The 57,671-nt window shown below is 69.8% G+C and carries 43 protein-coding genes and 3 rRNA genes (2 of these 46 cut by a window edge); 27 read left to right on the top strand and 19 right to left on the bottom strand.

Going from position 1 to position 57,671, the window contains the following annotated elements; genetic code table 11:
- Both NUT86_RS19435 and NUT86_RS19430 read left to right on the top strand, forming a co-directional pair.
- A protein-coding gene (locus NUT86_RS19435) for a hypothetical protein (protein ID WP_274736679.1) crosses the window boundary here: on the top strand, window positions 1-548 show its 3' portion. Its footprint begins 427 nt before the window's first position; the window shows 548 of its 975 coding nt (coding positions 428-975); its start codon lies off the left edge, out of view; the stop codon is at window positions 546-548.
- A complete protein-coding gene (locus NUT86_RS19430) occupies window positions 545-1,447 on the top strand; it encodes a DUF6339 family protein (protein ID WP_274736678.1) in 903 nt (300 codons plus the stop codon). The genes NUT86_RS19435 and NUT86_RS19430 overlap by 4 nt, the downstream gene beginning before the upstream one ends.
- A gap of 13 nt (window positions 1,448-1,460) precedes the next feature.
- Here NUT86_RS19430 and NUT86_RS19425 read toward each other — a convergent pair whose 3' ends face one another.
- From NUT86_RS19425 to trmB, 4 genes are all read right to left on the bottom strand, one after another.
- Window positions 1,461-2,588, bottom strand: coding sequence for a DNA cytosine methyltransferase (locus NUT86_RS19425; protein ID WP_274736677.1), 1,128 nt, complete (start codon window positions 2,586-2,588; stop codon window positions 1,461-1,463).
- A gap of 120 nt (window positions 2,589-2,708) precedes the next feature.
- Complete coding sequence (locus NUT86_RS19420; RefSeq protein WP_446750770.1) at window positions 2,709-3,647, bottom strand: DNA cytosine methyltransferase; 939 nt, start codon at window positions 3,645-3,647, stop codon at window positions 2,709-2,711.
- Window positions 3,648-3,935: 288 nt separating this feature from the next.
- Entirely contained in the window at window positions 3,936-5,204 is a 1,269-nt protein-coding gene (locus NUT86_RS19415) for a PrsW family intramembrane metalloprotease (protein WP_266438077.1), read from the bottom strand.
- Window positions 5,205-5,232: 28 nt separating this feature from the next.
- On the bottom strand, window positions 5,233-6,036 hold the full coding sequence (gene trmB / locus NUT86_RS19410) for a tRNA (guanosine(46)-N7)-methyltransferase TrmB (protein WP_342634862.1): 804 nt from the start codon (window positions 6,034-6,036) through the stop codon (window positions 5,233-5,235).
- A gap of 730 nt (window positions 6,037-6,766) precedes the next feature.
- Between trmB and NUT86_RS19405 the strand changes: the two genes are divergently transcribed.
- Complete coding sequence (locus NUT86_RS19405; RefSeq protein WP_274736676.1) at window positions 6,767-8,026, top strand: outer membrane protein assembly factor BamB family protein; 1,260 nt, start codon at window positions 6,767-6,769, stop codon at window positions 8,024-8,026.
- Window positions 8,027-8,135: 109 nt separating this feature from the next.
- On the opposite strand, the gene lhgO is transcribed toward NUT86_RS19405, so the two are convergent.
- Together lhgO and NUT86_RS19395 are read right to left on the bottom strand one after the other, a co-directional pair.
- The gene (lhgO, locus tag NUT86_RS19400) at window positions 8,136-9,356 is read right to left on the bottom strand and encodes an L-2-hydroxyglutarate oxidase (RefSeq protein WP_274736675.1); all 1,221 of its coding nucleotides are present in this window, start codon (window positions 9,354-9,356) and stop codon (window positions 8,136-8,138) included.
- Window positions 9,357-9,548: 192 nt separating this feature from the next.
- A complete protein-coding gene (locus NUT86_RS19395) occupies window positions 9,549-10,997 on the bottom strand; it encodes a hypothetical protein (RefSeq protein WP_018092687.1) in 1,449 nt (482 codons plus the stop codon).
- 823 nt (window positions 10,998-11,820) lie between these two features.
- Between NUT86_RS19395 and NUT86_RS19390 the strand changes: the two genes are divergently transcribed.
- A complete protein-coding gene (locus tag NUT86_RS19390; RefSeq protein WP_266438066.1) occupies window positions 11,821-13,905 on the top strand; it encodes an asparagine synthase-related protein in 2,085 nt (694 codons plus the stop codon).
- Window positions 13,906-14,118: 213 nt separating this feature from the next.
- Here NUT86_RS19390 and NUT86_RS19385 read toward each other — a convergent pair whose 3' ends face one another.
- On the bottom strand, window positions 14,119-16,119 hold the full coding sequence (locus NUT86_RS19385) for a sigma-70 family RNA polymerase sigma factor (RefSeq protein ID WP_274736674.1): 2,001 nt from the start codon (window positions 16,117-16,119) through the stop codon (window positions 14,119-14,121).
- 330 nt (window positions 16,120-16,449) lie between these two features.
- Entirely contained in the window at window positions 16,450-17,325 is an 876-nt protein-coding gene (locus tag NUT86_RS19380) for a TetR/AcrR family transcriptional regulator (protein WP_159487649.1), read from the bottom strand.
- 446 nt (window positions 17,326-17,771) lie between these two features.
- Between NUT86_RS19380 and NUT86_RS19375 the strand changes: the two genes are divergently transcribed.
- Window positions 17,772-19,151: an NAD(P)/FAD-dependent oxidoreductase gene (locus NUT86_RS19375; RefSeq protein ID WP_274740549.1), complete on the top strand. Its 1,380-nt coding sequence runs from the start codon at window positions 17,772-17,774 to the stop codon at window positions 19,149-19,151.
- 311 nt (window positions 19,152-19,462) lie between these two features.
- Window positions 19,463-21,280 carry an ATP-binding SpoIIE family protein phosphatase gene (locus tag NUT86_RS19370; protein WP_274736673.1) on the top strand — a complete coding sequence of 606 codons (1,818 nt, stop codon included), beginning with the start codon at window positions 19,463-19,465 and terminating at the stop codon, window positions 21,278-21,280.
- A 97-nt stretch (window positions 21,281-21,377) separates the two neighbouring features.
- Here the strand turns inward: NUT86_RS19370 and NUT86_RS19365 are convergent, their stop codons facing one another.
- Entirely contained in the window at window positions 21,378-22,676 is a 1,299-nt protein-coding gene (locus NUT86_RS19365; RefSeq protein ID WP_093646935.1) for an MFS transporter, read from the bottom strand.
- 186 nt (window positions 22,677-22,862) lie between these two features.
- Between NUT86_RS19365 and NUT86_RS19360 the strand changes: the two genes are divergently transcribed.
- From NUT86_RS19360 to NUT86_RS19305, 12 genes are all read left to right on the top strand, one after another.
- The gene (locus NUT86_RS19360) at window positions 22,863-23,423 is read left to right on the top strand and encodes a MarR family winged helix-turn-helix transcriptional regulator (RefSeq protein WP_018092694.1); all 561 of its coding nucleotides are present in this window, start codon (window positions 22,863-22,865) and stop codon (window positions 23,421-23,423) included.
- A gap of 737 nt (window positions 23,424-24,160) precedes the next feature.
- Window positions 24,161-25,689: ribosomal RNA gene (locus tag NUT86_RS19355) — 16S ribosomal RNA — on the top strand.
- 300 nt (window positions 25,690-25,989) lie between these two features.
- Window positions 25,990-29,109, top strand: a 23S ribosomal RNA gene (locus tag NUT86_RS19350).
- A gap of 74 nt (window positions 29,110-29,183) precedes the next feature.
- Window positions 29,184-29,300 (top strand): 5S ribosomal RNA (rrf, locus tag NUT86_RS19345).
- The 16S, 23S and 5S rRNA genes sit together here, the layout of an rRNA operon.
- A gap of 73 nt (window positions 29,301-29,373) precedes the next feature.
- On the top strand, window positions 29,374-30,042 hold the full coding sequence (locus NUT86_RS19340; protein WP_274736672.1) for an HAD family hydrolase: 669 nt from the start codon (window positions 29,374-29,376) through the stop codon (window positions 30,040-30,042).
- Window positions 30,043-30,134: 92 nt separating this feature from the next.
- Complete coding sequence (locus NUT86_RS19335; protein WP_274736671.1) at window positions 30,135-31,373, top strand: MFS transporter; 1,239 nt, start codon at window positions 30,135-30,137, stop codon at window positions 31,371-31,373.
- Window positions 31,342-32,517: an acetoin utilization protein AcuC gene (locus NUT86_RS19330; protein ID WP_148591259.1), complete on the top strand. Its 1,176-nt coding sequence runs from the start codon at window positions 31,342-31,344 to the stop codon at window positions 32,515-32,517. The genes NUT86_RS19335 and NUT86_RS19330 overlap by 32 nt, the downstream gene beginning before the upstream one ends.
- Before the next feature lie 208 nt (window positions 32,518-32,725).
- Window positions 32,726-33,541: a phosphatase gene (locus NUT86_RS19325; protein ID WP_274736670.1), complete on the top strand. Its 816-nt coding sequence runs from the start codon at window positions 32,726-32,728 to the stop codon at window positions 33,539-33,541.
- A gap of 128 nt (window positions 33,542-33,669) precedes the next feature.
- Window positions 33,670-33,879: a helix-turn-helix domain-containing protein gene (locus tag NUT86_RS19320; RefSeq protein WP_006604741.1), complete on the top strand. Its 210-nt coding sequence runs from the start codon at window positions 33,670-33,672 to the stop codon at window positions 33,877-33,879.
- A 119-nt stretch (window positions 33,880-33,998) separates the two neighbouring features.
- Window positions 33,999-34,097, top strand: coding sequence for a 30S ribosomal protein bS22 (locus NUT86_RS19315; protein ID WP_003948845.1), 99 nt, complete (start codon window positions 33,999-34,001; stop codon window positions 34,095-34,097).
- A 200-nt stretch (window positions 34,098-34,297) separates the two neighbouring features.
- Complete coding sequence (locus tag NUT86_RS19310; protein WP_093644968.1) at window positions 34,298-35,347, top strand: NAD-dependent epimerase/dehydratase family protein; 1,050 nt, start codon at window positions 34,298-34,300, stop codon at window positions 35,345-35,347.
- Between the two features lie 14 nt (window positions 35,348-35,361).
- Entirely contained in the window at window positions 35,362-36,357 is a 996-nt protein-coding gene (locus NUT86_RS19305; RefSeq protein ID WP_159487654.1) for a lysophospholipid acyltransferase family protein, read from the top strand.
- 48 nt (window positions 36,358-36,405) lie between these two features.
- Here NUT86_RS19305 and NUT86_RS19300 read toward each other — a convergent pair whose 3' ends face one another.
- The 4 genes from NUT86_RS19300 to NUT86_RS19285 form a co-directional block, all read right to left on the bottom strand.
- Entirely contained in the window at window positions 36,406-37,617 is a 1,212-nt protein-coding gene (locus NUT86_RS19300; RefSeq protein WP_274736669.1) for a DUF5667 domain-containing protein, read from the bottom strand.
- A 281-nt stretch (window positions 37,618-37,898) separates the two neighbouring features.
- The gene (locus tag NUT86_RS19295; protein WP_006604745.1) at window positions 37,899-38,684 is read right to left on the bottom strand and encodes an ECF subfamily RNA polymerase sigma factor, BldN family; all 786 of its coding nucleotides are present in this window, start codon (window positions 38,682-38,684) and stop codon (window positions 37,899-37,901) included.
- A 330-nt stretch (window positions 38,685-39,014) separates the two neighbouring features.
- On the bottom strand, window positions 39,015-39,956 hold the full coding sequence (locus NUT86_RS19290) for an HAD family hydrolase (RefSeq protein ID WP_018091038.1): 942 nt from the start codon (window positions 39,954-39,956) through the stop codon (window positions 39,015-39,017).
- 238 nt (window positions 39,957-40,194) lie between these two features.
- Window positions 40,195-40,473 carry a glutaredoxin family protein gene (locus NUT86_RS19285; protein WP_026169869.1) on the bottom strand — a complete coding sequence of 93 codons (279 nt, stop codon included), beginning with the start codon at window positions 40,471-40,473 and terminating at the stop codon, window positions 40,195-40,197.
- Between the two features lie 332 nt (window positions 40,474-40,805).
- Between NUT86_RS19285 and NUT86_RS19280 the strand changes: the two genes are divergently transcribed.
- The 6 genes from NUT86_RS19280 to NUT86_RS19255 all read left to right on the top strand — a co-directional run bounded on the left by NUT86_RS19280 (window position 40,806) and on the right by NUT86_RS19255 (window position 47,067).
- Window positions 40,806-41,579 (top strand): redox-sensing transcriptional repressor Rex, encoded by a 774-nt coding sequence (locus NUT86_RS19280; RefSeq protein WP_266450120.1) that lies wholly within the window; start codon window positions 40,806-40,808, stop codon window positions 41,577-41,579.
- Window positions 41,576-42,943, top strand: a complete 1,368-nt coding sequence (locus tag NUT86_RS19275; RefSeq protein ID WP_018091035.1) for a glutamyl-tRNA reductase — start codon at window positions 41,576-41,578, stop codon at window positions 42,941-42,943. The genes NUT86_RS19280 and NUT86_RS19275 overlap by 4 nt, the downstream gene beginning before the upstream one ends.
- A complete protein-coding gene (gene hemC, locus NUT86_RS19270) occupies window positions 42,940-43,968 on the top strand; it encodes a hydroxymethylbilane synthase (protein WP_148590939.1) in 1,029 nt (342 codons plus the stop codon). Before NUT86_RS19275 ends, hemC begins: the two co-directional genes overlap by 4 nt.
- Entirely contained in the window at window positions 43,965-45,614 is a 1,650-nt protein-coding gene (locus NUT86_RS19265; protein WP_266450123.1) for a uroporphyrinogen-III synthase, read from the top strand. Before hemC ends, NUT86_RS19265 begins: the two co-directional genes overlap by 4 nt.
- Before the next feature lie 130 nt (window positions 45,615-45,744).
- A complete protein-coding gene (gene hemB / locus NUT86_RS19260) occupies window positions 45,745-46,734 on the top strand; it encodes a porphobilinogen synthase (protein ID WP_109890720.1) in 990 nt (329 codons plus the stop codon).
- Between the two features lie 150 nt (window positions 46,735-46,884).
- A complete protein-coding gene (locus tag NUT86_RS19255) occupies window positions 46,885-47,067 on the top strand; it encodes a CsbD family protein (RefSeq protein WP_093644982.1) in 183 nt (60 codons plus the stop codon).
- Between the two features lie 108 nt (window positions 47,068-47,175).
- Here the strand turns inward: NUT86_RS19255 and argS are convergent, their stop codons facing one another.
- Window positions 47,176-48,951, bottom strand: a complete 1,776-nt coding sequence (gene argS, locus NUT86_RS19250; protein WP_018091030.1) for an arginine--tRNA ligase — start codon at window positions 48,949-48,951, stop codon at window positions 47,176-47,178.
- A 176-nt stretch (window positions 48,952-49,127) separates the two neighbouring features.
- Between argS and lysS the strand changes: the two genes are divergently transcribed.
- Window positions 49,128-50,852, top strand: a complete 1,725-nt coding sequence (gene lysS, locus NUT86_RS19245) for a lysine--tRNA ligase (RefSeq protein ID WP_266450128.1) — start codon at window positions 49,128-49,130, stop codon at window positions 50,850-50,852.
- Window positions 50,853-50,976: 124 nt separating this feature from the next.
- On the top strand, window positions 50,977-51,192 hold the full coding sequence (locus NUT86_RS19240; RefSeq protein ID WP_274736666.1) for a hypothetical protein: 216 nt from the start codon (window positions 50,977-50,979) through the stop codon (window positions 51,190-51,192).
- A gap of 41 nt (window positions 51,193-51,233) precedes the next feature.
- Here the strand turns inward: NUT86_RS19240 and NUT86_RS19235 are convergent, their stop codons facing one another.
- From NUT86_RS19235 to NUT86_RS19225, 3 genes are all read right to left on the bottom strand, one after another.
- A complete protein-coding gene (locus NUT86_RS19235) occupies window positions 51,234-52,451 on the bottom strand; it encodes a DUF2637 domain-containing protein (RefSeq protein WP_274736664.1) in 1,218 nt (405 codons plus the stop codon).
- A 199-nt stretch (window positions 52,452-52,650) separates the two neighbouring features.
- Window positions 52,651-53,361 carry a DUF3558 family protein gene (locus NUT86_RS19230; protein WP_159487667.1) on the bottom strand — a complete coding sequence of 237 codons (711 nt, stop codon included), beginning with the start codon at window positions 53,359-53,361 and terminating at the stop codon, window positions 52,651-52,653.
- 201 nt (window positions 53,362-53,562) lie between these two features.
- Window positions 53,563-54,468: a hypothetical protein gene (locus NUT86_RS19225; protein ID WP_274736661.1), complete on the bottom strand. Its 906-nt coding sequence runs from the start codon at window positions 54,466-54,468 to the stop codon at window positions 53,563-53,565.
- Between the two features lie 162 nt (window positions 54,469-54,630).
- On the opposite strand from NUT86_RS19225, the gene NUT86_RS19220 reads away from it, so the two are divergent.
- Complete coding sequence (locus tag NUT86_RS19220) at window positions 54,631-55,824, top strand: RtcB family protein (RefSeq protein ID WP_159487669.1); 1,194 nt, start codon at window positions 54,631-54,633, stop codon at window positions 55,822-55,824.
- A 24-nt stretch (window positions 55,825-55,848) separates the two neighbouring features.
- Here NUT86_RS19220 and NUT86_RS19215 read toward each other — a convergent pair whose 3' ends face one another.
- Both NUT86_RS19215 and NUT86_RS19210 read right to left on the bottom strand, forming a co-directional pair.
- Complete coding sequence (locus NUT86_RS19215; RefSeq protein ID WP_159487670.1) at window positions 55,849-57,468, bottom strand: alpha/beta hydrolase; 1,620 nt, start codon at window positions 57,466-57,468, stop codon at window positions 55,849-55,851.
- Window positions 57,447-57,671, bottom strand: the 3' portion of a protein-coding gene (locus tag NUT86_RS19210; RefSeq protein WP_274736658.1) for a hypothetical protein. 81 nt of this gene lie beyond the right edge of the window; only the last 225 of its 306 coding nucleotides appear in the window; its start codon lies off the right edge, out of view; it ends in the stop codon at window positions 57,447-57,449. Before NUT86_RS19210 ends, NUT86_RS19215 begins: the two co-directional genes overlap by 22 nt.

The following is a 57,671-nucleotide window of genomic DNA, read 5'->3' as shown; positions in this document are numbered from 1 at the left end:
TCGACCTGGAGGCTCGTAGACCGGAGCGGTATCGCCAACTCCACATCAACGAGATCGATTTCCGGGACGGCGGACAGGAGTGGCTGCGCGCCTTCAAGGACGCCCCTTGGCTCGTCGAGACTTCCGGCGACATGCCCACCGTGCATCTCAACACGGGGTTCGAGGGCATCGCGGAGCTGCTCGACTCGGGTGCCACGCCGATGGAGAAGTCAGTACGCGGGATGCTCGCGGCGCAGATCGCCACCGACGCCTGGACCGCGATGTTCCACTCGGCCGTGAGCGATCTCGAGGTCGGTGAGGACGGTGCCCCACAGTGGCCCACCGGCTGGCGTGACTGGGTGTTGCGCAGCATGCTTTCCGACGTCCTGCCCGAACTTTCCTCTGCAGATGCCCTCTTGGAGATCCATTCCCGGCGCTCGGAGAGCAGCGGCTGGAACGAACTTCAGTTGCGTATCCAGTACGCGGCCTCCCGCCGCTCTCGCGTTGCCAAGAACCTCGGGTCGGTGATCCGAGTACTCGACCGTTCCGGTGAGGGGAACCAGACATGAGCCGTAACATCGAAGATCTCCCGGAGCAACTCGGACGGCTGAGCGATGGCATGGCGGCGAAGAATCTTTCCCGCGGCGTTCTCGCCGGGCAGGAGGACCCCCCGCTGGTGGCTCTTGTGCGTTCTTCGAACTCCGTGGAGGAAGCCGGCTCTCGTTGGAAGGTTCGACCTCTTCGGGAGCTCGTCGACGACACCATTCGACTGCACGCCGAGTCGGACCGTACCCGGGCTGATGCCTGGCTTGCGCCCAGGTTGCACTCCACGCTGCGCCTCACCCGCGCCGAGGCGGCCGACTCCGCACTCTGGAACTTCGTCGCCCTGGTGGTTGCCCCCGACTATGTGGTCTGGCGGCATCTCTCGAAGGGCCGCGAAGGGAAGGGCCCGACAGTAACGGCGGACCGATTCTGCGGTCCGCACTACAAGCATGCCTTCGCCCGCCTGTGGTGGGCCGCCGAACTCTTCCGTGACGGTGAGGACTATCGGCCCGTCGTCACGGCCTGCCGCAACCAGGACATCCTCAATACCGTGTTGCGATTGGACGTGATCGACCACCGCCCCACCGCCCGGGCCGTGACACGACTCCTCGAGGAGCAGACCGTCCGTACGGGCCGCGAGGTCAATGCCCTCGCGACCGCGGTCAACACCGCGGGCAGCACGCTGATGTACGACCTGCTGGCCCCCGACGCGGGGGCCGATGCCGAGGCCCTCCGTCATTGGATCGACGAGTGCGACCTGGCGCCGCCTGTGCCCCGGGACGCACTCCCGGACGGGCCGGACGACGGAGAGGTCCCACGAGGGGCGGTGGACCGCATGGTGAAGCAGTTCGAGACGCTCTTCGCCGAGGCACCGGTACGCGGCAGGGAGCACATGGATACGGCGGGGGCGCCCCACGGCGGTTGAGGTCGCGAGGAGGCTAAGGCGTAGTGAGCGCCTTGTCGGTGGTGGCTCCCTTGACTGTCAGAACCGGTTCCACGGGCTCACCATGAGGGTGGGCAGTGGAGGAGACCTTGGCCAATGAGTGCAACGCCTTGGTGAGGGGCTCGCCACCGATGTCCAGCGCGGTGGCGAGTACGTGAATGCCGAGGCGCGGCGGAATCGCGTTACCGATCTGCTGCCCGATATCGCGGCCGGTCCATTGATGGTCGACCGGGAAGGTTTGGAGCTGCCCCGCCTCGGCAGGAGTGAAGCGGGCAAGTTCGACATCGGTGGGGGTCACCACGCGGTTGCGGAAGATTTTTCCGGTTACGGTGGCAGCCGGCTCGTCGGAAGTGCGTCGGCCGCGGGCCTTGGGGTTTCCGCCGGTGCCGTAGTTGGAGATCACGACGAACGGCCCCGGCCGGGCGAGAGCCTCGCCCATCGTCACCCACGGCAGCAGGTGTGGGTCACCCTCATCGCGGGCCCTGCCCTTTTGGTAGGGCCGATGAGTCGGCCGGGGCAGGGACGCCTCGCCGTTGAGACGGGCGATCAAGATGGCACGACGACGGGTCTGCGGTACTCCGAATTCCTCCGTGTGCAGGACGCCGCAGGCAACCGAGTATTTCTCACCCTCGAGTACTTCGCGCACGGCCTGCCATACCGGCAGCGCTGCGCGCACCTGCTCCAGCACGATTGTTTCGTATGGGGTGCCCGCGTCGATCGCTTCGAGGGCCCACCGCAGTGGCTCCAGGACCAGGCCCGTGCGCGGGTCGTTCCGGTTGGCCAGGTTTGCCAGGTCGGCAAGGTCCGCGGCGACGGTGGCGTCGCGAATGGCCATGCGCTTGGCCAAGGCACGCACCTTGTCCAGGGCCCGGCGTCCTGCGCCGGCGCCGGCAACGGTGTATGTCTGGCACGGTGGACCACCGGCGAGGACGGTGGCCTTCGGGAAGTCCGCCGGCCCGAAGTCACGCACGTCACCTTGCCGAGTGGGCAGCTGGGCCGCTCTGCGCGTCGCACACGCGTCCTCGTCCCACTCGATGCCGACGGCAGGGAGCCCCAATTGCCGTGCAGCCACATCCAACCCGCCCGGCCCGGCGAACAAGTCAACAATTTTGGCGTCGTGCACGTGGTCTCCCGGCTGTCGGGTTGGAGAGGTGATCAGGCGGGATGGCCCGGCGCATTCTATCGAGGGTTGTGCGAGGCGTTCCAGCCGGTCGGAGAGACCCCCACGATCGGGCGGTGACATTCACGAAGCAGGCTCGGTGATCGGCCCCAGGGCAGCCGCAATCTGTGCCCCCAGAGCCTGCGCGACGGGTGGCGGTGATGCATGCCCCAACTGCCGGTAGCGAGCGGTCTTGCCGCCCAGCATCCGCCACTGGGGTGGAAAGCCTTGGAGGATCGCGACCTGCTCAACAGTGAGTTTCGGCATCAGCTTGACGTCCCCGCCCGGATGCCAGCAATAGTCTGCCGCGGGTACCTCGTCTCCGATGCTGCTGCCGTTGATGCCCATGCGCGCCCAAGCCTTCTTGGTCCCGGTCGGTCCGAGATCGGCACCACCTCGACGCTCCGAGCCGCCGACGATGGCCGGGGCGGGTCGATCTGCCTGGGCGGCCCAGGCCGCGGCCTGTCGCCATCCGCGGCCTGCCATGGATTTCCACAACGCCGCACCCACCGTCGGGGTGGGAACGGTGTGGGGCTCCGGCCAACGGAACCGCTCGGATGACTGTGACTGCAGTGCAACCAGTAGACCGAGCTTCCGGTCTTGGGCGAGCCCGAAGCTACTCGCATTGAGAGTGTGCCAGTGAAGGCTGTATCCGAGGTGCTCCAGCTCCAGGCGGGCGAACTCGCGCATTTCGACAAAGGCTTCGCTGTCGACCAGTGTCGGTACATTCTCGATCAGCACCGCACGGGGGCGTACCTCGGCCACCAGCCACACGGTCGCCTCAAACAGTTCGCGCTCGTATCGGTCCTCGGTGCGCTTGATCGCCGCAGAGGATTTGAGCCGCGGAAGCCCTGCCGCGATCAGGTCCACGTCGTGCACGTATGGATGTTCCTGAGCTACGAAATCCCGCAGATCCATCTCCAACACTCGCCACCCCAGCCGGTTGGCGCGCAGTGTGGCACAGGCGTGCCGGCTCCGTTCGATCAACGCGACCGGGGTGAAGCCGGCGTTCTCCAGCCCCATCGCGAGCCCTCCGGCTCCTGCGCAGACTTCCAAGGACGTGTAGCGATCAGCTGGCAAAGCGGTGGGTCCCTCTTCCTGATGAATGGCCGAGGATCTCTGTGGCTTCCCGGAATTAGGGCGTTGATCAACCTCGGCCACCACTGAACGTGTCGTTCCCATCTTGCAGTTCAGCGACACAGAATGTGATGGCAGGACAGCGATTGATCGGGCTGTGTCACGGAAGAAGCTTCTTGCCGGAGGCAGTTCGGAGTTCCGAGACCGTGACGCGGACCGAGGGGCTCGGCATGACTACCACCCCTCCCGCGCCCCCCAAGCATCCACCAACGCCGCCCGCCCCCAAGCCTGATGCTCCCGCAGATGTTCCAGCAGATGCTGCTCCCGGATGGCGAAGTCCGGGGACGGGCCCATGAGGTGGGCGCGGCGGCGGTGGAAGGAGAGGGCGGTGGCCACGGTGGTGTATTCGGTGACGGCGCGGGCGGCGGCGGGGCCCTGGGTGCGGCGGGCCAGGTCGCGGGCCAGGGCGCGGGTTTTGAGGGAGGAGAGGGCGGTGGGCTCGGTGGGGGTGAGCCAGCCGGCGGTGATGTAGGGGGCGAGGTAGCCGCGGAGGGAGAGCAGTTCTTGGTTGCGGGCCCAGATGGCCAGCCAGGTGAGGGCGATGAGGATGGGGACCATGAAGAGGCCGTAGACGATGAGGAAGCCGAGGTCGCCCAGGGTGGACGCGCCGTTCCAGATGGCGTGCAGGAGGACGGCGGTGAGCAGGCCGAGGAGGGCGAGGGCGATGCGGGCGGGGCGGCGGCGGGGGTAGCGGGTGGCGGCGATGCCGAACGCGAGGCCGGTGAGGATGGTGAAGAGCGGGTGGGCGAAGGGGGAGACGATGATGCGGAGGAAGAAGGTGCCGGCGGTGAGTGAGTCCAGTCCGGAGTGGCCCAGGGACTGGTCCTGGCCGAAGGCGTTGCCCAGGTGGAGGACGTTCTCGGTGAAGGCGAAGCCGGTGGCGGTGATGCCGGCGATGACGATGCCGTCCGTGATGCCGTCGAATTCGCGTCGCCGGAAGCGGTAGAGGAGGAGCACGGCGGCGGCCTTGACCACCTCCTCGACGACCGGCGCGATCACCGTGGCGCCCCAGGCCTCGGCCTCGGAGGGTGAGGTGGAGGCGATGTTGGCGGCCAGCCAGTCGGTCGCGAAGCCGTTGGCGAGGAGCGCGACCAGGGTGGCGGCGCAGGCGCCCCAGGTGAAGGCGAACGCGAGGTTGCGCCAGGGCTCGGGTTCGACGCGGTCGAGCCAGCAGAACGCCGCCACCAGCAGCGGTACCGGGAAGACCGCCAGTCCGAGCCCGACCAGGAAGCCCTCGGTGCCGGTCTCGTGGCGGACCATGCCGATGATGATCACGCCGGAGAGCGCCAGCAGCGACACCAGGGCGACCGCGCGGAGGGTCTTGCTGCGCCAGGGAGCCGTCCGCCGGCGGGCAGACGCGGCGGAGGGCTCGTACGTGTGCGGTGTGTACGGGGGAGGGGCGGGCGCGTGGGGCGGGTGCGAGGGCGGCTGGGACGGGTACACCCATCGACCCTAACGAGGCGCGTTCGCCCTATGTGTCGCGGCGGCGGAAGAGGAGGTCATGGACGACATGCCCCTTGTCCAGGCCCTGGCCCTCGAACTTGGTGAGGGGGCGGAAGTCCGGACGCGGCGCATAGCCGGGGTGGAGGTTCTCCAGCGTCGGCTCGGCGGAGAGCACTTCGAGCATCTGCTCGGCATACGGCTCCCAGTCGGTCGCACAGTGGACGACGGCACCGGGCGCGAGCCGGGTGGTCGCCAGGGCGATGAACTCCGGCTGGACGAGGCGTCGCTTGTGGTGGCGCTTCTTCGGCCAGGGGTCGGGGAAGTAGATGCGCAGGCCGGCGAGGGAGGCCGGGGCCAGCATCTCGCGCAGCAGGATGATCGCGTCGCCGTTGGCCACCCGGATGTTGGACAGACCGTTCCGCTCCGCGAGACCGAGCAGATTGCCCTGCCCGGGGGTGTGGACATCGCAGGCGAGGATGCCGGTGTCCGGGTCGGCGGCGGCCATCTGTGCCGTGGCCTCACCCATGCCGAAGCCGATCTCCAGGACGACCGGCCGCCCGTCGAAGAAGGCGTCCAGATCGATGCGGGAGAGCCCGTCGATGTCCAGTCCCCATGTCGCCCACCGGCGGCGCAGCGCATCGGCCTGGCTGGGCGAGACCCGGCTGCGGCGGGGCTGGAAGGAACGGATCCGCCGCTCGTGATGCGAGCCCGCGGGGTCGGCGGCGGGGCCCGTCCCGTCGGGGAACATGGGCTCGCCGCGCCGGGGGGTGGCGGCCGAGACGGCGGTGGCCCCGAGGCCGGGGGTTTCCTGAGCGACGGTTTCCTCAGCCACGGATTCCTGACGGGCGGAGGCCGCGGCGGCTTCCGGAGCGTCTGATTCCGCAGCGGCGGGGGCGTGAGTGGTGGGGTTCTCGGACACAGTGTGTCGATTCTACGGGGGCGCAGGTCCGGGAGAGGAGGGCCCGGGTTCCGCCGGAGCCTTCGAGGCGCCGACCGGGGCGGGCGGGGCGGAACCCTTCGCGAAAAGGGAGGTTGGCGCGCTGTGTAGCGGCATGCATACGATGCGACGCTGACGTGAGCAAAACAAATCAGGGGGTTGGTCCATCGTGTCGCAGGGCGGCCAGGGGTACGCCGGGAATCCGCAGGGGCCGCAGCCGCCCGGCCAGGGAGCTCCGGGAGTGCCGCCCGCCGGCCCGCCGGCACCGGGGCAGGCCGCACCTCCGGCCGCAGGCGCGGGAGCCTTCGGCCCCCCGGAACAGCCACCGGCGGGCTCGGGGCAGGTGCCTCCTGGCCCGTACGGTGCTCCGCCCGCCCAGCCCGGGCCGGGTGCCGCGCAGTACCCGCCCCCCATGGGCCAGCCCGAGGCGCCGCCCCCGCAGGGTTACCCCGCGCCGCAGGGAGGCCAGCAGCCACCCCCGCCGTACGCCCAGAATCAGGGGCAGATGCCAGGCCAGGTGCCGGGTCAGGTGCCCGGTCAGGCGCCGTTCCCCGGTGGGCCGATGGCGCCTCAGTTCCAGGGTGTGCCCGGCGGGCCCGGCACGCCCAGGCGTAGCGGTGTGCCCGTGCCGGCCATCCTGGCGATCGTGATGGTCCTGCTGGTGGCTGCCGGGGTCGGCGGGTACTTCCTCTTCTCCGGGGACTCCGCCGATCCGGGCGCCGGCCGGCCCGCGAACGCCATACCGCGGCTGTGGGAGGCAGCGTCGCCCGTGTCCGAGCGCGAGGGCCAGAACGAGAACGGGCTGCGCTCGATGTGGTTCAACAATGACGACATCATCTACGGCGACGGCGAGGGCGTACGGGCCTACAACCGCAAGACCGGCAAGAAGAAGTGGACGGTCAAGACGCCCAAGGGCGCGGGCGAGGTCTGCGCGATGTCCGCGGAGCCCAGTGACGACGGTGTGGGTGCCGTGGTCTTCGACGCGGGCGGCGACGACTGCTCCTATCTCTCCGTCGTCGACACCGACACCGGCCGCACGCTGTGGTCCAAGAACCTTCAGGACGGTCACGGCGCGGAGCGCCAGCCGCGGGTCGTGGTGAACAGCAAGGTCGTCGCCGTCACGATCGGCCAGACGTATGCCGGCTTCTCCGTCGCCCGTGGAGCGAGGGTCTGGGAGCTGACCGCGCGCGGTCACGCGTGCACCAACTCGGTCGGGCTGAGCCCCCAGTACCTGGCCGTGGCCAGCGACTGCCCCGATGCGAAGCCGAAGAAGCAGTTGGAGCTGCAGGACCTGGAGTACGCCAGCATCCATTCGACGGTCACGGGTGAGGACCACGCGATCGTGAAGACGCTCTCGGACTGGCCCCTGACGCTTCTGACGGAGAGTGGCAGCTCGGCCGATCCCCAGCACTTCATCCAGACCTATACGAAGGAAGGCAAGCCGGACCACACCTTCCAGCTCTCGGGCGAGCTGAAGGACTTGAAGTTCGAGCCGCGGAACACCTACGTCGATGAGGACGAGCAGATTCTGGTGACCGGTTACGGTGCCGGCAACGGGCTTGCGGCGATGGACATGAAGACGGGCAAGCTGCTGTGGAAGAAGCGCGGCTCGGTGGGCATCGCCGGTGTGAACAACCAAGGCTTGATCATGGTGACCGACTCTCCCGACAGCGGCGCCTCCGCCGTGAAGGCGCTGGTGGTCGCGGTCGGCTTGCGTGACGGCAAGGAGAAGGTGAAGGGCACGCTGTACGAGAAGGAGCACAACCTGCCGGCCCCCAGCGATATGTCGCTGGCCTTGGACAGGGACAACATGCTCTTCGTCCAGAGCGAGCGGCTCACCGACCACCGGCCGAGTGTGCAGGCCTTCGAGGTGCCGTTCGGCTGAGGTCTCCAGGACGCCGTCGCCGCCACGGACCCGTCGCCTCTCGGCCCCGCCTCTTACGGGAGGAGGGGCCGAGAGGCATTTACGAGGGGATGGGCCGAGAGGCGCTTGGTCATGCGCGGCTCCGTCCCACCACCCCCAGCACCCTCCGCGCCACCTCCCGCCCGATGGGCAGTGAGGCCGTGGCGGCCGGTGACGGGGCGTTGAGGACGTGGACCATGCCGGGGGACTCGGCGAAGAGGAAGTCGTCGACGAGGGTGCCGTCGGGGAGGACGGCCTGGGCGCGGACGCCGGCCGGGGACGGGACCAGGTCCTCCTCGCGGGCGGCCGGGAGCAGGCGGCGGACCGCGTCGGTGAAGGCGAGCCGGGACAGCGACCGGTGCAGCTCACCGGCGCCGTAGCGCCAGTGGCGGCGGGCTATCCGCCAGGAGCCGGGGTAGGCGAGGGTGCCGGCCAGCTCGGCGGGGTGCAGGGTGCGCCAGTCGTAGCCCTCGCGGGCCAGGGCGGGGACGGCGTTCGGGCCGATGTGCACGGCGCCGTCGATGCCGCGGGTCAGATGCACGCCGAGGAAGGGGAAGGCCGGGTCGGGGACCGGGTAGACCAGCCCGTGGACCAGGGAGGCGCGGTCCGGGGCGAGGGTGAAGTACTCACCGCGGAACGGGACGATCCGCATGCCCGGGGCGTCTCCGGCCAGCCGGGCGATCCGGTCGCAGTGCAGACCGGCGCAGTTGACCAGGGCGCGGGCGCGGTGGACCGTGCCGTCGGCGGTACGGACCGCCACCCGGCCGGGGCGGCGGCCGATGGCCGTCACCTCGGAGCCGTACCGGATCCGGGCACCGGCGTCCTCGGCGAGGCGGGCGAAACGGCGGGCGACCGCGCCGAAATCGCAGACGCCGGTCGTGCCGACATGGATGGCGGCCAGGCCGCGCACCTCGGGTTCGTACTCGGCTATCTGGGCGGGGCCCAGCTCGCGCACCGGCAGGCCGTGCTCGCGGCCGCGCTGGATGAGCCCGTGCAGCCGCGGCAGCTCGCTGCGGTCGGTGGCGACGATCAGCTTGCCGGTGACCTCATGGGGGATGGCGTGTTCGGTGCAGAACTTCACCATCTCCGCCGAGCCCTGGAGGGCGTAGCGGGCCTTGAGCGAACCGGGCGGGTAATAGATGCCGCTGTGGATCACACCGCTGTTGCGCCCGGTCTGATGGAGGGCCGGACCGGGCTCCTTCTCCAGCACCACGACACGCGTGCCGGGCGCGGCACGCGTGATCGCGTACGCCGTAGAGAGTCCGACGATGCCGGCACCGATCACCAGCACCTCGCAGTCGTACGCCGCCACTGCACCTCCCCAACCGCATGACCGCAGGCCGACCCGTCGCCATGGACCTGCGCATCATCGCCGACGACGTATCCCATCATGACGGCCGGCACTGACAATGCCGATCGGACGGGCTCCGGGACGCTCGCTCCCGGCCGGGCCGTACGCGGATCGCTTGGCCGGGAGGACGGCTCGGTCCGGTCCGGCCCGCCGCTAAGCGGGCGCCGCCAGCAGCGGTCTCGCCCGCTCCCGCAGCTCGACCACCCGGGGCTCGTCACCGTACGGCTCCAGGCGGTGCAGCAGATCGCGGACGTACTCGGTGGTGCGGGCGGAGGAGATCCGCCCGGCCACCTCGACCGCGCGGGTGCCCGCCGCGCAGGCCGCGTCCAGATTGCCGGACTCCAGTTCGGCGACCGCGGACACGACCAGGCGCAGACCGTGCGAGCGGACGAATTCCTCGGTGGGCCGGGACAGCGCCTGCTCGGTGAAGCGGCGGACCTGGCGGGGCAGCCGCAGATCGCGGTAGCACTCGGCGGCGTCGGCCGCGAAGCGTTCGTACGAGTAGAAGTCCAGCCACGAGGGGTCGGGGTCGCCGCCGCGGGAGCGCTCCAGCCAGCCCTCGGAGGCCTTCAGCGCCACCTCACAGGCGCGCGCCTCGCCGGCCTTGGCCTGCGCCCGCGCCTCGACCAGGCGGAAGAAGCTCATGGTCCGGGCGGTGGCCAGTCCGCGGTTGCGTTCCAGGGCGGCCTGGGCGAGGTCGACACCCTCGTCGGCGAAGCCGCGGTAGGTCGCCTGGAGGGACATCGAGGCCAGGACATAGCCGCCCAACGGGACGTCGGCGGCCGCGCGGGCGAGCCGCAGTGCCTGGATGTAGTACCGCTGCGCGGCCTCCTGCTGGCCCGTGTCGAAGGCCATCCACCCCGCGAGCCGGGTGAGTTCGGAGGTCGCCCCGAACAACGCACGGCCCACTTCGTCGCTGTACGAGGCGAGAAGCAACGGCGCCGCGTCCACCCGGAGGCACTCCGGCACCATCGAGGAACGCCAGTCCCCGCCACCGTACTTGGAGTCCCAGCGGCGCGCGTCCTCGGCCGCCTCACGGAGCTTGCTGACATCGCTGTGTCCGACGTGCTGCGGGATACCGGCGTCGCCGGCCGCCGCGGCGTCCTTGTCCCGGGCCTCGGCCGCCTCCCGTGCCACCGAACTGTCGGCCGGGGATATCAGCCAGCGCGAGGCGGGGGTGGCGTACGCGCTGACGGCGAAGGATCCGGCCAGGCTCTGCCAGATGCCGCCCCCGCCGGCCCGCCGTCCGGCCAGATCGAGACGGTACAGCTCGGTCGCGGAACGCACCGCTGCGCCCACATCGCGGGGAAATGCCAGGCCGACCTCGGGTGCCGGGTCCGCGTCGGCCAGCCCGATCTCGTGCAGCGGGACCGGACGGCCCAGCTTGCTGCCGATCGCGGACGCGATCAGATGGGGCGCGGCGCCTTGGGGCACCATGCCCTTGGAGACCCACCGCGCCACCGACGTCTTGTCATAACGAAGCGTCAGGCCGCGCTGCGCACCGAGGTCGTTGACCCGGCGCGCCAGTCCGGCATTGCTGATACCCGCGAGGGCGAGAACGGTGCCAAGCTTTTCGTTCGGCCCGCGTATATCCCTGGACATGCGCACCCCTCGACACAGCGACGGCCGCCCCGGTACCCCGGGGCATGCGTCCACCCAGAGTAGTTCGCCGGATCCCGACCGTTAAGAGTCGGTGTCCCGGATGGCGAGATTCATGTTCAAACAGGGGTGCGGGAATTGGCATGTGCTCCGGGTACGTGTGCCCGTGCGCCCGTCCGTGCGCGCTGGCCGCCCGCTTTCGGGAGCGCTTGCATGTCTTCTGCGTGGGTCGGCCCGCTGCACTGGATCCAGTGGGCTGGGGGATACCGTCACCTCATTTCCCCGCGGGTGACGGTCCGGTCCGGGGGGCGCAGCCCGCCTCCCGGACCGTCGCACGGACCGGACGCCGACCGGACGCCGGCCGGTCGAGTCGCCGGTTGACACCACGCCTGATGGCGTCAACTGGGCTATCTGGAACGGACTTTGGCCGAAAATCGACGGGTGATGATTTCGCGCCGCCGCACCCGCCCAGCTGCCTCGGGGGCCACACGGGGGGCCTTCCGGGGTCCATGCGGCGGAGTGCACGCGCCCGGCATGAGGTGTGCCGCAGGGCCGGCTCGCGCGGCCGTCCCGCCGGCAACCCCGCCGCGTCCGCTCCGCCGCTCACGGCCCGTCGCACGGTGAGCGCGTGAGGCCCTGTGGGCCCGCCGGCGGTCCCGGGTGGCCGCCCGCCCCGCGAACTGCCCGTATACAGGCCCGCTCCAGCACCTCTCCCGCGCCGCTGTCATGGCAGCATGGTCCGCACAACAGCTCGGTCGGGGCCGGGCGATCCGCTGTACCGGGCGGCCGTTGGCCCCGGCGCACGGGGAATCGGGTGGAGGCGGCGATGCGCTGGTTGGTGGGGTGGAGCAGTGCCGCCACGGGGCCGGCGGCCGGCGACGAGCGCCACACGGTCCTCCCCGTGGGCGCCCAGCTCCTCTGGGGCGGCCCGGACCCCCTCTGGGCGGTCGGCGACTGGCGGCCGGACGAGGTACGTGTCGTCCAGGCCGACCCCGAGACCCGGCTCGCGGTCTTCGGCGTCTGCGGAGCCACCGACGACCAGCTGAAGGTGGGCCTGTTCGCGGCGCGCGGGGGCGCACTGCGACATCTCACGGCCTGGCCCGGCAGCTACACCGCCGTCGTCCAGGTAGGACGGCGGATCACCGTCACCGGCGACCTGGCCGGCGCCCGCCCCGTCTTCCACACCCCGTGGGCCGGCGGCACCGCCTACGCCACCGCCGCCCTCCCGCTCGCCGACCTCGTCGAAGCCGGTCTCGACATCGGTCACCTTGCCGCGCTGCTGGCCTGCCCGGACCTCCCCGAGGCGCTCGGCGCCGGCACACCGTACGAAGGCGTCCACCGGATCCCGCCCGGCCACGCCCTGGTGCTGCGCGGGGGCGCCGGCGACATCACCTCCTTCGAGCCGACCGCCTCGCTCGCCGTCGCCGCGCCCCAACTCGCACCGGAACAAGCCGTGGACGGCGTCCGCGACGCCCTGGTCGAAGCCGTCCGTGCGCGGCTGGCCGGGATCCGGCACGCCCCCGATCCGGAGGGGCTCGACGGCCTCGACCCCGGCCCGGTGCCCGGTATGGGACCCGCCGAGCGGCGCGCGGCGCGCGGCGCACCGGCTCCCGGTGTCGGCGCCGACCTCTCCGGAGGCAGCGCTTCCGGAACTCTCGCCCTGCTGGCCGCCGGTCTTCCCGGCCGGCCAGGAAGGCTCAACGGCCACGGCGAACGCCTCCTGGCCGTCACCTTCAACGACCGTGCCACCCATGGCGGACAGGCCTCCCACGACGCCGAGTTGGAGCGCGCCCGCACCATCGCCGACAACCCGCGGCTGCACCACGTCGTCGTCGCGGCCGGCGAAGAGGCCCTCCCGTATGCGGACCTGGAAAGCGGCCCGCTCACGGACGAGCCCGGCCCCTCCCTCACCACCGCGGGCCGCCACCGCCGACGACTGCTGGCCGGCAGCGCGGACCACTTCGTCGGGCACGGCGCCCGCCAGGTCCTCGACGCCCACCCGGCGCGGCTCGCCGACCTCCTCATGGACCGCCGCCGACGCCATCTGCTGCGCCCGGTCACCGCGCTGGCCAAGGCGGACGGCGCCTCCGCGCAGTCCGTCCTCGTGCCCTTCACCGTCTACCGCGCGGCCCGCAGGCTCGCCCGTATGCCCTACTCGGCAGGGATCGCCGATACGGCGCGCCGCCTCCTGGAGCGGCAGTTCGCCGACGAGCCGGTGGCCGGCGGGGCCGTGGACGCCTCACTGGCCGCGCTCGCCTGGTGCCGGCCGGGACCCGCGGCGCGCTGGCTCACGGGGGAGGCACTGGCTGAAGTATCGGTTCGGCTCAGCGACGCGGTGCACCGCTCGCCCGCCGTGGGCCGCCCCGGCGAGCGGCGCGCCCGTGCCGCACTGGCCCGTCAGGCCGCCGACCACCGCGTCTTCGAGCAGGCCGCCGAGGTCCGCAACCAGCGGCTGCACGCCCCGTTCCTCGACAACCAGGTGGTGCTCGCCTGCCGCGCCCTGCCGGACACCCTGCGGGTGCAGCCCGGGGCACGGGCCGCGGTGCTGCGCTCCGTACTGGCCGGGGCCGGGGTCCGGGATCTGCCGCCCGGATGGGGCGCCACCTCGCAGCTCACCCACGCGGCTTCGGTACGCGCCGGGCTGCGCGGTGCCATCGGTGACCTGGTACGGCTCTTCGACACCCCGCTGCTGGCCGATGCGGGGCTGGTGGAGGCGAGGGTGGTCCGCAAGGCACTGCGCTCGGCGGCCGAGGGCGCGGCACTGCCGCTGGACGGGCTGGCCGAACTCGTCTCCACGGAAGTGTGGTTGCGGCGGCTGGTGGCGCGGCGGGGGTCGTGCTGGACGGGGGCCGGGGCGCCGCGTCAGAAGGCGGTCGCGGGGGGAGTGGTCCCCCGGGCGCGTCTGGGGTGAGCCGGGCCTTTGGACGTGAAGCTCAGCAGGCCGGAGACGCACCGCCGGGACCTCGCACCCTGCCGTGTGGCGCGGCCACCCTGAGCGGGCAGGAAAACAGGGGCCGTTGACGCCTCAGCGGTAGGTGCCCCGGAGGCCGTTGGCACCTCAGCGGTAAATGCCCCAGAGGCCGTTGACGCCTCCGCCACAGGTGATCCAGAGGCCGTTGGCGCCTCAGCGACAGGTGATCGTCGACTGGGCCCAGTCCGCCAGGGCCGCCGCACCGAAGGGCGTCGCCGGATCGGTCACCAGCCGCAGGGTCTTCCGGCCCGCCAGCGGGACGTGCAGGGGTACGGCCGGCTCCCCGCCGCGCACCATCGGCGACCGCCACAGCGGCACACCGTCCGCGTAGACGGAGAACCGCAGCGCGCCCGGTCCCGGACTGACGTCATCGACGCCCGCCACGGCGTCAAAGGCGGTGCACCGGCGGTTGAGGTCGATGGTCACCGACGACCGCGCATGCACGCTCACCCCGTGCGCATACCTCGTACCGGCGATCTGCGGTGCCTGCCGCTGCCACAGCCAGCTGCTCCCCAGGGTGCGGACCTCCGGCCTGCTGCCGTCCCCCATGAAGTCGTGGGCGAGCGCATTGACCCGGTACGAGGTCGGGGCGGGCAGCGGCGGTGTCGGGGTGGGCTCGGGTGGCGTGGGCCGGGGCGGTGTCGGCTCGGACGGTGTGGGCCGGTGGGGCGGCGCCGGGGTCGAGGGCGGCTTCGGGGCGGGCGTCGGCTCCTGCGGGGCCGCCGTCGGCGTGGGCTTCGGCGCGGTGCCCGGCTTGTGCTCCGGGTCCGGCTTGTGTGTCGGGTCGGGCTTGCGCGTCGGGGCGGGGGCGGCGCCGCCCGCCGGCGGCAGTGAGGGATGCGACGCTCCGGGCGCCGGCTGCTGCGGTGCGGACGGGGCCGGCCGCGGGGACTGCGCCCGCGCTTCCGGCGCCGGCTCCGGGGAGGCGGTCAGCGCCAGCGAGAGCGCCGCGCCCGCCACCACCGCCGCCCCGATCCCGATCCCGGCCTTGACCGTGCCGCCCAGCCCCTTGCCCACGGCGGCACCACCGGCACCTCCCGTCGCCCCGGACCCGCCGCTCCCGGCAGCCGCGGCCGCACCGGCCGCCACTCCCGCCGCGCCCGCCACCGCGGTCTTGACGGCGTACCCGGCGGCGAGCCAGCCGAGGAACGCGACCGGCAGCAGCGCACCGATCCGCTGATTGACGTCCGCGACCTCCAGCGCGGCCAGCCGGCACCGGGGGCAGGCGTCCAGGTGCTTGCGCAGCCCCCGTTCGGCCCGCATCCGCAGCCCGCCGCGGGCATAGGCGCCGAGCCGGTCGGCGTACCGGGCGCAGTCGCCGCCGGCGGTCAGCGACTGGCTGACATGGGCCTGCAGATACGCCTGCTTGAGGCCCTCGCGGGCGCGGTGCGCCAATACGGCGGTGGCGTTCGCGGTCAGCCCGAGCAGCGGGGCGACCTCGCTCGGCAACTCGTCCTCGACCGTGGTGTGCCACAGCACCGTCTGATACCGCTCCGGCAGACTGCGGAACGCCCGCACGGCCATCGACCGCTCGGCCTCCTGCATGGCGCGCACATCCGCGCCCAGGTCCAGGGTGGCGTCGTCGACCGGCACATCGGCCGAGGCCACCGCGAACACCGCGAAGTCCTCGACCAGTTGCTCCCGCCGCGCGGTCTGCGCCCAGGAGGCGGCCACCCGGCGGACGGTCGTCAGCAGATAGGCACGCACCGCGGATTCCGGGCCCGCCCCGCCGCGCACCGCCTGAAGCGTGCGGGCGAAGACCTCGCCGGTCAGATCCTCCGCGGTGTGCACGTCCCGGCAGCAGCTCCGTGCGTAGCGCCGGACCGCCGCGGCGTGCCTGCGGTACATCTCCTCGTACGCACTGTCGTCGCCGGCCCGCAGATCGGAGAGCAACTGGGCGTCGGACGGCGGGAGTTCACCGTCCTCGGGGCCGGCGGCCGGGCCCGCGCCGCGGGAGGGCTCCCGCTGCGGCGGCACACTGTGCCCCGCGCCCTCCGGGACATCGGCGCGATCGTGCGGCCCCTTTGGCCCGCCGGCCGGGGGAGTCGCCCCCAACGGCCCGCTCTGGCCGGGGACCTGCCCGGACCGCGCCCCCTCGTGCTCGCCCGCCCCGGCCGCACCGTCGCGCCGCTCGTCCCGCCCGTCAACACCCATCGCCGAGGCTCCCGAAGCCGCTGTCCCAACGGAATACCGCGCAAGCGTGCCACACCGGGCCCCGGCGGTTGAGGGTCCTGACGGCCATCCACTCATCCGGGGTGCACACGCGGACGACCGCACGGGCGTTCACCCGTACGGGCCATGCTGCACAGACGGCCCACACCGTGCGCGGCCCTCGTACGGGCCGTGTTGTGTGCGACATCCGGACGCGCTCCCCGGCACGCGGACAGGGTGCTCCCCGGTCCACGGACGGCACCGTCCCGCGGCCCGGCCCCGCCCCGTGGACCCGGCGCTCGGGTCCACCCGGACGGAGCCGGCCGCCGGACCTCACCGGGCCGGGCGCGAGCGCAGCCCCTCCAGCAGAATTTCCAGCAGCCGCGCGGACGCGGCCTGCTGCTGACCGGGATCGGGCAGCGTGGGCGCTCCCGTGGCGATCACTAAAAGGATGTCCGAGACCGTCACATCGGCGCGCAGCTCACCGGCCGTCTTGGCGCGCTCCACGAGCCGCCCCACGACGTCCAGCAGCGCGTCGGCTCCGGTCGCCTCCTCGGCGGAGGCCGGCGCGGCCTCCTGGGTGTCGCGCCGTTCGGCCGGCCGGAAATCGGCGGCCGCCCCGTCCGCGGCGGGTGCCGTGCGCTGCTGCGGCACCCGTGCCTCGCTCAGGCCGTCCGGCACCCGCGGCCCTTCCGCGCCGTCCGCCGTCGGCCCCGCGGACCGGTCGGCGTCCGCGTTCACCCGCAGGATGCCCGGCGGCAGCAGCCGTCCGGCACCCGAGGCGACCGACGTCCGCAGAAAGCGGGACAGCGCCGACCACGGGTCGTCCTCCTGGCCCAGTGCCGTACGCGCCTGGTCCGTCAGCCGTGAGGTCTCCTCCTCGGCTATCCGGCGGACCAGTACGTCCTTGCTCGGGAACCGGCGGTAGACCGTGCCGACCCCGACGCGGGCCCGCCGCGCCACGTCCTCCATGGGCGCGCCGTACCCCAGCTCGCCGAACACCTCGCGTGCGGCGCGCAGTACGTGCTCCAGATTGCGCTGGGCGTCCACCCGCAGTGGTGTGCTGCGGCCGCCCGTCCCCGTACCGGCACCGTTGGTCACCGCGGTGCCGTTGCTGTGGGGTCTGCTGTTCTCGCTACTGCTCCCGGCGCCGTCGTGGGCATGTGCCACAGCGACAGTGGTCGGCCATTGAGAGCCCTGAATGTGCATAGTGATCCCCCGGTAATGACGTCTCCCCCCGGAGACTCCCCGCCCTGACAGTCAGGGCGTACCGACGAGAGGGTGCACCCCAACGAGATACGAACATAGTTGAGCTCGGGTCAAGAATGAAGGGGGCGTTCCGCACAATGCGCCCCCCGATCGGCCCAAGGCGTCTGATCCGCCCCGATTACGCCCCCGCTCTTCCTTCGCCACCCGCCCCCTGACCAGCGCACCTCGCCCCGGACAGCCGGAATGCGTCGTTCCGTCCCCAGGGCCGCGCCCGGTCATACATTTCGACGGGGCTGTGGACAAAGGCGCTCCGGGGGTGCGTCATGGAACAGTGCTGTGCTTTCCCGGGGGTGCAGCTCCCGAAGCGGGCCGCGCGGCCGGCCGGCTTTCGGATCGGTGCCGCCCCGGGCCTGGTCGACACCGCGAGGAGAACCTCTGTGAAGACTGTGTCTTCGAAAGACGTGACGCGCATTCTCGTTGTCGGCGGTGGCTACGTGGGGATGTATACCGCCCTGCGATTGCAACGGAAGCTCAAGCAGGAACTCCGGCAGGGCACCGTCGAGGTCATCGTGGTCGACCCCGAGCCGTACATGACGTACCAGCCGTTCCTGCCCGAGGCCGCGGCCGGCTCGATCTCCCCGCGCCATGTCGTCGTACCGCTGCGCCGGGTGCTGCCGCAGTGCAAGGTCGTCATCGGCGAGGTCACCGACATCGACCACGACGCCCGCAGGGCGACCCTCACCACCCTGGCCGCGGAGGAGACCGGCAACGGCGCCATGGAGGTGGCGTACGACGAACTGGTCCTCGCCCCGGGCTCGGTCTCGCGCACCCTGCCCGTCCCGGGTCTGGCCGACGTCGGCATCGGCTTCAAGACGGTCGAGGAGGCCATCGGACTGCGCAACCACGTCCTCGGACAGCTCGACATCGCCTCCTCCACCCGCGATCCCGCGATCCGCGACGCCGCGCTGACCTTCGTCTTCGTCGGCGGCGGCTACGCGGGCGTGGAGGCACTGGCCGAACTGGAGGACATGGCCCGCTACGCCGTCCGCTACTACCACAACATCAAGCCCGAGGACATGAAGTGGATCCTGGTCGAGGCCACGAACCGGATCCTGCCCGAAGTGGGCCCGGACATGGGCGGCTACGCCGTACGGGAGCTGCGGGCCCGCAATATCGACGTACGGCTGGAGACCCGGCTGGAGTCCTGTGAGAAGCATGTCGCCCAGCTCAGCGACGGCTCCCGCTTCCCGACCCGGACCCTGGTGTGGACCGCGGGCGTCAAACCGCATCCCATCCTGGCCAAAACCAAACTGCCGCTGAACGGCCACGGCCGCCTCAAGTGCACCCCCGCGCTCCAGGTGGACGGTGTCGAACACGCCTGGTCCGCCGGGGACGCGGCCGCGGTCCCCGACCTGACGGCCGAGCCGCCCGCCGGGTCCGACGCGCCCCGCGTCCTGTGCGCCCCCAATGCCCAGCACGCCGTCCGCCAGTCCAAGGTCCTCGCCGAGAACATCGCGGCGGCGGTGCGCGGCGGCCCGATCGTGGACTACGCGCACACATACGCCGGTTCGGTGGCCTCGCTCGGCCTGCACAAGGGCGTCGCGCATGTCTACGGGCGCAAGCTGAAGGGCTACCCGGCGTGGTTCATGCACCGCGCCTACCACCTCAGCCGGGTGCCGACCTTCAACCGCAAGGCGCGGGTGCTCGCCGAATGGACCCTCGCCGGCCTGTTCAAACGCGAGATCGTCTCGCTCGGCTCGCTGGAGAACCCGCGCGCCGAGTTCGAACTCGCCGCGGGAACCGGACGGCACAACGAAGCCAGTTGACGCGCCGTACCCCCACGAGTGTTGAGGTGCCGTCAGCCCTGGGACGGCCGGATGTTCCGGAGCGCGGAACTCCACAGCGGCACCCCGGCGTCTGACGGATGTCCGTCCGGTCGGCCACACTGGACGTGTGACCATGGGTGGGCTCGTATCTGCAAAGAGTGACAATCACGAGGATTCTGGACGTTTGCTGCATTCCGCAAAGGGGCGCCGAGAGTGTCCCCAGCCGACCGTCCCCCGGCCCCCGGCCGGGAGATCCCGCCATGCCGACGGCCCGATCCCGCGCGACGACGCGAAGTAAGAGGTACCCCTCCGTGATCTTCACGCGCTGGAGCGCCAAACTCCCCGGCACACAGCGGCGCGCCGCCGCGCGGTCCGACCGCGCCGCACCCCGCCCCGCACCCGGCACGCCGGCCGTCCCGCCCACCGCGGCCCCGGCGCCGTCCGACGTGCCCGCGGTGGCGGACGGCGTCCCGTCCGCCCCGACGGCCGCCACCACCGGCTCCGTCCCCGCGGCCCGCGCCGAGCACACCGACCCGGCCCCCGCCCAGGACCGCACCCCCGCGACCCTGCCGCCCACCGTCGACGCCCTCTCCGTCCACGACATCCTGGGCACCATCCCCGCCCTGGTCGCCGTCGTCTACGGCCCCGAGCACCGCCTCGCCTACGTCAACGGCGCCTACGCCTCCGTCTTCGGCCCGCGCCCGGCCGGCCACACCGCCCGCGAAGCCCTCCCCGAGCTCGACGCACTCGGCCTGCTCCCCCTGATGGACCAGGTCCTGCGCAGCGGCAAACCACGTACGGTCAAGTCCCGCAAGGTCCCCGGCGGCGCCGGCGGCGACCGCACCCGCGACGGCTACTACACCTTCACCTGCACCCCGATCGAGGTCGCGGCGAGCGGCCCGGCCCCCGACCCCGAGGTCGCCTGCGTCGCCCCGCACAAGGGCGTCCTGGTCTTCGGCGCCGAGGTCACCGACCAGATCGAGTCCGCCGAGCGGCTGCGGGCCAGCGAAGCGCGCCAGCGCGAGGCCGCGGTCACCCTCCAGCGCTCCCTCCTGCCCCAGGAACTGGAGCAGCCCGACGACCTCTGCGTCGCCGCCACCTACCAGCCCGGCGGCACGGACGCCGCGGTCGGCGGCGACTGGTACGACGTCATCACCCTCGGCGCCGGCCGCACGGCCCTGGTCATCGGCGATGTCATGGGCCGCGGGGTGCGCGCCGCCGCCGTCATGGGCCAGCTGCGCACCGCGGTCCGCGCCTACGCCCGCCTCGACCTCCCGCCCCACGAGGTCCTGCAGCTCCTGGACGGCCTGGCCGCCGAGATCGACGCCAGCCAGATCGCCACCTGCGTCTACGCCGTCCACGACCCGAACGAGGGCCGCCTGGTCTACGCCTCGGCCGGCCATCTGCCCATCCTCGTCCGCGACCCCGACGGCACGGTCCACCGCGCCGCCGAACCGACCGGCCCGCCCCTGGGGACCGGCGGCTGGCTGCACACCTCGGGGTCCGTCCCGCTGGGTCCCGGCAGCAGCGCCGTCCTCTACACGGACGGCCTCGTCGAGCGCCGCGACAAGGACATCGACCACGGTGTCGAGGCCCTGGAGCGCGCCTTCGCCGGTGCGGCCGGCGCCCCCGACATCGTCTGCGACCGCCTGTTGCGTTCCCTGGGCATCACGGCCACCCACGACGACGACGTCGCCATCCTCGTCCTCCAGCACCCCGCCCGCACCGGCCATGACGCCGAGCTGTTCCACAACGCCGCCCTCGAACTCCACGGCGGCACCGAAGCGGCCCCGCGCGCCCGCGCCTTCGCCTCCGGCGTCCTCGCCTCCTGGCGCTTCTCGCCCGAGCTGCACGACCTCGGCGTCCTGGCGGCCAGCGAACTGGTCGCCAACTCCCTCCAGCACGGCACCCCGCCGATGCGCCTGCGCCTGCGCCGTACGGACCGCCGTCTGATCGTCGAGGTCACCGACGGCGACGACCACCTCCCGCGCCGCCGCCGTGCCGAGCCCGCCGACGAGGCCGGCCGGGGCATCTCCATCGTCGCCACCATCGCCTCGTCCTGGGGCTCCCGCCGCACCCCGGGCGGCGGCAAGGCCGTCTGGTGCGAATTCGCGCTGCCACGGGGATAGCCGTACGACAACGGCCCCGGCCCCGGTCCGATGGGACCGGCGCCGGGGCCGTGCTCGACCGTCAGGTCTCTCAGTGCTCGCGGTTCTCTCAGTTCTCTCAGGTCCCGCAGGGCACCGCGGCCGACTCGGCCGGCACCCGCGCCGCGGGCACCGCCGCCACCGCACGGTGCGGATTGTCCTGGTCCGGCCGCAGCATCCGCCCCAGCCACCACGACAACCCGGTGATCCCCAGCGCGCAGACCACCAGCATCCCTATGTACGCCGCGTACATCCCGTGCCCCACCATCAGCGCTCCCACCGCCGGACCAACCGCCAGCGCCAGCTGTTTGACCAGGGCGAACGCCGAGTTGTACTGACCGATCAGCGAGGCCGGCGCCAGATCGGCCACCAACGGAGCCACCGTCGGCGACAGCAGCGACTCACCGATACCGAACAACGCGTACGTCGAGATCAGCAGCATCGTCGCCACCATCTGCGCGCCGTGCACCAGCCCCGACAGCCCGGCGGCGAGCCACGCCACCGTCCAGATCATGCCGACCAGCGCCATCACCCGGCTGCGGCGCCGCCGCTCGACCAGCTTGAGCACCACGAACTGCGCCGCCACGATCGCCGCCGTATTGGCCGCGAGCGCAATGCCCAGGCTCGACGGCGCGATCCGGGTGACCTCGGTGGCATACGCCGCCAGCCCCGACTCGAACTGCCCGTAGCAGGCGAAGAACAGCACGAACCCCAGCACACACAGCCACACCATCCGCCGGTCGGCGAACATCGCCCGCCAGGCACCCTTGGCCCGCTCCTCGGTCGGCACCGCGTCCTCGACCTTCGGCGCCCGCGGCAGCCGTACGGTCGCCACCGCCGCGCCGAGCACCAGGAACATCACGGCCTCGATGGCGAACAGCCGCACAAAGCTCGATGCGTGCGACTCGTCGACGAGCAGCCCGCCGACCAGCCCACCGACACCCAGCCCCAGGTTGTTCAGGAAGAACTGGGTGGCGAACGCCCGCGACCTGGTCAGCGTCGTCGAGCACCACACGATCATCGTGGCGAGCGCCGGCTGAATGACCGCGATCCCGGCACCGAGCGCGATGGCCGACGCGATGACCAGCGGCTCCGTGGCGGACAGCCCGAGCCCCAACGCACCGACGGCGGCGGAGACCGTACCGGCGATGGCCACCGGCAGCGGTCCGCGCCGGTCGATCGCCCGACCGGTCAGCGGCAGGACGACGAGCGCGGCCACCGCCAGCATCGCCAGCACCACACCGGCCGTGCTCGCACCAAGATCCCGCACCTTCGCCACATAGACGTACAGATACGGAACGGTGAAGCCGTTCCCGAACGCACTCAGCGCGTTCCCGAGCTGGATCCGGCGCAACGCGGCGCCCATCGCGGTGGTCACACTCACCTACCTAGGTCAGGTCGTCAGACGAACAAGGGGAGAACCAAGGAGCCAGACAGACGCCAGGGCGAGACCGGTCCGAGGTCGGACAGTCTCACCCTGAAGACTTCAACTCTAAAGTTCGAAGTTAAAGAGTACACGTCGAAGAACTTCAACGCCAATGACTTCCATGTCATACTGCGCCGCATGCCTGAGCCCTCCGATGCGGCCGCCGACGCTGCCGAGCCGAGCCTCGAGGAACAGATCGCGGCCTACCAGCGCGAATTCCAGGACCTCGACCCCCAGGTGGAGCAGGTCGTCTCCGCACTGCAGCGCCTCAACCGACGGATGAACGTCGCCTACGGACGACAGACCGCCACGCTCGGCCTGAGCAACGCCGAATGGGAGGTCCTCAAGGCCCTCGTCGTCTCCGGAGCCCCCTACCAATTGGGCCCCGGCGAACTCGCCAAGCGCCTCGGCCTCACGCCGGCCGCCATGACCCACCGCATCGACCGCATGGCGAGCGAGGGGCTGGTCACCCGGGATCGCGACGAGACCAACCGCGTCCGCGTCATCGTCGAGCTGACCCGCGACGGCCGCGAGAAGTGGCTCGAGGCGATGCGCCTGGCCTCGGTCTTCGAGGAGGACCTTCTCCAGGACCTCTCCGGCGAGGAACGCCAGCTCCTCGGCCAGGTACTGACCCGTCTGCTGCGCCGCGTCGAGGACGCCCAGCCGGACGCCGACGGGCGTCTGAGCGACCTTGACTGACGCGAGTTGACACGGCCTTGCCCCGTCCGTAGTGTTCTCCGAGTTGCCACAGAGCCGGAACGGTTCTGCGACGACCATCCCGCCGCTTCGCGGCACACCACTACTGCACGGCCCCTCGCCGGGAACAATTTCGGCATGCCGGAATTCGGACCGCGACGTGATTATGCGTCAACGAGGAATCCCGCTAAAGTAGTGATCACGCCGAAAGGCGCGGCAGCCTGAATAGCCGCACCCCGGCAGAACCCCCTCCGACGGGGATTCGGAAACGAATTCGGACCGGCAACGGACCGAAACGGATCTGATAGAGTCGGAAAGGCCGAAAAGCGAAAGCGAAGCGGCCGACCCCGCTCCAACAGGGGGCCAGAGACGGAAACGGATCTGGTACGGTTGGAAACGCGAAGAAGCCGAAAGGCGGAAACGCACCGGCGAAAATCGGGCCCGCAAGGATCTGATAGAGTCGGAAACGCAAGACCGAAGGGAAGCGCCCGGAGAGCCTGGTGAAACAGGCACAAAGGAAGCGTCCGTTCCTTGAGAACTCAACAGCGTGCCAAAAGTCAACGCCAGATATGTTGATACCCCGTCCACCGGAAACACTCCGGAGGATGAGGTTCCTTTGAAAAGCCCACCACGGCCCAAGCGGTCGGGGTGGCACACACAGCGAGGACGCTGTGAACGAGAGGGCTTATTCCGCCCACTCGTTCCGCTCTCGTGTGTGTTGACCCGATTACGGGTAAACATTCACGGAGAGTTTGATCCTGGCTCAGGACGAACGCTGGCGGCGTGCTTAACACATGCAAGTCGAACGATGAACCTCCTTCGGGAGGGGATTAGTGGCGAACGGGTGAGTAACACGTGGGCAATCTGCCCTTCACTCTGGGACAAGCCCTGGAAACGGGGTCTAATACCGGATACGACTACCGACCGCATGGTCTGGTGGTGGAAAGCTCCGGCGGTGAAGGATGAGCCCGCGGCCTATCAGCTTGTTGGTGGGGTGATGGCCTACCAAGGCGACGACGGGTAGCCGGCCTGAGAGGGCGACCGGCCACACTGGGACTGAGACACGGCCCAGACTCCTACGGGAGGCAGCAGTGGGGAATATTGCACAATGGGCGAAAGCCTGATGCAGCGACGCCGCGTGAGGGATGACGGCCTTCGGGTTGTAAACCTCTTTCAGCAGGGAAGAAGCGAAAGTGACGGTACCTGCAGAAGAAGCGCCGGCTAACTACGTGCCAGCAGCCGCGGTAATACGTAGGGCGCAAGCGTTGTCCGGAATTATTGGGCGTAAAGAGCTCGTAGGCGGCTTGTCACGTCGGATGTGAAAGCCCGGGGCTTAACCCCGGGTCTGCATTCGATACGGGCAGGCTAGAGTTCGGTAGGGGAGATCGGAATTCCTGGTGTAGCGGTGAAATGCGCAGATATCAGGAGGAACACCGGTGGCGAAGGCGGATCTCTGGGCCGATACTGACGCTGAGGAGCGAAAGCGTGGGGAGCGAACAGGATTAGATACCCTGGTAGTCCACGCCGTAAACGTTGGGAACTAGGTGTGGGCGACATTCCACGTCGTCCGTGCCGCAGCTAACGCATTAAGTTCCCCGCCTGGGGAGTACGGCCGCAAGGCTAAAACTCAAAGGAATTGACGGGGGCCCGCACAAGCAGCGGAGCATGTGGCTTAATTCGACGCAACGCGAAGAACCTTACCAAGGCTTGACATACACCGGAAAACCCTGGAGACAGGGTCCCCCTTGTGGTCGGTGTACAGGTGGTGCATGGCTGTCGTCAGCTCGTGTCGTGAGATGTTGGGTTAAGTCCCGCAACGAGCGCAACCCTTGTTCTGTGTTGCCAGCATGCCCTTCGGGGTGATGGGGACTCACAGGAGACTGCCGGGGTCAACTCGGAGGAAGGTGGGGACGACGTCAAGTCATCATGCCCCTTATGTCTTGGGCTGCACACGTGCTACAATGGCCGGTACAATGAGCTGCGATACCGCGAGGTGGAGCGAATCTCAAAAAGCCGGTCTCAGTTCGGATTGGGGTCTGCAACTCGACCCCATGAAGTCGGAGTTGCTAGTAATCGCAGATCAGCATTGCTGCGGTGAATACGTTCCCGGGCCTTGTACACACCGCCCGTCACGTCACGAAAGTCGGTAACACCCGAAGCCGGTGGCCCAACCCCTTGTGGGAGGGAATCGTCGAAGGTGGGACTGGCGATTGGGACGAAGTCGTAACAAGGTAGCCGTACCGGAAGGTGCGGCTGGATCACCTCCTTTCTAAGGAGCATCTAGATCTCGCAAGAGATCCAGAGCCACTACGTCGGCAAATGTTCGACGGTGGTTAGCTCATGGGTGGAACGTTGACTATTCGGCGCACTTGATTGGTTGTCACTAGTACTGCTTCGGCGTGGAACGTGGGGATTGATGGAGTGGGCCGGGCGCGCTGTTGGGTATCTGAGGGTACGGACTGTGAGTCTGGACCTTCGCGATGCCGGCCCCAGTGAACTCAGCCTTCGGGTTGGGGTGGTGGGTGGCTGGTCGTTGCTTGAGAACTGCACAGTGGACGCGAGCATCTGTGGCCAAGTTTTTAAGGGCGCACGGTGGATGCCTTGGCACCAGGAACCGATGAAGGACGTGGGAGGCCACGATAGGCCCCGGGGAGCTGTCAACCGAGCTTTGATCCGGGGGTGTCCGAATGGGGAAACCCGGCAGTCGTCATGGGCTGTCACCCGCTGCTGAACACATAGGCAGTGTGGAGGGAACGCGGGGAAGTGAAACATCTCAGTACCCGCAGGAAGAGAAAACAACCGTGATTCCGGGAGTAGTGGCGAGCGAAACCGGATGAGGCCAAACCAGTCACGTGTGATACCCGGCAGGGGTTGCGTGGTTGGGGTTGTGGGAGTTCTCTTTTGCAGTCTGCCGGCTGTGAGGCAAGTCAGAAACCGTTGGTGTAGGCGAAGGACATGCGAAAGGTCCGGCGTAGAGGGTAAGACCCCCGTAGCTGAAACATCAACGGCTTGCTTGAGAACCACCCAAGTAGCACGGGGCCCGAGAAATCCCGTGTGAATCTGGCGGGACCACCCGTTAAGCCTAAATATTCCCTGGTGACCGATAGCGGATAGTACCGTGAGGGAATGGTGAAAAGTACCGCGGGAGCGGAGTGAAATAGTACCTGAAACCGTGTGCCTACAAGCCGTGGGAGCGTCGCGCAGAGACTTGTCTCTGCGTCGTGACTGCGTGCCTTTTGAAGAATGAGCCTGCGAGTTTGCGGTATGTTGCGAGGTTAACCCGTGTGGGGAAGCCGTAGCGAAAGCGAGTCCGAATAGGGCGTTGAGTAGCGTGCCCAAGACCCGAAGCGGAGTGATCTAGCCATGGGCAGGTTGAAGCGGAGGTAAGACTTCGTGGAGGACCGAACCCACCAGGGTTGAAAACCTGGGGGATGACCTGTGGTTAGGGGTGAAAGGCCAATCAAACTCCGTGATAGCTGGTTCTCCCCGAAATGCATTTAGGTGCAGCGTCGTGTGTTTCTTGCCGGAGGTAGAGCACTGGATAGGCGATGGGCCCTACCGGGTTACTGACCTTAGCCAAACTCCGAATGCCGGTAAGTGAGAGCGCGGCAGTGAGACTGTGGGGGATAAGCTCCATGGTCGAGAGGGAAACAGCCCAGAGCATCGACTAAGGCCCCTAAGCGTGTGCTAAGTGGGAAAGGATGTGGAGTCGCAGAGACAACCAGGAGGTTGGCTTAGAAGCAGCCATCCTTGAAAGAGTGCGTAATAGCTCACTGGTCAAGTGATTCCGCGCCGACAATGTAGCGGGGCTCAAGCACACCGCCGAAGTCGTGTCATTGCAGTAATACTCCTAACGGAGGCTGTGATGGGTAGGGGAGCGTCGTGTGCCGGGTGAAGCAGCCGTGGAAACGAGTTGTGGACGGTTCACGAGTGAGAATGCAGGCATGAGTAGCGATACACACGTGGGAAACGTGTGCGCCGATTGACTAAGGGTTCCTGGGTCAAGCTGATCTGCCCAGGGTAAGTCGGGACCTAAGGCGAGGCCGACAGGCGTAGTCGATGGACAACCGGTTGATATTCCGGTACCCGCTTTGAAACGCCCAATATCGAATCCATTAATGCTAAGGCCGTGAAGCCGGCCTGGAGTCTTCGGACAAAGGGACGTGGTGGAGCCGCCGATCCAAGGTGGTAGTAGGTAAGCGATGGGGTGACGCAGGAAGGTAGTCCAGCCCGGGCGGTGGTTGTCCCGGGGTAAGGGTGTAGCCCGTCATCTAGGCAAATCCGGATGACTTGAGGGTGAGACCTGATGCCGAGCCGATTGTGGTGAAGTGGATGATCCTATGCTGTCGAGAAAAGCCTCTAGCGAGTTTCATGGCGGCCCGTACCCTAAACCGACTCAGGTGGTCAGGTAGAGAATACCGAGGCGTTCGGGTGAACTATGGTTAAGGAACTCGGCAAAATGCCCCCGTAACTTCGGGAGAAGGGGGGCCATTGCTGGTGATGAGTCTTGCACTCTGAGCTGGTGGTGGCCGCAGAGACCAGCGAGAAGCGACTGTTTACTAAAAACACAGGTCCGTGCGAAGCCGTAAGGCGATGTATACGGACTGACGCCTGCCCGGTGCTGGAACGTTAAGGGGACCGGTTAGTCAACTTTCGGGTTGGCGAAGCTGAGAACTTAAGCGCCAGTAAACGGCGGTGGTAACTATAACCATCCTAAGGTAGCGAAATTCCTTGTCGGGTAAGTTCCGACCTGCACGAATGGCGTAACGACTTCTCGACTGTCTCAACCATAGGCCCGGTGAAATTGCATTACGAGTAAAGATGCTCGTTTCGCGCAGCAGGACGGAAAGACCCCGGGACCTTTACTATAGCTTGATATTGGTGTTCGGTTCGGCTTGTGTAGGATAGGTGGGAGACTTTGAAGCGGCCACGCCAGTGGTTGTGGAGTCATTGTTGAAATACCACTCTGGTCGTGCTGGATGTCTAACCTGGGTCCGTGATCCGGATCAGGGACAGTGTCTGGTGGGTAGTTTAACTGGGGCGGTTGCCTCCTAAAGAGTAACGGAGGCGCCCAAAGGTTCCCTCAGCCTGGTTGGCAATCAGGTGTTGAGTGTAAGTGCACAAGGGAGCTTGACTGTGAGACTGACGGGTCGAGCAGGTACGAAAGTAGGGACTAGTGATCCGGCGGTGGCTTGTGGAAGCGCCGTCGCTCAACGGATAAAAGGTACCCCGGGGATAACAGGCTGATCTTCCCCAAGAGTCCATATCGACGGGATGGTTTGGCACCTCGATGTCGGCTCGTCGCATCCTGGGGCTGGAGTCGGTCCCAAGGGTTGGGCTGTTCGCCCATTAAAGCGGTACGCGAGCTGGGTTTAGAACGTCGTGAGACAGTTCGGTCCCTATCCGCTGTGCGCGTAGGAGTCTTGAGAAGGGCTGTCCCTAGTACGAGAGGACCGGGACGGACGAACCTCTGGTGTGCCAGTTGTCCTGCCAAGGGCATGGCTGGTTGGCTACGTTCGGAAAGGATAACCGCTGAAAGCATCTAAGCGGGAAGCCTGCTTCGAGATGAGGACTCCCACCCCCTTTGAGGGGTTAAGGCTCCCAGTAGACGACTGGGTTGATAGGCCAGATATGGAAGCCCGGTAACGGGTGGAGTTGACTGGTACTAATAGGCCGAGGGCTTGTCCTCAGTTGCTCGCGTCCACTGTGTAGGTTCTGAAGTAACGACCTGTGTTTTTGCCGGGTTGGTTAACTTCATAGTGTTTCGGTGGTCATTGCGTTAGGGAAACGCCCGGTTACATTCCGAACCCGGAAGCTAAGCCTTTCAGCGCCGATGGTACTGCAGGGGGGACCCTGTGGGAGAGTAGGACGCCGCCGAACAATCATTGTGGGAAAGCCCCGCACCTCATGGTGCGGGGCTTTTCTGCGTTCAGGGCTCGGTACGCTCATGAGCATGCGCTATGGCCTGGTCATTTTCGATAACGATGGCGTCCTGGTGGACAGCGAGCCGGTCTCCAATCGGATTCTTGCCGACTACCTCACCGAATTGGGTCATCCGACCACCTATGAAGATTCGCTGCGCGACTACATGGGCGGTGCGATGCACCGTATACACGAGGTCCTGCTGGAGCGGTCCGGAAAGCGGCTGCCGGCCGGGTTCGACGAGAGCTTTCATGCGCGGGTCTTCGAGGAGTTCCGCAGGAGTCTGGAGCCGGTGGCGGGCGTGGGCGAGGTGCTGGGGAAGCTGGACGCGGACGGGGTGCCGTACTGCGTCGGGTCGTCGGGAAGCCATGAGCGCATTCGGGTGGCGTTGACGAAGACCGGGCTGTGGGAGCGGTTCGCAGGGGCCGGGAGTGCTGCCGGTGCGCGCATCTTCTCGTCGCAGGACGTGGGGCGGGGGAAGCCGGCGCCGGATCTCTTTCTGTATGCGGCGCAGGAGATGGGTGTGGCGCCGGAGCGGTGTGCGGTGGTGGAGGACAGTCCGCTGGGGGTGCGGGCCGCGGTCGCCGCGGGGATGGACGTCTACGGCTTCACGGCGATGACGTCGGCGGAGAAGCTGGCGGAGGCCGGGGCCACCGCGCTGTTCGCCCAGATGGCGGAGCTGCCGGCGCTGTTGCAGTAGGGGCACCGCCCCACCACCCGTCGGACGCCCCTCGGAATCGGCGCTGTGATCCATCTACCCAGTGGTAGTGGGGAGTTCTAGGCTGAGCGGCCATGACGGCCCCTCGGGTACCAGGAGCGCAGCCGCGGCACGGCCGGGCCGCGCTCGCCCTGAGCTTCTTCATCCAGGGCGCGGTCTTCGCCCTCCTCGTCACCCGAATACCCGCGATCCAGGACCGCTACGGGATTTCGGACGGACTGCTGCCGGCGTTCCTGGCGGCGGTGCCTGTCCTCGCGGGCGTCGGCAGCGTCGTCACCGAACGGCTGGTGCAGCGGGTGCGGCCCAGCCGGGTACTGCGGGCCGTGCAGCCGGTGGTGTGTCTGGCGCTGGCGGCCGTCGGGTCGGTCGGCTCGATGGCGCAGGCGGCGGTGGCGCTGGCGGTGTTCGGGCTGACGGTGGGGGCCCTGGACGCCTCGATGAACATGCTCGGGGTGAGCCTGCAGCGGACGTACGGGCGGAGCATCATGCTCGGCTTCCACGCCGCGTACAGCCTGGGCGGCATCGTGGGCGCCTCGCTGGCCTGGGCGGGTGCGCACTGGAAGCTGTCGCTGGCGCTGCTGTACGGGCCGGCGGTGGCGGTCCTGGCGCCGCTGGCGCTGCTCGTGGGCCGATGGTTCGTGGACCGGGGCCGGCGGGCTCAGGAGGGACGTGAGGAGGCGCCGGCGGGGGCCGTGGGGCCCCTTGCGATGCGGCTGTTGTTGCCGCTGTGTCTGGTGATGGCGTTCGCGTATATCGGGGACTCGACCGTCTCCAACTGGAGCGCCAAGTATCTGCAGGACGTCCTGGGGAGCTCCGAGCAGCTCGCCACCCTTCCGTACAACGTCTACATGGTCACCACGCTGCTCGGGCGGGCGGTCGGCGACCTGGGCGTGCGGCGCTTCGGGGCGGTCGCGGTGGTGCGGGCCGGGGCGGTGGTCGCGGCGGGCGGTTTCGCGGTGGTGGCGGCCGCGCCGGGGCCCTGGGCCGGGATGGCGGGGTTCACGCTGCTGGGGCTCGGGCTGTGTGTGCTCGTGCCCCAGACGTTCGCGGCGGCGGGGCGCTGCGCCTACGAGAAGCACGGTCCCGAGGCCGCGGACATGGCCGTGGCGCGGCTGAACATCTTCAATTACGTGGGCTTCTTGATCGGCTCTCCGTTGGTCGGTGCGCTCGGTGATGCCTGGAGCTATCGGGGGGCCATGCTCGTACCGATGGCCCTGGTGCTGGTGACGCTGCTGTATGCCCGCTCGTTCGGGGCGCCGGAGGCCCGATACGGTGACGGACATGAGCGGCCGCGCACAGCTGATGTGGGATGAGGCAGTAACGGGCTACGACTTCGGGTCCGGGCATCCGATGGACCCGGTCCGGCTCGCGCTGACCATGCGTTTGGTGGAGGCGTTCGAGCTGGACCGCGGGCCGCTGGAGGTGGTCGCGGCCAAGCCTGCCGGGGGCTCCACCCTGCGGCTGGTGCATCGCGAGGACTACATCGCCGCGGTCCGCAGAGCCTCGGCGGAGCCGGCCGCCGCGGATCTGTCGTACGGACTGGGGACGGCGGACGATCCGGCGTTCGTGGGGATGCACGAGGCGTCCGCGCTGATCGCCGGGCAGTCGGTGGGCGCGGCGGAGGCCGTCTGGCGCGGCGACGCGGCCCATGCGGTGAACTTCGCCGGCGGGCTGCACCATGCGATGCCGGGCGGGGCGGCCGGTTTCTGTATCTACAACGACGCGTCGCTGGCGATCGCCCGGTTGCTGGAGCTGGGGGCCGAACGGGTCGCGTACGTGGATGTGGACGTCCACCACGGTGACGGGGTGCAGGCGGCGTTCTGGGAGGACCCGCGGGTACTGACGATCTCGCTGCACGAGCATCCCCGGACGCTCTTCCCGCAGACCGGCTGGCCGGAGGAGACCGGCGGGGCGGGCGCGGAGGGCACCGCGGCGAATGTGGCGCTGCCGGCCGGGACCGCGGACGAGGGCTGGCTGCGGGCCTTCCACGCGGTGGTCCCGGAGCTGCTGGGGGCCTTCCGGCCGCAGGTGATCGTGACGCAGCACGGCGCCGACACCCACTTCGAGGATCCCCTGGCGCACCTCGCGGTGAGCCTGGACGCCCAGCGTGCGGTGGCGGAGGCCTGCCACGACCTGGCGCATGAGCACGCGGACGGCCGGTGGGTCGCGCTCGGCGGGGGCGGCTATGCGGTGGTGGACGTGGTGCCGCGCAGCTGGACGCATCTGGTCGCGATCGCGGCGGGCCGGCCGATCGATCCGACCGCGATGGTGCCGGAGGCATGGCGGCACGAAGTGTTCCGCCGGACCCGGCAGTTGGCGCCGCACCGGATGACGGACGGCCGTACGCCGCAGTGGCGGAGCTTCGTCGACGACGGCTATGACCCGGCCGACCGGCTGGACCAGGCGGTGCTGGCGACCCGTCGGGCGGTCTTCCCGGCCCATGGGCTGCTCCCGTAGGGCCGGACCCCCTTCATGTCCCTGTAACGCTGTTACGGCGCCAGGGAACGAGGTGCTCCGTAGGGGAGCCGAGGTCCCGCTGGCGGGTGTCCCGCGCGGAGCCCTCCGCCGCTTCCGTACGGCCGTATCCGGCGCCGCGCCCCACGGATGTGTGACTACCCGCCGGTCCGGGCAACCGTAGGCCGACCAACCGGACAGTATGGGACGCGTGTTGGGAACCGGGGCGCTGCGGGCGCACCTGATCGAGGCGCGGCTCGCGGGGACGATCGCGACCACGCGGGAGAAGAGTCTGGCGCGCTACCGGCTCTTCGCGGCGCGCGATCCCAGAGTGCTGCTGGGGCTGGATCCGGAACGGGACTGGCCGCTCGGTGAAGTACTGCGACTGATGGGGCGGAAGTGCGGGGTTTCGGCCGATCCGGCGCACACTTCCGGCCCGGATGTGATCGACCCCGACCGGACGGTCGCCGCGCTGGACGGGTTCGCCGAACGGGTCGCCGCGGCGGCCGGCCGCCGGGCGCCGGTGCTGATCGGCACCGGCCATCCGCACCGGCTGCTGGGGTTCTACGCCGCCCTCGCAGACGCCCTCTCGTCGGCGGGCTGCCCCGTTCTCACCCCGGCGTATGGCGCCCGTGTCGACATAGCGACCCGGTTCGGGGTACGTCCCTGCACACTCGCGTACGTACGGGGAGTCGCGCTGATGCGAGAAACCGGCGTGCGGGGCGCGCCCGGGGACAGGGGCGTACACACCCATTCCCCGCTCCCGGTACGGACCGCTCTGGCGGCCGCGGCGGACACCGCGGGCCCGCTGCCGGCCCTGGTGATCGGGGACCACGGTTGGGTCTGCGGAGCAGGTCAGCTGGGTTTTGAGGCGATCGGGCTGGCGGACACCGACGACCCGGCGCTGTTCGTCGGCCAGGCCGAGGGACGGGTGTCCGTGGTGGTGCCGCTCGATGACGCGGCGCGGGCCGCGGACTATCGGCCGCTGGCGCGCTATGTCATCAATCGGGCGCGTCTGTCCCGATAGGCGGCTGTTCGCTGCTCCTCTTCCCCACTCGCATCACCCGCCCCTAATCTGGGGAGTGAGCGCATAGCGACGAAGAGTCACCGGAGGGGAAGCCGGTGTCCGTCTTATGCGGAAGGTGCAGGTGTGACATGGCGGCAGACCAGAGGCCTCTGAACGAGGTCGTGTTCCTGACAGTGGCGGAGGTCGCCACGGTGATGCGAGTGTCGAAGATGACCGTGTACCGCCTGGTGCACAGCGGCCATCTGCCCGCGATTCGCGTGGGGAGGTCATTCCGGGTTCCGGAGCAGGCGGTTCACGACTATCTCCGTGAGTCCTTTGTGGGGGTGGAATCAGCCTGACGGGTCCTCGCCGACCCTCGGATTACGCCGTTCGCCCGGCGCCGGGTAGGCTGGCCCGATGTAGGTAGTGTGGGCTCGGACGCCCCGCACCGAGTGATTCGAAGTGAGCGAGGGTAGTCGTGGGCTCTGTTATCAAGAAGCGGCGCAAGCGGATGGCGAAGAAGAAGCACCGCAAGCTGCTCAAGCGCACCCGTGTTCAGCGTCGTAACAAGAAGTAAGCGACGCTGATCGCGAATTCGCAGCCCCTCATCGCCTTGGTGCGATGGGGGGCTGCGGTGCGTTGTGGGCCGTATGGACGGTGGTCGGACGGAAATGTGGCCACGGGCATCCTGCGGTCATCACCGCGCAACACCGACCCGATAGCGTGGCCTGCACAGCTCGGCTAGGGCGTGGTCGCGGCGGGAAGGTGGGGCTGATCTTGGGCAAGGTCGTGCTCGTCACGGGAGTCGCACGGCAATTGGGCGGTCGGTTCGTCCGTCGTATCCAGCGCGATCCCGATGTCGACCGGGTGATCGGGGTCGACGCCGTGGCACCGGAGCACCATCTGGGTGGCGCCGAATTCCTCAAAGCCGATATCCGGCATCCCGCCATTGCCCGGGTCCTGGCCGAGACGGGCGTCGACACCGTCATCCATATGGACATCAACGGCACCCCGTTGGGCAAGCGCGGTGGCCGCGCCTCGGTGAAGGAAACCAACGTCATCGGGACGATGCAGCTGCTCGGCGCCTGCCAGAAGGCCCCGAAGGTGCAGCGGCTGGTCATCAAGTCCAGCACCAGCGTCTACGGCTCCGCGCCCCGGGACCCCGCCGTCTTCACCGAGACGACCACACCGAAGTCGCTGCCCAGCGGCGGCTTCGCCAAGGACGTCGTCGAGGTCGAGGGGTACGTACGCGGCTTCGCCCGCCGCCGGCCGGATGTGGCGGTGTGTGTGCTGCGCTTCGCCAACATCCTCGGGCCGTGCGCGGATTCCCCGCTCGCCGAATACTTCTCGCTGCCCGTATGGCCCACCGTCCTGGGCTACGACCCGCGGCTGCAGTTCGTCCACGAGGACGACGCCATCGAGGTGCTGCGGATCGCCGCCGCCGAGCCACGCCGCGGCACGCTCAACAGCGGCACGTTCAATATCGCCGGAGACGGTGTGCTGCTGCTGTCGCAGACCTCCCGGCGGCTGGGGCGGCCCACCGTGCCGCTGCTGCTGCCGACCGTCACCTGGGCCGGTACGGCGCTGCGGTCCATCGGCATCACGGACTTCTCGCCGGAACAGATCCGGCTGCTCACGCACGGCAGGGTCGTCGAAACGACACAGATGCGCGAGACACTGGGATTCCATCCGAAGTACACGACGGCGGAGACCTTCGCGGAATTCGCCCGCAGCCGCGGACCCGGGCTGCTGCCGCCCGAGTCCCTCGCCCGCACCGTCGACCGGCTCGCCGGCGTGCTGCCCGCACGCAGCGGCCCGACCCAGTGAGGAGTTCATCCACGATGGCGGACGCCAAGGTCATTCCCTTCGGCGAGGAGCCCCGGGCGCGCAGGAAGGCCCGGCGGGCCGGGCGCGCGGAGCGCGGTGCGGCGCTGGCACCCGTACCGGAGGCACGGACCGAGCATCCGCCGGCCGTTCCCCCGCGGCCGAACACCGGGCGGTCCCTGGACGAGCGGATCGCCGGCGGGCTGGCCTTTCTGCGGCGGCGGATCACCGGCGACTACGAGGTCGACGACTTCGGGTACGACGAGGAGCTGACCGACCAGGTCCTGATGTCGCTGCTGCGGCCCTTCTACGAGAAGTACTTCCGGGTCGAGGTGAAGGGGATCGAGAACATCCCCTCCGACGGCGGAGCGCTGATCGTCGCCAACCACTCCGGAACGCTGCCACTGGACGGCCTGATGCTGCAGGTCGGGGTGCACGACAACCACCCGGCGCAGCGTCATCTCCGGCTGCTGGCGGCCGATTTGGTGTTCGTCCTGCCGGTGATAAACGAGCTGGCGCGCAAGGCCGGGCACACCCTCGCCTGCGCGGAGGACGCCCAGCGGCTGCTGGAGCGCGGCGAGATCGTCGGGGTGATGCCGGAGGGTTTCAAGGGCATCGGCAAGCCCTTCGCGGACCGCTACAAGCTCCAGCGCTTCGGGCGGGGCGGCTTCGTCTCGACGGCGCTGAAGGCCGGAGTGCCGATCGTGCCGTGCTCGATCGTGGGCGCGGAGGAGATCTACCCGATGATCGGGAACGCCAAGACGCTGGCGCGGGTGCTGGGGCTGCCGTATTTCCCCCTCACGCCGACCTTCCCGTGGCTGGGGCCGCTGGGGGCGGTGCCGCTGCCGACGAAGTGGACGATCCAGTTCGGCGAGCCGATCCCGACGGCCGGCTATCCGGCGGAGGCGGCCGACGATCCGATGCTGATGTTCAACCTGACCGATCAGGTACGGGAAACGATTCAGCACACCCTCTACAAGCTGCTGGTACAGCGACGCTCGGTGTTCTTCTGAGGGAAGGACCAGAAGAACACCGAGCGCGCCGGCACCGGAGGCGATCTGCTACTTCGGGAGATCCTCGCCGTCGATGCCCAGACCGGGAAGCAGCCCCGGGATCAGCGGCGGGAGAGTGACATCGGGCTGGCCGCCGGTGTCCCTGCCACCGCTGTGGCCCCGGTCGTGCGGCGACGGGCTGCTGCCCTTGGACGGCGGGTCGAGCAGCCCGCCCGTACTGCCGCCGAGCAGGCCGTCCTCCTGGGAGGGTGACGCCGACGGGCGCGGGGCGTGCGGGCCGCCGGAGTGCTTGCCGTGGGAGGACTTGCTGCCGGACGGTGCCGGGCGGCCGTCGGAGCCGGAGCCGGTGCCCGCGGAGGCGGGCGTGTCGCGGTGGTGGCGCCTGCTGTCCGGGGTGGGCGGCAGCAGCGAGCGGAGCGGACCGACCTCTTTGTCTATGGCGTCGAAGACCGAGCTGACCTCGTCGCGGACGTCCGTGAGCTGCACCGGGAGTTTGTCGCGCAGATGCGACCAGGTGCCGCGATGGGACTTCGTGAAGGAGTTCAGCGCCTGGATGGGGCCGAGCGAGCCATCTCGTTCATACGCCGCGTGCAGCAGGCGGTGGCCCTCGCCCGCGTCGTGCCGGATGCCGGAGAGCGCCTTGCGGATCTCGCCGAGCGACTCGTGGTCGAGGTCGGCGAGCCGGGCGCGCTCCATCAGCCTGCGGACCTCCATCATGCGGGTGGAGGCCTGGTCGAGAAGGAGCCGGCCGCGGTCGGAGTCATCGTCGGCCATGCCGAGCCGCAGGTCCTCCATGCCGCGCTTGAGGCCGTAGAGGGAGTCGCCGGGGAGGGCGTCGGAGCTGGCCGCGGCGACACCGCTGAACGCGCCGGCGGCGACGCCGACCGTCAGCCCGCCTGCCGCCAGCCCCTTGGAGAGGCGGGAGCGCGGGCGCAGCCGGCCGATGGATTTCGTGGCGCGGTGCGCGCCCTTGTGTTCGCGCTGCTCGGGCACCCTGGCACCGTCGGACGGAGCGCCTTCGGCGAAGGCGGCCTCCATCGCAGCGATGAGCTGGGCGCGCTGGACAGTCTTGACCTCGGTGGCCATCTCCGGCCCCGGGAGTTTCCCGAGGCCGTCGGCGACCGCCAACAGCCGTGCTTCGCCCGGCGCTTGGGCCGGATTGTCGACCTGGTCCTCGGCCGCCGCGCCCTCGAGGACCTGCTCCTCCAGGGCCTGGGCGAAGGCGTTGGCCCGCCGGTGCACCGAGACATTTGCGATCACGGGCGGCACCTCCTCTCGTCATCCCGCTCGACTCCCCGGACTGGCTTTGACTGTCCAGATGGACCGGATGGTTGCACGCCGTGGTCCGCGGCCACTCGATCGAGTGAGAGGCAGCGGGCATGGCGTGACCGCATGGAGCCTGCATCCCGCACAACGAGCGGCGCGGCACTCGGGTTACGCACTCACGATGATCTGACCGACCGGGCATGAGTGATCACCAAGAGTGAGCGTGTGACGGTGTGGGACGGGACGTCGGCGCATGTGGACAGGGGGGGGGTGGGTCAGCGGGCGTCTTCGGGGAGCAGCCGTGCGAGGGTGCGGACCGCGCGGTACTGGAGGGTCTTGATCGCGCCCTCGTTCTTGCCCATGACGCGGGCGGTCTCGGCGACCGAGAGGCCCTGCAGAAAGCGCAGCGTGACGCACTCCTGCTGTTGGGGGTTGAGCTTGCGTACCGCCTCCAGGAGGGCGGCGTTGGAGAGGGATTCGAGGACCGAGTCCTCGGGGCTGCGCTCGACCTCGTTGGCGTCGAGCATCTCTCCGGTGGTGACTTCCAGGCGGAAGCGGGAGGACTTGAAGTGGTCGGCCACGAGATTGCGGGCGATGGTCACCAGCCAGGCGCCGAAGTCACGGCCCTGCCAGGTGAACGTGCCGATGCGGCGCAGGGCCCGCAGAAAGGTCTCGCTGGTGAGGTCCTCGGCCGTGGCACGGCCGCCGACGCGGTAGTAGATGTAGCGGTAGACCGTGTCGGCGTACTGGTCGTAGAGGCGGCCGAAGGCTTCGGCCTCGCCGGCCTGGGCTCGTTCGACGAGGTCCATCATGCGACGGCTGTCGCTGTCGGCGGGACGACGGGCGGTGGTCGTGCCGGTGCCGGAGCGGCGGGTTCTGCCGGCGGCCTTTCCGACCGCAGCACTCCCGTCGGCCAGGGCGTAGCAGGGTCCGGCGGCGGGGACGGCTGAGGCGAATGCGGGGACGGCGTACGCGGTGGGGACAAAACTGCGCAGGTGGTCGACGAGTGTCGTACGCAGCGTAGCCAGGCCCGAGGCGTCAACCCCGACGTGTGGGTACACGGGACTCCCAGAGGCAGAGCTTCCATCACGTGCAGTGCGGGACCGTTCACTCGTCGTAGGGACGTGTGGGTTCCGGATTGCGTCTGAGGAGAATAACGCTTCGTACAGGCAGCGCTACACCCAGTTGCTCAAATCATCGATTAGTTACGGTCCGTGCCGGGTTGGTGGCAGATCAAGTATCGAATACTGAGCAACTATTGATCGGAAGGGAACGCAATCTGCCTGGTTGGAAGGCGTGTTGTGGCTGACCGACAGCTGCGGGACTGACGGGACGGCGGAGGGGGTAGGGAGAGGGGATGGCCGTCCGGCCGGCGCGGTGATCAGGCCTGGTCAGCGGCGTCGGCGCTGGAGTGCGACCGCGGCCGCGGCGCCGCCGGCGAGAGCCCCGACCCCGGCCGCCGCGGGGATGCCGATCTTGGCCGCTTTCCGGCCGGTGCGGTAGTCGCGCAGCCGCCAGCCCTGTTCCCGGGCGTGCTTGCGCAGGCGGCTGTCGGGGTTGATCGCGTACGGGTGCCCGACGAGCGAGAGCATCGGGATGTCGTTGGCGGAGTCGCTGTAGGCGGCGCAGTGCGACAGGTCCAGGCCCTCGCCCGCCGCCAGGGCGCGGACCGCCTCGGCCTTGGCGGGGCCGTGCAGCGGCTCGCCCACCAGCTTGCCCGTGTAGACACCGCCGACGGACTCGGCGACGGTGCCGAGCGCGCCGGTCAGGCCGAGCCGGCGGGCGATGATCGTCGCGGTCTCGACGGGGGCCGCGGTCACCAGCCAGACCTTCTGGCCCGCGTCGAGGTGGGCCTGGGCCAGGGCACGGGTGCCGGGCCAGACCCGCTCGGCCATGTACTCGTCGTAGATCTCCTCGCCGATGGACATCAGCTCGGCGACGCGGTGGCCCTGGACGATGGACAGCGCGCTGTTGCGGACGTCCGCCATGTGCTCGGGGTTCTCCGAGCCGGCCAGCCGGAAGTAGATCTGCTGCCAGGCGAAGCGGGCCAGGTCGCGCTTGTGGAAGAAGTGCCGCTTGTACAGGCCGCGGCCGAAGTGGAAGAGCGCCGCGCCCTGCATGACGGTGTTGTCCAGGTCGAAGAAGGCGGCGGCCGCCGTGTCCCCGACGACCGGGAATTCGGGCTCCGCGGGCGTCTCCTCGACCGGCGGCGCCTCCTGGGAGGACTTGCGGGCGGCCTCGGCCGCGGCCTCGCCGGCCAGCACGCTGCGGGCCGTGGCGGGGCGTCTGCGGCGAGGGATCCAGCCCAGGTCGAAGAGCGCCCCGGAGGGCATCCAGCCGGATCGGCGAGCGGGCGACATGCCGACAGCGTAGCCAGTTTGTTCGGTGCAGCCGGTTACGGGCGCGTGTCAGGAGGGTCTGGGGAGGGGGAAGGGGGCATTACGGCCACCTCGGCGGGGCCTTAGGGGATGGGCGAACGCTTCCCGTAGGGGGCGAGATGGCCCCCTACGGGACCACAACGTGGTGGGGGGAGGGGGAATTCCTCGCGTGGCTCCGGGGGGCGCGGAAGGCTCAGGCGCCCAGGGCCGTGCGCAGCCGTTTCGGGTCGACCCGCCAGAAGTCGTGCTGGGCGCCGTCGACGAGGATGACCGGAATCTGCTCCCAGTACTTGCGGTGCAGCTCGGGGTCCTCGGTGATGTCCTTCTTCTCCCACGACGCGCCGGTCTCGGCGCAGACCTTCTCGATCACGGCCTGGGCGTCGTCGCAGAGGTGGCAGCCCGGCTTGCCGACCAGGGTGACCATCCGGTCGGCGGGGCTCTTGCGGGGGCTGCGGCTGAACAAGGGGGCCATGGAGCCATTGTGCCGGGTCACGGCGGTGTCCGGTCCGGCCCGGTTCGATTACCATCGGTGGGCGATTTGTAGGTTTCCGGGGGTATAGCGGTAAGGAGTGAGGGCGCGTGCTCCCGTCGGTGCTGCCCCGTGAGACGGGTGGCGCGAGTGAACGGTGTGACGTGGGAGTTGGTTCCGCGGAGGCCTGTAATAGGCGCGTGACCCCGGTCACTTTGGGCGGACAAACCGGACACCATCTTTGTGCACGCGTTCACAAAGACATAGCCTGCAGAAGACAGGGCGGTCGGGTTCCATGCGGTCGCCCGCAGCCCCGCTCTACCCGCAGGAGCACCGTGGCAACTGGCCGAACTCACCGACCGGCGACCCGCAGCCGAGGCATTCCCGAGGCCACCGTCGCCCGGCTTCCGCTGTATCTGCGTGCACTGACCGCGCTCTCCGAGCGCTCGGTACCCACGGTCTCCTCCGAGGAGCTCGCGGCCGCGGCGGGGGTCAACTCCGCCAAGCTGCGCAAGGACTTCTCCTACCTCGGCTCGTACGGGACCCGCGGCGTGGGCTACGACGTGGAGTACCTCGTCTACCAGATCTCGCGTGAACTGGGGCTGACCCAGGATTGGCCGGTTGTCATCGTCGGTATCGGTAACCTCGGCGCCGCGCTCGCCAACTACGGCGGCTTCGCCTCGCGTGGCTTCCGCGTCGCGGCCCTGATCGACGCCGACCCGGCCATGGCCGGCAAGCCCGTCGCGGGCATCGCGGTCCAGCACACCGATGAGCTGGAGCACATCATCGAGAGCAACGGCGTCTCGATCGGCGTCATCGCCACGCCGGCCGGGGCCGCCCAGCAGGTCTGTGAGCGCCTGGTCGCCGCCGGTGTCACCTCGATCCTCAACTTCGCGCCGACCGTACTGACCGTGCCCGACGGGGTGGACGTACGCAAGGTCGACCTGTCGATAGAGCTGCAGATCCTCGCCTTCCACGAGCAGCGCAAGGCCGGCGAGGAGGGCGGGCCCGACAGTGGTGGGCCGGCTGTGGCCGCCCGGGCCGCCGCCGCGGTGGCGGACGATCGCAAGGGACCTGACGGGGACATGCCCGCCGTGATGCCGGCATGACACTCCTGGTCGTCGGACTGAGCCATCGCAGCGCGCCGGTGAGCGTGCTGGAGCGGGCCGCGCTCGCCCCGGAGGCGCGCGGCAAGCTGCTGCAGGACGCGGTGTCGGCCGAACCGGTCACCGAGTCCGCGGTGCTCTCCACCTGCAACCGCATCGAGCTCTACGCCGACGTGGACAAGTTCCACGCCGGTGTCGCCGAGCTGTCCACCCTCCTGGCCCGCCACAGCGGCGCCGGCCTGGAGGAGCTCACCCCTTATCTCTATGTCCACTACGAGGACCGGGCCGTCCACCACCTCTTCTCGGTGGCCTGCGGCCTGGACTCGATGGTCGTCGGCGAGGGCCAGATCCTCGGGCAGATCAAGGACGCACTGGCCGTCGCCCAGGAACAGCACACCGCGGGCCGGCTGCTGAACGACCTGTTCCAGCAGGCCCTGCGGGTGGGCAAGCGCGCCCACAGCGAGACCGGCATCGACAAGGCCGGCCAGTCGCTGGTCACCTTCGGGCTGGAGCAGCTCGCGGCCGGCCGGGACGTCGAGGACTGGGCGCGCGGCAAGCGGGCGCTGGTCATCGGCGCCGGATCGATGTCGTCGCTGGCCGCCACCACCCTCGTGCGGGCCGGCGTCGGCGAGCTGGCCGTCGCCAACCGCACCGTCGAGCGCGCCGAGCGGCTGGTCCGGATCCTCACCGAGCCGGGCGGGACCGGTGCCGCCACAGGAGTCGCCGCCCGTGCGGTGGCGATGACCTCCGTCCCGGACGAGCTGTCGCTCGCCGACATCGTGGTCTCCTGTACCGGCGCGACCGGCCTGGTCCTGGCCGGCGAGATGGTCGCGGCCGCGCGCGACGGGCGTGAGGCGCCGCTGGCGCTGCTCGACCTCGCCATGCCGCGGGACATAGATGCCGCGGTGCACCGGATCGACGGCGCGCACCTCGTCGACATCGAGTCGCTGGCCGACGCGTCCGCTGACGCGCCGATGGCGGCCGACGTGGACAAGGTGCGCGGCATCGTCTCCGATGAGGTCGCCGCCTTCGGCGCCGCCCAGCGGGCCGCGCACATCACCCCCACCGTGGTCGCCCTGCGCACCATGGCCGCGGACGTCGTCGCCGGTGAGATCGCCCGGCTCGACGGCCGCCTTCCCGACCTTGACGACAAGCAGCGCGCCGAGATCACCCAGACCGTGCGCCGCGTCGTCGACAAACTCCTGCACGCGCCCACCGTCCGGGTAAAGCAGCTGGCCAGCGAGCCCGGCGGCGCCGGGTACGCGGACGCCCTGCGGGAACTCTTCGATCTCGACCCCCAGACGGTCGCCGCCGTCAGCCGGGCCGACACGCGCGCCGACAGGCACGATGCACGGGAGCGGGCATGACCGACAGCACAACGAGAGCACTGCGGCTGGGCACGCGGCGCAGCAAGCTCGCCATGGCCCAGTCCGGGCAGATCGCCGAGGCGGTGCGCGCGCTGACGGGCCGCCCCGTCGAACTGGTGGAGATCACCACCTACGGCGACACCTCCCGCGAGCACCTCGCGCAGATCGGCGGCACCGGTGTGTTCGTCTCCGCGCTGCGGGACGCGCTGCTCGCCGGGGAGATCGACTTCGCCGTCCACTCGCTCAAGGACCTGCCCACCACGCAGCCCGAGACCCTGACCCTGGCGGCCATACCCGTACGGGAAGACCCCCGGGACGCGCTGATCGCCAGGGACGGGCTCACCTTTGAGCAACTGACCGCCGACGAGGACCGGGTTGCCCGCATCGGCACCGGCTCGCCTCGCAGGATGGCGCAGCTGAACGCCTGGGCCAGGTCGCTGGGCCGGCGTGTGGAGACCGTGCCGATACGCGGGAACATCGACACCCGCATCGGCTTCGTCGAAAAGGGCGAACTGGACGCGGTCGTACTGGCCGCCGCCGGTCTCACCCGCATCGGCCGGATCGACGAGGCGACGCAGCTGCTGTCGCCCGACGTGTTTTTGCCTGCCCCCGGCCAGGGGGCGCTGGCGATCGAGTGCGCCGCGGTCAACGTGGACCTCGTCGCCCGGCTCAGTGAGCTCGACGACCCGGACACCCGGGCCGCCGTGACCGCCGAGCGATCCCTGCTCGCCGCCCTGGAGGCCGGCTGTTCCGCACCCGTCGGAGCACTGGCCGACCTCTCCCCAAGCTCTCGACTTCGCTCGAGCAGGGGAGGCCCCAAGGCTGACGAGCAGGCTGTCACCGAATTGCACCTGCGCGGTGTCGTCGGCACGACCGACGGCAGCACGCTGGTGCAGCTGTCCACCACCGGGCACGTACCCGCCTCTCCCGACGACGTGTCGACCCCGCTGAACCTGGGTCGTGAACTCGCCGCCGAGATGCTCGCAAAGGGTGCGGCCGGTCTTATGGGGGAGCGAGCACTTTGAACCCCACCGCCCCAAACCACTCCGCCTCCGGTCAGGTCACCTTCCTGGGTGCCGGGCCGGGAGACCCGGGTCTGCTGACGCTGCGTGCCGTGGAGGCGCTGGCCTCCGCGGACGTACTGATCGCCGACCCGCAGGTGCTGGACGTCGTGCGCGTGCATGCCCGCGCACAGGTGGACACACCACTGCAGGCGTCAGCTGACGAGGCGTCAATCCCCGCCGATGTCCCTGCCCTTAGGGACACCGCCAATCTTGTCATGGCGGCCGCCCGTGCGGGCAAGCGGGTCGTACGTGCCGTCACCGGAGACCCCGGCCTGGACGGTTACGTCGCCGAGGAGATGCTGGCCTGCGCCTCCGAAGGCATCGTCTTCGAGGTCGTGCCCGGTATCGCCGCGGCCGTCGGCGTGCCCGCGTACGCCGGTGTCCCGCTGCGGGACGCGCAGGGCACCGATGTGCGCTTCATCGACGCCCGCAGCGCCGATGCGCGCTGCTGGTCCGAAGTGGGTGCCAGTGACGCCACCGCCGTCGTCTCCACCACCCTCGACTCGGTGGCCGCGGCCGCCGGTGAACTGGTGTCCGGGGGCCGCAAGCCCGACACCCCGATGACCGTCACCGTCGCCGGCACCACCACCCGCCAGCGCACCTGGACCGCCACCCTCGGGTCGGTCGCGCAGGTGCTCAAGGCCGCCAAGGTGCTGCCGTCGGCGGACGGCGGCCAGCCGGTCATAGCCGTGGTCGGTGAGCGCAGTGCCGCCGCGCAGCGCGACCGCCTTTCGTGGTTCGAGTCCAAGCCGCTCTTCGGCTGGCGGGTGCTCGTGCCGCGTACGAAGGAGCAGGCCGCGTCGCTCTCCGACCAGCTCGTCTCGTACGGCGCGGTGCCGCACGAGGTCCCGACCATCGCCGTCGAACCGCCGCGCACCCCGCAGCAGATGGAGCGTGCGGTCAAGGGCCTGGTCACCGGCCGCTACGAGTGGATCGCCTTCACCTCGGTCAACGCCGTCAAGGCCGTCCGGGAGAAGTTCGAGGAGTACGGCCTGGATGCCCGCGCCTTCGCCGGGATCAAGGTCGCCGCGGTCGGCGAGCAGACCGCCAAGGCGCTGGTCGCCTTCGGTGTGAAGCCCGACCTGGTGCCGAGCGGTGAGCAGTCCGCCGCCGGTCTGCTGGAGGACTGGCCGCCGTACGACCCGGTCTTCGACCCGATCGACCGCGTCTTCCTGCCGCGTGCCGACATCGCCACCGAGACCCTGGTCGCCGGGCTGATCGAGCTGGGCTGGGAGGTCGACGACGTCACCGCCTACCGGACCGTGCGCGCCTCGCCGCCGCCGGCCGAGACCCGCGAGGCGATCAAGGGCGGCGGCTTCGACGCCGTGCTCTTCACGTCCTCGTCGACCGTGCGGAACCTCGTCGGTATCGCCGGCAAGCCGCACAACGTGACCGTGATCGCCTGTATCGGCCCGGCCACCGCCAAGACCGCCGAGGAGCACGGGCTGCGCGTGGACGTCATGTCGCCCGAGCCCTCGGTGCACAAGCTGGCCGAAGCGCTCGCGGACTTCGGCGCGGCGCGGCGCGACACCGCGCTGGAGGCCGGGGACCCGGTCACCCGGCCGAGCGAGCGGCGGCCCGGATCGCGCCGGAGAGCGCGTAGCTAGCAGCGGTTCGTACGGCTTTGAAGGGCGCCTCCTCCGGGGGCGCCCTTCGGCTTGTGTGCCGGAGCCCGGACCCCTCCCCTCCGACGGCCCGTCGGCAAAGGCAGGCGCAAAGCGGGCGTAGCGTGGGCGTATGACGAAGTACGGAAGCTTCCCCGGTGCGCGGCCCCGGCGGCTGCGTACCACCCCCGCCATGCGGCGGATGGTGGCCGAACACCGGCTGCACCCCGCCGACCTGATCCTTCCCGCGTTCGTACGGGAGGGGGTCAGCGAGCCGGTGCCGATCTCCGCCATGCCGGGCGTGGTCCAGCACACCCGTGACACGCTGCGCAAGGCCGCCGCCGAGGCGGCCGGGGCCGGGGTCGCCGGGATCATGCTGTTCGGAGTGCCCGAGGACGCCAAGAAGGACGCCCTCGGCACGGCCGGCACCGACCCGGACGGCATCCTGCAGGTCGCCATCCGGGACGTGAAGGCCGAGGTCGGCGACGATCTCGTGATCATGTCGGACCTGTGCCTGGACGAGTACACCGACCACGGGCACTGCGGTGTCCTGGACGCCGCCGGCCGGGTCGACAACGACGCGACGCTGGAGCGCTACGCCGAGATGGCGCAGGTCCAGGCCGACGCGGGCGTCCATACCGTGGGCCCCAGCGGGATGATGGACGGCCAGATCGGTGTCGTCCGTGACGCGCTCGACCAGACCGGCCACGAGGACGTCTCGGTCCTCGCCTACACCGCGAAGTACTCCTCCGCCTTCTACGGGCCCTTCCGCGAGGCCGTCGGCTCGTCCCTCCAGGGTGACCGCAAGACCTACCAGCAGGACCCGGCCAACCTCCGCGAGTCGCTGCGCGAGCTGGCGCTCGACCTGGAGGAGGGCGCCGACATGGTGATGGTCAAGCCGGCGCTGCCCTACCTCGATGTGCTCGCGAAGGTCGCGGACTCGGTGGACGTACCGGTCGCCGCGTACCAGATCTCCGGTGAGTACGCGATGATCGAGGCCGCCGCCGAGAAGGGCTGGATCGACCGCGACAAGGCGATCCTGGAGACGCTGACCGGCATCAAGCGGGCCGGGGCGAACATGATCCTCACGTACTGGGCCACGGAGGTCGCGCGGGGGCTGTGAGCCGCCGGGCGCCCGTGTGCCGCACCTGCTCCCGTCCCCGGGCTCCGGGGGCGGGAGCTTTGCTGTGTGACGGTGACGTTTTGTCCGCCTGGTTCCGGGCACGCACCGGTTGTCAGGGAAGACCGCGACCGGACCGAGGAGCGAGTCACCATGACTGCCAAGCGCAAGATGCAGGCCAAGGGCGCCCAGGTCATCGGCGCCATGAAGGAAGCCGTCGGCAAGGCGACGCACAACCGCAAGCTGCAGGCCGAGGGCAAGGCGGAGAAGACCGCCGGTCAGGGCCTCGATGTGAGCGAGAAGACCAAGGACGAGGTGCGTAAGCGCTGGCCGTGAGGCCGGCCCTCCTCGGCCCGGAACGGCCAACGGCCCCGTACAGCACGACATCTGTGCTGTACGGGGCCGTTGGGCCGATGCGGGTGGCGGGTGCGGCCCGCGCGCCGGTCAGAGGCGCTCGGGCGTCCGGATGCCGAGCAGGGCCATGCCCTGGTGGAGGGTGCGGGCGGTCAGGTCGCACAGGAACAGCCGGTTCGCGATCTGGTCCGGGCCGCCCTCGGCCTTCAGGACCGGGCACTGGTCGTAGAAGGTCGTGAACAGCGAGGCGAGGCCGTAGAGGTACGCGGCGAGCTTGTGCGGCTCGTACGAGGCGGCGGCCTCGGCGACGGTCTCGCCGAACTGGTCGAGGTGCAGACCCAGCGCCCGCTCCGCCGGGGCCAGCGGCAGCTCGGGGTGCGCCACGGGGGCCACGTCACCGGCCTTGCGGAAGATCGACCGGATCCGGGCGTAGGCGTACTGGAGGTACACCGAGGTGTCGCCGTTCAGCGAGACCATCTGGTCCAGGTCGAACTTGTAGTCCCGGCTGGCCGACGTCGACAGGTCCGCGTACTTCACGGCGCCGATGCCGACCTGCGCGCCGTTGCCGGTGATCTCCTCCTCGGTGAGGCCGATCGGCTCGCCCTTCTCCCGCACCACCGCGGTCGCCCGGTCGATCGCCTCGTCCAGCAGGTCCACCAGCCGCACCGTCTCGCCCTCACGGGTCTTGAACGGCTTGCCGTCCTTGCCGAGGACCGTGCCGAACGCCAGCTGCACCGCATGCGTCTTGTCGTCCAGCCAGCCGGCCCGGCGGGCGGTCTCGAAGACCATCTTGAAGTGCAGGGACTGCCGGGCGTCGACGACGTACAGCAGCGTGTCGGCGGAGAGGTTCTGGACCCGGTCGCGGATCGCGGAGAGGTCGGTGGCGGCGTAGCCGTAGCCGCCGTTGGTCTTCTTGACGATCAGCGGGACGGGGTTGCCGTCCGGGCCCTTGACGTCGTCGAAGAACACGCAGAGGGCGCCCTCGGAGCGCACCGCCACACCGGACTCCTCCAGCAGCCGGCAGGTCTCCTCCAGCATGGCGTTGTAGCCGGACTCACCGACGACATCGGGGTCGTGGATGTCCATGTCCAGCTTGTTGAAGACCGAGTAGAAGTAGATCTTCGACTCGTCGACGAACCGCCGCCACAGGGCCAGCGTCTCCTCGTCGCCGGCCTGGAGGTCGACGACCCGGCGCCGGGCGCGCTCCTTGAACTCCTCGTCGGAGTCGAAGAGCGCGCGCGAGGCCTTGTAGAGACGGTTCAGGTTCGACATGGCCTCCTCGCCGGAGACCTCGCCGCCCTTGTGGTCCAGCTCGTGCGGGTGCTCGATGAGGTACTGGATGAGCATGCCGAACTGGGTGCCCCAGTCGCCGATGTGATGCCTGCGGATCACCTTCTCGCCGGTGAACTCCAGGATCTCGACCATCGCCGCGCCGATCACCGCGGACCGCAGATGGCCGACGTGCATCTCCTTCGCCACATTCGGCTGGGCGTAGTCGATGACGGTGGTGCCGGCCCCGTCGGCGTACGGCACGCCCAGCCGGTCGTCGGCGGCGCGCGCGGCGAGGGTCGTGATGATCGCCTCGTCGGCGACGGTGATGTTGAGGAAGCCGGGGCCGGAGACCTCGATCTCCTTGATCACCGCGCCGCTGTCACCCGTGGGGATGCCCGCGACGACCTGAGTGGCCAGCTCCCGCGGATTGCCCTTGAGCTTCTTCGCCAGCGCCAGCATGCCGTTGGCCTGGAAATCGGCCCGGTCGCTACGTCGCAGCAGCGGGTCGACGTCGCGGGCCTCCGGCAGGGCTGCCGAGAGGGCGTCCGCGACGCGCTGGTTGACCGATGCTGCGAGGGAAGTGACCGAGGCCATGGAGATGAGCTCTCTTCCAGAGGGAGGTGTCGCTGGAGTGGAAAGGGTTTGCCAACGAGTATCCCACGGCACTACCACTGATTTTCCGTCTGGGACAATGGGCACCGTCAGGCATTTGTGCGTCGCATGCGCAAGACGGCGCAATCAGGAAGCACCAGGAAGAGGAAGGGCCGATCGTGGCTCAGCAGAGCACCGAGACCGACTGGGTCTCCAGGTTCGCGGACGAGGTCATTGCCGAGGCGGAGCGCCGCGCCCCGGGCAAACCGGTCGTCTGCGCCTCGGGCCTGAGTCCGTCCGGCCCGATCCACCTCGGCAATCTCCGCGAGGTCATGACGCCGCACCTGGTCGCCGACGAGATCCGCCGCCGCGGCTACGAGGTCCGCCACCTCATCTCCTGGGACGACTACGACCGCTACCGCAAGGTCCCGGCCGGCGTCGCGGGCGTCGACGAGTCCTGGGCCGAGCACATCGGCAAGCCGCTGACCTCGGTGCCGGCCCCGGCCGGCTCGGCGTACCCGAACTGGGCCGAGCACTTCAAGGCCGCGATGAGCGAGGCGCTGGCCGAGCTGGGCGTCGAGTACGACGGCATCAGCCAGACCGAGCAGTATACCTCCGGTGTCTACCGCGAGCAGATCCTGCACGCGATGAAGCACCGCGCGGAGATCGACGCGATCCTCGGCCAGTACCGCACGAAGAAGGCCCCGGCGAAGAAGTCGCAGAAGCCGGTCGACGAGGCCGAGCTGGAGGCCGCCGAGGGCTCCGGCGCGGCCGCCGAGGACGACGGCAGCGGCGGCTCGGCCGGCTACTTCCCGTACAAGCCGTACTGCGGGCAGTGCGCGAAGGACCTCACCACGGTCACCTCGTACGACGACGAGACCACCGAGCTGGTCTACACCTGCACGGAGTGCGGGTTCGGCGAGACGGTCCGGCTGAGCGAGTTCAACCGCGGCAAGCTGGTCTGGAAGGTCGACTGGCCGATGCGGTGGGCCTACGAGGGCGTGATCTTCGAGCCGTCCGGTGTCGACCACTCCTCGCCGGGCTCGTCCTTCGTCGTCGGCGGCCAGATCGTCCGCAAGATCTTCGACGGCGACCAGCCCATCGGCCCCATGTACGCCTTCGTGGGCATCAGCGGCATGGCCAAGATGTCCTCCTCGCGCGGCGGGGTGCCGACCCCGGGCGATGCGCTGAAGATCATGGAGGCGCCGCTGCTGCGCTGGCTGTACGCGCGCCGCAAGCCCAACCAGTCCTTCAAGATCGCCTTCGACCAGGAGATCCAGCGGCTCTACGACGAGTGGGACAAGCTGGAGTCCAAGGTCGCCGACGGCAGCGCGCTGCCGGCCGACGCCGCCGCGTACTCCCGCGCGGCCCGCACCGCCGCCGGCGAACTGCCCCGTACGCCGCGCCCGCTGCCGTACCGCACCCTCGCCTCGGTCGCGGACATCACGGCCGGCCATGACGAGCAGACGCTCCGGATCCTGAGCGACCTGGACCCGGACAACCCCGTCACCACCCTGGACGAGACCCGGCCGCGGCTCGACAGGGCCGAGTACTGGATCACCACCCAGGTCCCGGCCGAGCAGCGCACCGTCGTCCGTGCCGAGCCCGACGAGGAGCTGCTCGCCACCCTCGACGAGCAGTCCCGCGGCTCGCTGCGGCTGCTGCTCGACGGCCTGGACACGCACTGGTCGCTGGACGGTCTGACGACCCTGGTCTACGGCGTGCCGAAGGTCCAGGCGGGTCTGGAGCCGGACGCCAAGCCCACCCCGGAGCTGAAGGTCGCCCAGCGCGCGTTCTTCGCCCTGCTCTACAACCTGCTGGTCGGCAGGGACACCGGGCCGCGGCTGCCCACCCTGCTGCTGGCCGTCGGGGCCGACCGGGTGCGCAAGCTGCTCGGCGGCTGACGGGCCGCGGGAGAGCCGCTGCCGTTGAGGCGTAGACACCCTCGTGTGGTCTCCGCCTGAGGGAGGAGAAGGGTTCGGCCCCGGGGACGAGGACGCCCGGGACCGGACCCTTCACGCTGGAGCCATGAGAGGTTTACTCGGCTTCATCGTCATGATTCAGGGCGCGATGGGATTCATCGGGCAGGTGTTCTTCGACGGCGCCTGGGGGCTGCTGCCCCACTGGTTCACGCTGCCGTCCCCCGCCTATGTCGGCCTCTTCGCGGCCGGTGCGGCGCTGGCCGTATGGGGTGACACGGCCAGGAAGCGCAAGCAGGAGCGGGCGCGCTCGGCGGCGGTGTAGGGGCGGGGCCTACGGGATGTGTCCGGGCCCCGGTGTGCGCGTTACGCGATGTGCTCGTCCATCATCTCCGCGTTGAGGCGGTCGCTGAACCGGTCCATGTAGCGGTTCAGCTCCCGCGACTGGAGGCGGATCCCGTACTGCGCCAGCAGGTTCGCCGCGAAGGCGCCCGGTGTCGGCATGCCTTCGCCCTCTATCGAATGCCGGAAGACCTGGTACAGGTCCTCGTCGGTCGGGGCCGCGGCCGGCGCCTGGGCAGGCTGAGGGTCCGCCTCGGGGGTGCCTTTGCCGAGCGGACGCGTCCCACCTGCACCGGTCGGCACCGGGACCTGCGGCTCGGGCTCCGCCGCGCGCGGCGCCGGTACCGGGACCTGCTCGTGCGCCGGCACCTGCTGGTGCTCGTCGTACGAGAGCTGATGCTCCTGCTCCGGGACGTACGTCGGGTCGTAGTCACCCTGATACGTCACCTGCTGCGGCGCCGCGAACCACTGGCTCGGCATCTCCTCGGCCGGCTCCTGGGCCTTCGGCTCCAGAGCGGGCGTCACGGACTGCTGTGGCGCCGGCATCAGCTGCGGTTCGATGCCCGCCGCGGCAAGCCCCGAGGGAGTGGTCTCCGCCAGCGGCACCCCGTACCGGGCGAGCCGCAGGGGCATCAGGGACTCCACGGGAGCCTTACGACGCCAGCCCCGCCCGAAGCGCGAACGCAGGCGTGCCTGGTACACGAGCCGTTCCTGCTCCAGTTTGATCACCGCGTCGTACGACCGCAGCTCCCACAGCTTCATCCGCCGCCACAACAGGAACGTCGGGACCGGCGACAGCAGCCAGCGCGTGAGGCGCACGCCCTCCATGTGCTTGTCCGCCGTGATGTCGGCGATCCGCCCGACGGCGTGCCGGGCGGCCTCGACGGTGACGACGAACAGCACCGGGATGACGGCATGCATGCCCATGCCCAGGGGATCGGTCGCGACGGCGGCGTTGAACGCCACCGTCGCGACCGTCAGCAGCCACGCCGCCTGGCGCAGCAGCGGGAAGGGCATGCGGATCCAGGTCAGCAGCAGATCCAGAGCCAGCAGGACACAGATGCCCGCGTCGATGCCGATGGGGAAGAAGTAGGCGAAGTCGCCGAAGCCCTTCTTCACGGCAAGTTCCCGCACGGCCGCGTAGGAGCCGGCGAAGCCGATGCCGGCGATGACCACCGCGCCGGCGACGACAACTCCGATGAGTATCCGGTGCGTGCGTGTCAGCTTCAGTGGCGCGGCCACCCGAGAACCCCTCTTAGTCGGTCTGTTGCGAGCGACAGCCTGGCACATGCGTACGGACGGGCGTGTGCCGGTACGGAGGGGGCCGGGTCACGATTGGGCTCTGGCCGGCGGCGGGCCGGGGGCCTTCACCTCGATGGTGCGGCCATGGACGCACACCCGCCCCCGGCCGGTGCCGGGGGCGCGGGCGGCGTCGCTGCCGTCAGGTGTTGGCCTTGGCGGCGGCGGTGACCGCTTCCTTGGCGGCCGCCTGGGCCTTCTTGAGCAGGTCGTCGCCCTTGGGGGTGTCCGCGCCCGCCAGGCCGGCACCGTTGTAGTTGATCGTGACGACGATGTTGGAGGTGCGGGCGATGATCGTGGTGTTCTTGAAGTCGTTGCCCTCCTTCTTCACGTCGTAGGTGATCGCGGTCGCCTCGTCGCCGGTGCCGGAGGTCTTCACGGCCTCCAGCTTCTTGGCGCTCTTGGTGTCCTTCGCCTCGATGACCTGCTTGGTGTAGAAGTCCGTGGCGCGCTTCTCGCCGGAGCCGACGCCCGGGTCGGAGTCGTAGCGCTGGTAGCCGATGTCGAGCCAGCGGAACTGGGTGCCGTCCACGCCGTTCTCGTCGGAGCTGCTCCAGGAGCAGGTGCCGTGGGCGGAGTTGTCCGTGGAGGTGCCGCGCTCCCCGGAGGTGTCCTTCGCCTTGGGCAGCATCTTCTTGACGGTGTCCTTGGAGAACGCCTCGCACGGGTTGGGCAGCTTCTTGAACTTCGCCGGCGCGACGGACGGCGAGGGCTTGGCCGCGCTGCTGGAAGCGGCGGAGGCGGAGGCGTCACCGGAGCTGTCGCTGTCCGAGCCGGAGCAGCCGGCGACGAGCAGCACCGGAACTGCTGCGCAGGTGAGAAGGCTGGCGAGTCGCTTGGCTGAACGGTGCATGGTTCCTTCGCTGTTCGTCGTCGTCAGGCCGGCGTGGTGCACGACCGTGGCGGTGGTCCGCCTTTCCTCCCGTACGGGCAGGGCTAGGGGCACGGTACGCGGCGCGGCGAGGTGGGTGACCGGTTCCTGTCGGTGAGCACAACGCCCGAACCGGGCGTATCTCCTCGCACTTACCTATTCGGTCAATCCGCCCGATCCGGACTATTCGCTGAGGCTCTCGGACAGCTCGCCGGCCAGCGAACGGGCCTTGTCCTGCAGTTCCTGGCTGTCCGGCAACATCGTCTTGTCCGTGGACCACTGGTCGTAGGTGAGCGTCACGATGACGTTCGACGTGCGAAAGACCACAGTGACATCGCGGTGCACCCCCGAGTCCGCTGTGACCAATTTGTCATTGAGGAAGGCCGCGTCCCCGAGGTCGTCCAGGACGCGCGGGGCGGTGGAATCGCTCAGGTCCGCGCTGGGGTCCGTGCTGGGGTCCGCACTCGGGTCGGACGCCTCCGAGGGGCTCCCGGAGGGTGCCTTCCCCTTCCCGTCCACCGACTTGCCGGCCGAGCTGTTCGTGGTGGCTCCCCCGCCCTTGTCCGTGCCCTTGCCCTTCGTGGCGGACGGGCTCGGGGTGGCGGGTGAGGGGGAGCCGCTGCCGCCGGGCGGGATCTGTGCGGCCAGCTCCTTGCTGTCGTAGATCCCCTGCGCCTTGTCGTCATCGCTGACGGCGGCGTCGTACGACACCACGCGCTGGATGTCGAGGCTCAGATGGCGGGTGCCCGCGGTGGTCTCGCGGGTCCAGCGGCAGCCGACGCGGCGGTCGGTGTCGTAGGTGATGTCGGGCTGGCCGTCGTAGATCTTCTTGGCCTCGGCGCGCGAAAGCTGCTGGTCACCGCCGGGCAGCATGCCGCGGAGGGTGCCGCGCGCGGGCAGCCCGCAGGCCTCGGGGAGGGTCTGGTAGCGGCCCGGTTCGGCGGCCGGGCTCGACGAGGCGGTGCCGCCGCTCTTGGCGTCGCCGGTCTCGTCGCCGGTGTCGGAGCCGCCGGTGCAGGCGGTGAGGCCGGCGGCCAGTGCCGCGGCCACGACCAGTGCGGCGCCGGGTACGAACGGCTTGCGTGGCATCGCTCGCGGCTCCTTCCCCTACGAAATGCGGTTGCCGCCGGTCAGCGGCCGATGGACACAATGTCTACCGCACGTCTTGCCGCGCACGCCGGTCCGCCGTCCAAGATCGGATAACTTGTCCGGCTTTTGCGTTTTTCATAAATTCGGGGGAATGAGGAAGTTATGTCGTACGTCGAGGTACCGGGCGCGCAGGTGCCGATCCGGATGTGGACGGACCCGGCCACGGTCGAGGGCGTCGCCATGCAGCAGCTGCGCAATGTCGCCACCCTGCCGTGGATCAAGGGCCTGGCCGTGATGCCGGACGTCCACTACGGCAAGGGGGCCACGGTCGGCTCGGTGATCGCCATGCGCGGCGCGGTCTGCCCGGCGGCGGTCGGCGTCGACATCGGCTGCGGGATGAGCGCGGTGCGGACCTCGCTCACCGCCAATGACCTGCCCGGTGACCTCTCCCGGCTGCGCTCGAAGATCGAGCAGGCGATTCCGGTGGGCCGGGGGATGCATGACGATCCGGTGGACCCGGGACGGATCCACGGGCTCCCGACGGCCCGGTGGGACGACTTCTGGGCGCGGTTCGACGGGGTCGCCGACGCGGTCAAGTTCCGTCAGGAGCGGGCCACGAAGCAGATGGGGTCGCTCGGTTCGGGCAACCACTTCATCGAGTTCTGTCTCGATGACGACGGGGTGGTGTGGCTGATGCTGCACTCCGGCTCCCGGAACATCGGCAAGGAACTGGCCGAGTTCCACATGAGCCAGGCGCAGAAGCTGCCGCACAACCAGGGCCTGGTCGACCGCGACCTCGCCGTCTTCATCGCGGACACCCCGCCGATGGCGGCGTACCGCAACGACCTGTTCTGGGCGCAGGAGTACGCCAAGCACAACCGGGCCGTGATGATGGGGCTCTTCCAGGACGTCGTCCGCAAGGAGTTCAAGAAGGCGAAGGTGACCTTCGAGGACGTGATCTCCTGCCACCACAACTATGTGGCGGAGGAGCAGTACGACGGCATGGACCTGCTGGTGACCCGTAAGGGCGCGATCCGGGCGGGCAGCGGCGAGTACGGGATCATCCCGGGCTCGATGGGCACCGGCTCGTACATCGTCAAGGGCCTGGGCAACGCCGCGTCCTTCAACTCCGCCTCCCACGGAGCCGGCCGCAAGATGAGCCGGAACGCCGCGAAGAAGCGGTTCTCCACCCGGGACCTGGAGGAGCAGACGCGGGGCGTGGAGTGCCGTAAGGACTCCGGCGTGGTGGACGAGATCCCGGGTGCCTACAAGCCGATCGAGAAGGTCATCGATCAGCAGCGGGACCTGGTCGAGGTCGTCGCGAAGCTCAAGCAGGTCATCTGCGTCAAGGGCTGACCCGGCCGCGGGGCGGCCGCCGGCTCAGGAGACGGGGCCGGCCATCGCTCCGCCGCCGGTGGCGACGCCGCCGCTCGGCCCGGGCGCGGAGAACGGGGGCGTGTCCGGCCGGCACACCGCTCCGGCCGGCGGGAGCGTGCCGTCGATGAAGTAGCGGCTCTCGTACTCCTTGATGCAGCTGCTGGGGTTGAGCAGTGCGGTGTGCCCGTAGCCGTGGTGGGTGAGCAGCCGGGCGTGGGCCAGCTCCTTGGTCATGGCCTGGGCGCCCGAGTAGGGGGTGGCGGGGTCGTAGACGGTGCCGATCACGAGGACGGGGTGCGCCGTCGGTCCGTTCCACGGGCCGCGGTAGCGGTCGGCGGCGACCGGCCAGGTGGCACACGGCTCCGCGGCCCAGGTCCAGAAGCGTCCGGTGTCGCCCGCGCGCAGGGCACTGGCCTCCTCCAGGGCGTGGTAGACCCCGGGGTCACGCGGATTGGGGCTGTCGGAGCAGAGGATGGCACTCGCCTGTTCCACGCCGGTGTACGGATTCGGGACCGGCGGTGCGGGCAGGGGCGTGGGCGGCCGTGGGACGCGGCCCCGCCACAGGTCCTGCAGCCTGCCGGCGAGGTCCGTCCATCCGGGGTGGACGATGTCGAGGCCGCTCACCACATCATCGACCGTCTTGCCGTAGGTCCAGGTGCCCACCGGATGCTCCCGCAGGCGCCGCATCAGCCGGTCGAACTTGTCCCGGGTCGCCTTCGGGCTGCCGGCGGAGAAGGCGCAGCGGGCGGTGGTCGTGGCGCCGCACAGGGCGAGGAACCGGTCCAGGATCGCGGCCGCGCCGAGGTCCGCGCCCATGCGCAGGAATATCGGGCGCCGGGGGGCGGTGTGCGAGGCGTGGTCCGTCCAGGCCTGCGGGTCGATGGTGCTGTCGACGGCCAGGGCGCGGACCTTGCCGGGGAAGAGGTTGGCGTAGGTGGCGCCGAGGAACGAGCCGTACGAGGTCCCGAGGTAGGTGAGCTGCGCGTCGCCCACCGCGTGGCGGAGCCGGTCGAGGTCGTGAGCGATGTCGGCGGTCGACATATGGCGCAGCAGCTCGGGGTCGCGTTGCCGGCAGCGGCGGGCCAGATCCTCGAACGCGGCGATCCAGGTCTTCCGCTCCTGTGCGCCGACCGGGAAGCCGGCCGGCTTGCTCGCCTCCCAGGCGGCGGCGTCCCCAGGTCGCGCGAAGCAGTTCACGGCGGTGCTGTGGCCGACCCCGCGGGTGTCCCAGCTGACGATGTCGAACCGCTCCCGCACCTCGCGCGGGAAGAACCGGTAATTCTGCGGCATCTGGACCGTTCCCGGCCCGCCGGGTCCGCCGGGGTTGAAGAACAGGGTGCCGATGCGCCGCCCGGGGCCGGTCGCCTTCCGTTTGACGACGGCCAGTTCGATGGTGCGACCGCCGGGGTCGCGGTAGTCCAGCGGCACCTTCGCGGTCGCGCAGTCGAACGCCTTGCCCCGGACGCAGGGTTTCCATTCCAGCTGCGGGGCGGACGCCGGAGGTGACGGCGGACCGCCGGCCGCGGCGAGGTCCGGGCCGGTGAGCACCGCCGAGCAGGTCACCACCGCGGTGAGGACCGCGGCACCACGCCTACGGCCCGCTATCCGCCCGGATATGAGCATGCCCCGTCCTTCCGCGGCTGAGCGCCCGATGCCACCCCTGCGCGGGACGCCGGCACGCCTCCGTGTCCACCACACCGCGGCCCGGCACCGGCCGCGAGCCGGCCGCCGCCGAATGGCCGAGCTCCCGCCGCCCGGGCCGCCGGCCTGCCGCGGCGCCGCAGCAGATATTCGGCGGCGAGCAGATGGAGGACGAGGGCGGACCA

It is taken from the genome of Streptomyces sp. G7(2002), assembly GCF_028870195.1.
GTDB classification, from domain to species: domain Bacteria; phylum Actinomycetota; class Actinomycetes; order Streptomycetales; family Streptomycetaceae; genus Streptomyces; species Streptomyces nigrescens.
Note: the sequence above shows the minus strand (reverse complement) of the source record. Positions and strands in the feature narration are given on the sequence as shown.

Bases quoted from the DNA above. Each gene is read 5' to 3' on its own strand.
- NUT86_RS19430 (WP_274736678.1), top strand. From the start codon at position 545: ATGAGCCGTAACATCGAAGATCTCCCGGAGCAACTCGGACGGCTGAGC.
- NUT86_RS19420 (WP_446750770.1), bottom strand. From the start codon at position 3,647: ATGGGGCTGGAGAACGCCGGCTTCACCCCGGTCGCGTTGATCGAACGG.
- NUT86_RS19395 (WP_018092687.1), bottom strand. From the start codon at position 10,997: ATGTCCAGGGATATACGCGGGCCGAACGAAAAGCTTGGCACCGTTCTC.
- NUT86_RS19390 (WP_266438066.1), top strand. From the start codon at position 11,821: ATGCGCTGGTTGGTGGGGTGGAGCAGTGCCGCCACGGGGCCGGCGGCC.
- NUT86_RS19385 (WP_274736674.1), bottom strand. From the start codon at position 16,119: ATGGGTGTTGACGGGCGGGACGAGCGGCGCGACGGTGCGGCCGGGGCG.
- NUT86_RS19380 (WP_159487649.1), bottom strand. From the start codon at position 17,325: ATGCACATTCAGGGCTCTCAATGGCCGACCACTGTCGCTGTGGCACAT.
- NUT86_RS19360 (WP_018092694.1), top strand. From the start codon at position 22,863: ATGCCTGAGCCCTCCGATGCGGCCGCCGACGCTGCCGAGCCGAGCCTC.
- NUT86_RS19340 (WP_274736672.1), top strand. From the start codon at position 29,374: ATGCGCTATGGCCTGGTCATTTTCGATAACGATGGCGTCCTGGTGGAC.
- NUT86_RS19335 (WP_274736671.1), top strand. From the start codon at position 30,135: ATGACGGCCCCTCGGGTACCAGGAGCGCAGCCGCGGCACGGCCGGGCC.
- NUT86_RS19330 (WP_148591259.1), top strand. From the start codon at position 31,342: ATGAGCGGCCGCGCACAGCTGATGTGGGATGAGGCAGTAACGGGCTAC.
- NUT86_RS19320 (WP_006604741.1), top strand. From the start codon at position 33,670: ATGGCGGCAGACCAGAGGCCTCTGAACGAGGTCGTGTTCCTGACAGTG.
- NUT86_RS19305 (WP_159487654.1), top strand. From the start codon at position 35,362: ATGGCGGACGCCAAGGTCATTCCCTTCGGCGAGGAGCCCCGGGCGCGC.
- NUT86_RS19290 (WP_018091038.1), bottom strand. From the start codon at position 39,956: ATGCCCTCCGGGGCGCTCTTCGACCTGGGCTGGATCCCTCGCCGCAGA.
- NUT86_RS19285 (WP_026169869.1), bottom strand. From the start codon at position 40,473: ATGGCCCCCTTGTTCAGCCGCAGCCCCCGCAAGAGCCCCGCCGACCGG.
- NUT86_RS19275 (WP_018091035.1), top strand. From the start codon at position 41,576: ATGACACTCCTGGTCGTCGGACTGAGCCATCGCAGCGCGCCGGTGAGC.
- hemC (WP_148590939.1), top strand. From the start codon at position 42,940: ATGACCGACAGCACAACGAGAGCACTGCGGCTGGGCACGCGGCGCAGC.
- hemB (WP_109890720.1), top strand. From the start codon at position 45,745: ATGACGAAGTACGGAAGCTTCCCCGGTGCGCGGCCCCGGCGGCTGCGT.
- NUT86_RS19255 (WP_093644982.1), top strand. From the start codon at position 46,885: ATGACTGCCAAGCGCAAGATGCAGGCCAAGGGCGCCCAGGTCATCGGC.
- argS (WP_018091030.1), bottom strand. From the start codon at position 48,951: ATGGCCTCGGTCACTTCCCTCGCAGCATCGGTCAACCAGCGCGTCGCG.
- NUT86_RS19240 (WP_274736666.1), top strand. From the start codon at position 50,977: ATGAGAGGTTTACTCGGCTTCATCGTCATGATTCAGGGCGCGATGGGA.
- NUT86_RS19230 (WP_159487667.1), bottom strand. From the start codon at position 53,361: ATGCACCGTTCAGCCAAGCGACTCGCCAGCCTTCTCACCTGCGCAGCA.
- NUT86_RS19225 (WP_274736661.1), bottom strand. From the start codon at position 54,468: ATGCCACGCAAGCCGTTCGTACCCGGCGCCGCACTGGTCGTGGCCGCG.
- NUT86_RS19220 (WP_159487669.1), top strand. From the start codon at position 54,631: ATGTCGTACGTCGAGGTACCGGGCGCGCAGGTGCCGATCCGGATGTGG.
- NUT86_RS19215 (WP_159487670.1), bottom strand. From the start codon at position 57,468: ATGCTCATATCCGGGCGGATAGCGGGCCGTAGGCGTGGTGCCGCGGTC.